The organism is Cyclobacterium roseum (assembly GCF_010119225.1).
GTDB lineage: Bacteria > Bacteroidota > Bacteroidia > Cytophagales > Cyclobacteriaceae > Cyclobacterium > Cyclobacterium roseum.
Window position 1 is genome coordinate 57,672 of sequence record NZ_WNKF01000014.1, and the last position, 57,671, is coordinate 115,342.

The 57,671-nt window shown below is 46.3% G+C and carries 40 protein-coding genes (1 of these 40 only partly in view); 27 read left to right on the forward strand and 13 right to left on the reverse strand.

What is annotated here, in order from left to right:
- The 16 genes from GJQ68_RS17525 to GJQ68_RS17600 form a co-directional block, all read left to right on the forward strand.
- A protein-coding gene (locus tag GJQ68_RS17525) for a sialidase family protein (protein WP_162418595.1) crosses the window boundary here: on the forward strand, nucleotides 1-90 show its final stretch. 1,428 nt of this gene lie to the left of the window's left edge; only the last 90 of its 1,518 coding nucleotides appear in the window; its start codon lies off the left edge, out of view; its stop codon occupies nucleotides 88-90.
- A 152-nt stretch (nucleotides 91-242) separates the two neighbouring features.
- Nucleotides 243-3,023, forward strand: a complete 2,781-nt coding sequence (locus GJQ68_RS17530; RefSeq protein ID WP_162418596.1) for an outer membrane beta-barrel protein — start codon at nucleotides 243-245, stop codon at nucleotides 3,021-3,023.
- A gap of 115 nt (nucleotides 3,024-3,138) precedes the next feature.
- On the forward strand, nucleotides 3,139-3,537 hold the full coding sequence (locus GJQ68_RS17535) for a GlcG/HbpS family heme-binding protein (RefSeq protein ID WP_162418597.1): 399 nt from the start codon (nucleotides 3,139-3,141) through the stop codon (nucleotides 3,535-3,537).
- Between the two features lie 188 nt (nucleotides 3,538-3,725).
- Nucleotides 3,726-4,259, forward strand: a complete 534-nt coding sequence (locus GJQ68_RS17540; protein ID WP_162418598.1) for an RNA polymerase sigma-70 factor — start codon at nucleotides 3,726-3,728, stop codon at nucleotides 4,257-4,259.
- A 188-nt stretch (nucleotides 4,260-4,447) separates the two neighbouring features.
- Complete coding sequence (locus GJQ68_RS17545) at nucleotides 4,448-5,422, forward strand: FecR family protein (RefSeq protein ID WP_162418599.1); 975 nt, start codon at nucleotides 4,448-4,450, stop codon at nucleotides 5,420-5,422.
- Nucleotides 5,423-5,537: 115 nt separating this feature from the next.
- Nucleotides 5,538-8,867 carry a SusC/RagA family TonB-linked outer membrane protein gene (locus GJQ68_RS17550; RefSeq protein WP_162418600.1) on the forward strand — a complete coding sequence of 1,110 codons (3,330 nt, stop codon included), beginning with the start codon at nucleotides 5,538-5,540 and terminating at the stop codon, nucleotides 8,865-8,867.
- A 12-nt stretch (nucleotides 8,868-8,879) separates the two neighbouring features.
- Complete coding sequence (locus GJQ68_RS17555; protein ID WP_162418601.1) at nucleotides 8,880-10,517, forward strand: RagB/SusD family nutrient uptake outer membrane protein; 1,638 nt, start codon at nucleotides 8,880-8,882, stop codon at nucleotides 10,515-10,517.
- 367 nt (nucleotides 10,518-10,884) lie between these two features.
- A complete protein-coding gene (locus tag GJQ68_RS17560) occupies nucleotides 10,885-12,459 on the forward strand; it encodes an arylsulfatase (protein ID WP_162418602.1) in 1,575 nt (524 codons plus the stop codon).
- A 529-nt stretch (nucleotides 12,460-12,988) separates the two neighbouring features.
- Nucleotides 12,989-14,461 carry an alkaline phosphatase D family protein gene (locus GJQ68_RS17565; protein ID WP_162418603.1) on the forward strand — a complete coding sequence of 491 codons (1,473 nt, stop codon included), beginning with the start codon at nucleotides 12,989-12,991 and terminating at the stop codon, nucleotides 14,459-14,461.
- A gap of 101 nt (nucleotides 14,462-14,562) precedes the next feature.
- The gene (locus tag GJQ68_RS17570; protein WP_162418604.1) at nucleotides 14,563-14,958 is read left to right on the forward strand and encodes a RagB/SusD family nutrient uptake outer membrane protein; all 396 of its coding nucleotides are present in this window, start codon (nucleotides 14,563-14,565) and stop codon (nucleotides 14,956-14,958) included.
- A 76-nt stretch (nucleotides 14,959-15,034) separates the two neighbouring features.
- Nucleotides 15,035-16,480 carry a sulfatase gene (locus tag GJQ68_RS17575; protein ID WP_162418605.1) on the forward strand — a complete coding sequence of 482 codons (1,446 nt, stop codon included), beginning with the start codon at nucleotides 15,035-15,037 and terminating at the stop codon, nucleotides 16,478-16,480.
- 145 nt (nucleotides 16,481-16,625) lie between these two features.
- Nucleotides 16,626-18,074, forward strand: coding sequence for a sulfatase-like hydrolase/transferase (locus GJQ68_RS17580; RefSeq protein WP_162418606.1), 1,449 nt, complete (start codon nucleotides 16,626-16,628; stop codon nucleotides 18,072-18,074).
- A 16-nt stretch (nucleotides 18,075-18,090) separates the two neighbouring features.
- Complete coding sequence (locus GJQ68_RS17585; protein ID WP_162418607.1) at nucleotides 18,091-19,620, forward strand: sulfatase family protein; 1,530 nt, start codon at nucleotides 18,091-18,093, stop codon at nucleotides 19,618-19,620.
- Between the two features lie 107 nt (nucleotides 19,621-19,727).
- Nucleotides 19,728-20,306 carry a transposase gene (locus tag GJQ68_RS17590; protein ID WP_162418608.1) on the forward strand — a complete coding sequence of 193 codons (579 nt, stop codon included), beginning with the start codon at nucleotides 19,728-19,730 and terminating at the stop codon, nucleotides 20,304-20,306.
- Nucleotides 20,307-20,422: 116 nt separating this feature from the next.
- On the forward strand, nucleotides 20,423-21,286 hold the full coding sequence (locus GJQ68_RS17595; protein WP_162418609.1) for a phosphoenolpyruvate hydrolase family protein: 864 nt from the start codon (nucleotides 20,423-20,425) through the stop codon (nucleotides 21,284-21,286).
- 517 nt (nucleotides 21,287-21,803) lie between these two features.
- Complete coding sequence (locus tag GJQ68_RS17600; RefSeq protein WP_162418610.1) at nucleotides 21,804-22,556, forward strand: AAC(3) family N-acetyltransferase; 753 nt, start codon at nucleotides 21,804-21,806, stop codon at nucleotides 22,554-22,556.
- Here GJQ68_RS17600 and GJQ68_RS17605 read toward each other — a convergent pair.
- Entirely contained in the window at nucleotides 22,553-25,837 is a 3,285-nt protein-coding gene (locus tag GJQ68_RS17605) for an amidohydrolase family protein (RefSeq protein ID WP_162418611.1), read from the reverse strand. The two genes, GJQ68_RS17600 and GJQ68_RS17605, sit on opposite strands and share 4 nt — an antisense overlap.
- On the opposite strand from GJQ68_RS17605, the gene GJQ68_RS17610 reads away from it, so the two are divergent.
- From GJQ68_RS17610 to GJQ68_RS17625, 3 genes are read left to right on the forward strand one after another with little or no spacing between them, the layout of a single operon-like run.
- A complete protein-coding gene (locus GJQ68_RS17610; protein ID WP_162418612.1) occupies nucleotides 25,836-25,973 on the forward strand; it encodes a hypothetical protein in 138 nt (45 codons plus the stop codon). The two genes, GJQ68_RS17605 and GJQ68_RS17610, sit on opposite strands and share 2 nt — an antisense overlap.
- Nucleotides 25,974-26,007: 34 nt before the next feature.
- Nucleotides 26,008-26,454, forward strand: coding sequence for a hypothetical protein (locus tag GJQ68_RS23415; RefSeq protein ID WP_235941712.1), 447 nt, complete (start codon nucleotides 26,008-26,010; stop codon nucleotides 26,452-26,454).
- Nucleotides 26,451-26,756, forward strand: coding sequence for a type II toxin-antitoxin system RelE/ParE family toxin (locus GJQ68_RS17625; RefSeq protein WP_162418613.1), 306 nt, complete (start codon nucleotides 26,451-26,453; stop codon nucleotides 26,754-26,756). Before GJQ68_RS23415 ends, GJQ68_RS17625 begins: the two co-directional genes overlap by 4 nt.
- Nucleotides 26,757-27,307: 551 nt before the next feature.
- On the opposite strand, the gene GJQ68_RS17630 is transcribed toward GJQ68_RS17625, so the two are convergent.
- The 3 genes from GJQ68_RS17630 to GJQ68_RS17640 form a co-directional block, all read right to left on the reverse strand.
- On the reverse strand, nucleotides 27,308-28,081 hold the full coding sequence (locus GJQ68_RS17630) for a LytR/AlgR family response regulator transcription factor (RefSeq protein ID WP_162418614.1): 774 nt from the start codon (nucleotides 28,079-28,081) through the stop codon (nucleotides 27,308-27,310).
- Nucleotides 28,078-29,886 (reverse strand): sensor histidine kinase, encoded by a 1,809-nt coding sequence (locus GJQ68_RS17635; RefSeq protein ID WP_162418615.1) that lies wholly within the window; start codon nucleotides 29,884-29,886, stop codon nucleotides 28,078-28,080. The genes GJQ68_RS17630 and GJQ68_RS17635 overlap by 4 nt, the downstream gene beginning before the upstream one ends.
- Nucleotides 29,887-29,998: 112 nt before the next feature.
- Nucleotides 29,999-31,447 carry a hypothetical protein gene (locus tag GJQ68_RS17640; RefSeq protein ID WP_162418616.1) on the reverse strand — a complete coding sequence of 483 codons (1,449 nt, stop codon included), beginning with the start codon at nucleotides 31,445-31,447 and terminating at the stop codon, nucleotides 29,999-30,001.
- Nucleotides 31,448-31,609: 162 nt separating this feature from the next.
- Between GJQ68_RS17640 and GJQ68_RS17645 the strand changes: the two genes are divergently transcribed.
- Entirely contained in the window at nucleotides 31,610-33,019 is a 1,410-nt protein-coding gene (locus GJQ68_RS17645; RefSeq protein ID WP_162418617.1) for an NAD(P)H-binding protein, read from the forward strand.
- A 240-nt stretch (nucleotides 33,020-33,259) separates the two neighbouring features.
- On the opposite strand, the gene GJQ68_RS17650 is transcribed toward GJQ68_RS17645, so the two are convergent.
- Genes GJQ68_RS17650 through GJQ68_RS17665 form a run of 4 tightly spaced genes read right to left on the reverse strand, consistent with a single transcriptional unit; the run spans nucleotide 33,260 to nucleotide 38,344 of the window.
- Complete coding sequence (locus tag GJQ68_RS17650; RefSeq protein WP_162418618.1) at nucleotides 33,260-34,618, reverse strand: Gfo/Idh/MocA family protein; 1,359 nt, start codon at nucleotides 34,616-34,618, stop codon at nucleotides 33,260-33,262.
- A 48-nt stretch (nucleotides 34,619-34,666) separates the two neighbouring features.
- On the reverse strand, nucleotides 34,667-35,833 hold the full coding sequence (uxuA, locus tag GJQ68_RS17655) for a mannonate dehydratase (protein ID WP_162418639.1): 1,167 nt from the start codon (nucleotides 35,831-35,833) through the stop codon (nucleotides 34,667-34,669).
- Nucleotides 35,834-35,856: 23 nt separating this feature from the next.
- Nucleotides 35,857-36,672 (reverse strand): SDR family oxidoreductase, encoded by an 816-nt coding sequence (locus GJQ68_RS17660; RefSeq protein ID WP_162418619.1) that lies wholly within the window; start codon nucleotides 36,670-36,672, stop codon nucleotides 35,857-35,859.
- Nucleotides 36,673-36,697: 25 nt separating this feature from the next.
- A complete protein-coding gene (locus GJQ68_RS17665) occupies nucleotides 36,698-38,344 on the reverse strand; it encodes a UxaA family hydrolase (protein ID WP_162418620.1) in 1,647 nt (548 codons plus the stop codon).
- A 133-nt stretch (nucleotides 38,345-38,477) separates the two neighbouring features.
- On the opposite strand from GJQ68_RS17665, the gene GJQ68_RS17670 reads away from it, so the two are divergent.
- The 4 genes from GJQ68_RS17670 (at nucleotide 38,478) to GJQ68_RS17685 (ending at nucleotide 42,327) form a co-directional block, all read left to right on the forward strand.
- On the forward strand, nucleotides 38,478-39,473 hold the full coding sequence (locus GJQ68_RS17670; RefSeq protein ID WP_162418621.1) for a sugar kinase: 996 nt from the start codon (nucleotides 38,478-38,480) through the stop codon (nucleotides 39,471-39,473).
- A 64-nt stretch (nucleotides 39,474-39,537) separates the two neighbouring features.
- On the forward strand, nucleotides 39,538-40,533 hold the full coding sequence (locus GJQ68_RS17675) for a TRAP transporter substrate-binding protein (protein WP_162418622.1): 996 nt from the start codon (nucleotides 39,538-39,540) through the stop codon (nucleotides 40,531-40,533).
- Nucleotides 40,534-40,536: 3 nt separating this feature from the next.
- Nucleotides 40,537-41,022, forward strand: a complete 486-nt coding sequence (locus tag GJQ68_RS17680; RefSeq protein WP_162343665.1) for a TRAP transporter small permease — start codon at nucleotides 40,537-40,539, stop codon at nucleotides 41,020-41,022.
- A gap of 6 nt (nucleotides 41,023-41,028) precedes the next feature.
- Nucleotides 41,029-42,327, forward strand: a complete 1,299-nt coding sequence (locus GJQ68_RS17685; protein ID WP_162418623.1) for a TRAP transporter large permease — start codon at nucleotides 41,029-41,031, stop codon at nucleotides 42,325-42,327.
- Nucleotides 42,328-42,518: 191 nt separating this feature from the next.
- Here GJQ68_RS17685 and GJQ68_RS17690 read toward each other — a convergent pair whose 3' ends face one another.
- The 5 genes from GJQ68_RS17690 to GJQ68_RS17710 form a co-directional block, all read right to left on the reverse strand.
- On the reverse strand, nucleotides 42,519-44,699 hold the full coding sequence (locus GJQ68_RS17690) for a xanthine dehydrogenase family protein molybdopterin-binding subunit (RefSeq protein ID WP_162418624.1): 2,181 nt from the start codon (nucleotides 44,697-44,699) through the stop codon (nucleotides 42,519-42,521).
- 23 nt (nucleotides 44,700-44,722) lie between these two features.
- A complete protein-coding gene (locus GJQ68_RS17695; protein WP_162418625.1) occupies nucleotides 44,723-45,715 on the reverse strand; it encodes an FAD binding domain-containing protein in 993 nt (330 codons plus the stop codon).
- Nucleotides 45,716-45,763: 48 nt separating this feature from the next.
- On the reverse strand, nucleotides 45,764-46,567 hold the full coding sequence (locus GJQ68_RS17700) for a 2Fe-2S iron-sulfur cluster-binding protein (RefSeq protein ID WP_162418626.1): 804 nt from the start codon (nucleotides 46,565-46,567) through the stop codon (nucleotides 45,764-45,766).
- Nucleotides 46,568-47,116: 549 nt separating this feature from the next.
- Nucleotides 47,117-48,973, reverse strand: a complete 1,857-nt coding sequence (locus GJQ68_RS17705; protein WP_162418627.1) for a RagB/SusD family nutrient uptake outer membrane protein — start codon at nucleotides 48,971-48,973, stop codon at nucleotides 47,117-47,119.
- A gap of 26 nt (nucleotides 48,974-48,999) precedes the next feature.
- Complete coding sequence (locus GJQ68_RS17710) at nucleotides 49,000-52,167, reverse strand: SusC/RagA family TonB-linked outer membrane protein (protein WP_235941720.1); 3,168 nt, start codon at nucleotides 52,165-52,167, stop codon at nucleotides 49,000-49,002.
- Between the two features lie 570 nt (nucleotides 52,168-52,737).
- Between GJQ68_RS17710 and GJQ68_RS17715 the strand changes: the two genes are divergently transcribed.
- From GJQ68_RS17715 to GJQ68_RS17725, 3 genes are read left to right on the forward strand one after another with little or no spacing between them, the layout of a single operon-like run.
- Nucleotides 52,738-55,776 carry a PSD1 and planctomycete cytochrome C domain-containing protein gene (locus GJQ68_RS17715; RefSeq protein ID WP_235941722.1) on the forward strand — a complete coding sequence of 1,013 codons (3,039 nt, stop codon included), beginning with the start codon at nucleotides 52,738-52,740 and terminating at the stop codon, nucleotides 55,774-55,776.
- A 52-nt stretch (nucleotides 55,777-55,828) separates the two neighbouring features.
- Nucleotides 55,829-57,211, forward strand: a complete 1,383-nt coding sequence (locus tag GJQ68_RS17720; protein WP_162418628.1) for a DUF1501 domain-containing protein — start codon at nucleotides 55,829-55,831, stop codon at nucleotides 57,209-57,211.
- 2 nt (nucleotides 57,212-57,213) lie between these two features.
- The gene (locus GJQ68_RS17725) at nucleotides 57,214-57,666 is read left to right on the forward strand and encodes a DUF1569 domain-containing protein (RefSeq protein ID WP_162418629.1); all 453 of its coding nucleotides are present in this window, start codon (nucleotides 57,214-57,216) and stop codon (nucleotides 57,664-57,666) included.
- Nucleotides 57,667-57,671: the final 5 nt, after the last annotated feature.

The window sequence follows — 57,671 nt, forward strand, 5'->3', positions numbered from 1 at the left end:
GACAGCGATCACATCGGTATCATTTATGAAAGCAGCCAGGTCCATTTGGCTTTTCAGATCATCCCATTAGAGGATTTGATCAAGGAATAGGTATGAATTTGAATAAGAAACCATCTACCGTCCACTCGTTCGGAATTTACCCCATTAATAGAATAAAAATTTAATTGTCTACAATTTTTCGTATTTTAGGAGTAATATTTATCGAAAAAACCGATTTTCCATAAAATATTACCTAAGCCAACATGTTAAAAATTGTATATTTATCATTTATTTTTCTACTAATCGGTGGTTCTGTATATTCTCAGGCTACTCTTAGTGGAAAGGTACGGGATAAGGCTTCTAAAGAGACCCTTCCCGGCGCCTATGTTTTTGTAACTACCACCGAGGGTGATACCTTAAGCACCACGTTCACGAACGAAAATGGTCGCTTTACATTCGATAGACCGGTTCAAAGCAGCCTGGAAATCAAGATCAGTTTTGTGGGGTATGAGAACCTGAGTAAACTAGTCGAGAATACCAACAAGAGAAATTTGGGAACGTTTGAATTAGTGGAGGAAGGAAGTTTACTGGAAACCTACGAGCTGGAAGCCCAGACCATGGCAGGCCAAATGAAAGGAGACACGGTATCCATGAATGCGGCTGCTTACCAGACAAGAGGCCAGGCCAGTGCTGGCGAATTGATTCGGAAAATGCCGGGAGTGGTCATGCAGGGAGGTACCATTGAGGTACAGGGGGAAACCGTGGGGCGTGTTTTGGTGGATGGAGAGCCGTTTTTCGGGGATGACCCAGCCATGGCCATGCAGAATTTACCCGTTGAAGTAATCGACCGGATAGAATTTTTAGATCAACTCAGCGATCAGGCCCAGCTAACAGGATTTGACGATGGGGAAACCATTAAGACGATCAATATTATCACCAAAAAAGAAAAACGAGGCGGCACATTTGGTCGTGTGTTTGCCGGGTATGGTACAGACGACAATTACCTGGTAGGTGGGAGCGTGAATTTCTTTAATGAAGCGCAACGTATTACCGCCCTGGGATTGAGCAATAATATCAACCAGCAAAACTTTTCGGCTGATGACTTGTCGGGAGCCTTTGGAGGTGATGATAACCGGCGGGGTGGAAGAGGTCGTAGAGGTAATCCCCTTACCACCCGGGAAAGGCCGGGCATTACCCATACCAATGCCATTGGATTAAACTTTACTGATAAATTTGATGACGGAAGGGCCAAAATTACCGGGAGTTATTTTTTCAATGAAAGTAAGAATTTTCTGAACCGAAATTCCTCCCGGGAGTATATTCTTCCCAGTGATAGCTTGCAGCTTTACGATGAAATCAGAAATAGCGAAAATAATAACCAGAATCACCGCCTGGACCTTCGACTGGATTACGACATGTCTGAAAAGCATGCCATCATTTGGCGGCCTCGTGTAAGGTATGAAAAAGGAAGTTCGTATAGCCTGCTATCGGCTCAAAATTTGTTTAATCCCAGCACTCCCATAAACGAGACTGAAAACACCACCTCGGGAAACAATGAATCGTTTCGGTTTTTAAGTGATTTTACCTATCGGTATAAGTTTAATAAAGAAGGACGAACGCTTTCAGCAAAGTTTGATACGCGTATGGATAATGACAATCGGGATTCCCGGCTGGTATCTGTCAACCGTGATTTTCAGACCCAAAATTTGGATAGTTTGATTCAAAATTCCCTTAGCGAATCCAGTTCCTTTAATTATGAATTCGAAATCGAATACAGTGAGCCTATCGGAGAGCATTCACAGGCAAGGCTGGAATACGAGGTGGGAAATGACCTGGGCAACACCTTGCAGGAAGTGTCCCAGCGAGAAATGGAATCCACTCTTTTCGAGTTGGACTCGACCCTTTCCAACGAGTTCGAAAACACCTATCTGCAACACGAGATTGGTTTGGGGTACCGGTACAATAAGGATAAGATCAGGATTTTTTCTTCATTCGACTACCAAATTTCAATTCTGGATAGTGACAGAGTTTTTCCCGGGTTTGAAAATACGAACCGCACCTTCCGGAACTTTGTACCCCGAATGGTATTTATTTACGACCCGAATGAAAACACCAACATCCGGATTTATTACCGCGGAGATACAGATGCCCCATCCGTTAGACAGCTACAGGATGTCATTGACAACAGCAACCCCATTCAAATATCTACCGGTAACCCCAATCTGGACCAGGAATACGAGCACCGCCTGTACACTCGTATCCGGAAAATGAACCCGGAGACCAACAGGTCCTTCTTTATGTACCTGGGAGCTAGGACGACAAGTAATTACCTTGGCAATGCTACTTATATTGCCAGCAGAGACACCCTGATACAAGGTGATGTTTTGCTGAGGCAGGGAGGACAGCTCAACAGACCGGAAAACCTGGACAATTACTGGGATCTGAGAAGTTACTTTTCCCTTGGCTTTCCACTCAATTTTATGCAAAGCAATCTGAATCTGAGTGCCAGAGCTGGCATTACCAATCGGCCCGGGCTGATTAATGAACAAACCAACTACAACCGAAATATGTATGTCGGACCTGGAATCGGGATTAGTAGTAATTTAGGAGAACATCTGGATTTTAACCTGTCCACCCGCGGGAATTACAATGTAGTCCGCAGCAGTTTGCAGGAAAATCTCAACAACAACTATTACACGCAAAGTACCCGGCTGGATTTATATTGGAATTTCACCGGAGGCTTTTTCTTCAGCACCAATGTGAACAATCAACTATACAAAGGCCTGGGAGAGGAGTTTGACCAATCTGTTTGGCTGATGAACGCTGATCTGGGTTACCGCTTCCCACCGACGGAACAATTTGAACTGAAAATGACCATATTTGATTTGCTCAATCAAAATACCAGTATTGATAGAAATGTAACCGATGTGTATGTAGAGGATACCCGGACGCAGGTAGTGCAGCAGTTTTTTATGATGACGCTTACCTATAATATCCGGAGTTTTGGTGGCTCAGCGTCGGCATCCCGGATGATGGGTAACTAATGGAGAATAGGAACATCTGTCCTAATGGCATCGTTTGATGGCGAATATTTGTTATCTTTATCCTCTAAGGCCGCACCAATAAGAATAAATACTAATTTATAAAACCCTCAAAATCATGAACATTACCCTGAAACAAGCTGAAAAAGTAATGGAAGCAGCAAAAAAGAAAGCGGCGGCTATCGATACAAAGATGGATATATACGTCGTCGATACGGGTGCAAACCTTACGGCATTTGCACGCATGGACGGTGCCTGGCTGGGCTCGGTAGACATCAGTATCAAAAAGGCAAAAACCGCCATGTACTTCACCATGGACACCGAGCAGTTAAGCCCTTTGGTACAGCCCGGAGCCCCTCTGTATAATATAGAACACTCCAATCAAGGCTTGATTACTTTTCCCGGTGGCGTTGTTTTGAAAAATAAAGAGGGGACGATTCTGGGAGCGATCGGTGTTTCCGGAAGCACGGTGGAAGATGATCACGAGGTGGCAAAGGCAGGAGCGGAAGCATTATAGCCTGTACCAACCGGATCATAACTGATCAAATTTCCCTTGCCTTCAGTGAGATGAACTCCAATGTCTTGCTGAAGGTTTTTTTGTTTTCGGGTGCTGGTTTTTTAACGATTTAGTAGGAGGTTGTTCCTTTGGTTAAAGGAAAAAAATCATTATCTTTTCCAATACAAGTCAATTAAACCCGATAACAAATGACCGATCAGGAGCTTTGTCAGAAGCTTTATGAGGGCGACAAAAAGGCTTTTGATGGCATTTATCAGAAGTACTGGAAACGGCTCTTTTTATATGTTTATAAACTTACCGATGATAGGTACCAAAGTGAGGATATCGTGCAGGAGGTTTTTGTAAAACTTTGGCGAAGAAGGCAGGCCAAAAAGATCAATCAATTGGAAAATTATCTATTTAAATCTGCCAAATATGGTGTTTCCAATCTGATCAGGGACCGGAAGATCAGAATTCCATTGGAGGAGCATGTTTCTAATCTTGTGGATGAAGTGAATGCTAACCTGTTGATGGAAGAAAAAGAAACCGAACGCATCATTCGGGATAGTATCAGCAGCTTGCCTTCCCGGTGCCAGGAGGTCTTCATTATGAGCAGGGATAATTTTCAGAGCAACCAGGAAATCGCTCACCAGTTAAATCTTTCTGTCCGAACGGTAGAAACCCAAATCCACAAGGCTTTGAAATTTATTAAAAAAAACCTCGGGCAAATTTATTTTTGGTAATCCCGTTTAGGAGAAAGGATACTTCGAAAAAACTAATTTTTAGGTTTAATATTTAATTTTTATTTCGTATTCATCTTTTTCATCCAAAATTTATTTTATTTTTCACCAAAGAAACCGGTAAAAATATTCCATAGGCGTACGTAGTAGTGCTTCCTTTTGTGTCTACCTTTTTAAATAGACCCTTAGGCATGAGTAAACACGTATTTTTAGAACTATTGGAAAAGCAGATCCGTGGTCTTACAAACGAACGTGAAGACCGGCTAATTGATGCCATTTTTGAACGGATGGAACGTAGGGGATTGCATCGGAAGCTGGATGCCACTGAGGAGGAAATCAGGGAAAGCATCAAAGCGAAGATAGAGCTGGAACTGAAGCCCCAAAAGAACTATGAATCGGTATCCAGGATGTTGGCCATAGTGGCTGTGGGCTTCGTTGGAATAATGATGATTGCCTTTGTTTTGCTTCCTACTGAAGATGCCGCTTCTTCTGCTCAAATGAAAGAGCGAATTACCAATGAAAATCAAAAGGCGACGATTACCCTTAAAGATGGCAGTAAAGTGCACCTAAACGTAAGTAGTAAACTGAGTTTTCCGGATCCGTTTGAGTCAGAGGAAAGAAAAGTTTCCCTGGAAGGAGAGGCTTTTTTCGAAATAGCCCATGATGCGTCCCGTCCTTTTGTAGTTGAAGTAAATGAGGTAGAGACCAAAGTGTTGGGTACCTCATTCAACGTGAATGCCTATCGCGACGATAAAGTGGAGATTGCTGTGGCCAGTGGCAGTGTGGGGGTAAGGGAAAACCATGATATCAGAGAGGCAACGGAGCAATACCTGATATTGAGTCCGAAACAAATGGCGGTAGTGGATAAAATTAACCATAACGTTTCGGTCGAATCCATAGATGTAGACCAGTACCTGGCTTGGCGTTCCGAGTCCATCAGTTTTGATTTGTTGCCTTTTGACAGGGTAGTGGAGCGACTGGAAGCGGTGTATAGCATGGAGATCGAATTGGAGGGCTATAAGGAAGGGGACTGTCTGGTGAGGGCCAACTATGTCAATAGAAGTCTTTACCATGTATTGTATAGCCTTAAAAACGTAGTGGACTTTGAATACGAACCCGGTGAAGGGAGAAGCATGAAAATATATTATAAGAGATGTAAATTTTAACCGCAAAAGATGCCTATGGAAAAATAACCAGCAATGAATCCGGAGCTGCGGTAACAGCCCCGGATTCTGGCAACGGGTAGTACCCATCAACGATTAACAATAAACATTTAAAATTATGAAAATTAATTTACTAAGGCTAATTGTGTTTTACTCCAAACGAACCTTGAAGTATTTCCTGCTACAGATGCTGCTCATTCAATCCATCATGGCAGAACCCTCCTCCAGTCAGGGCCTGGAGGATTACCAGGTCACGTTAAGTGCCCATAACCAAAAACTGGTCCGGGTGCTTTCTCAATTGGAAAAGCAAACCGATTTTGTGTTTGCCTACAACCAAGAGGTAGCCAGGGATGATTCCAGGGTTACGTTGAACATGACCGCAGATTTAAGAACCATCCTTCAAAAACTAACCGAACAGGTGAATTTTGATTTTAAAAGGGTCAATGAGAATATTTTTGTGACCCGACATAAGGGGATGGTACTCAATAATCTGACTGATTATCTTTCAAACAATGGAGGGCTTGAGGAAGACTGGATCGAAATTTCGGGGACCGTGGCGGACGAAACCGGCCAGCCCATTCCGGGAGCAACCGTAATTGTGGAAGGGACCAACCAGGGGACGGTGACCGATATCGATGGTAATTTCACTATTAATGCCGATGAAGGCGAGGTAATACTGATTTCTTTTATCGGCTACCAATCTCAAAGGATAACGGTGGCCAATCAAACCAACTTGGATATTGTCCTAGAGGAGGATCAGTCGGACCTGGAGGAAGTGGTGGTAGTCGGTTACGGAACCCAGCGAAAAAGCGATCTCACAGGAGCAATTTCCTCCGTGTCCAGCGAGGATCTGAAGGAAACACCGGCAGGGAATTTTCTGGAACAATCCCAGGGAAGGCTGGCAGGGGTGGACATCGTCCGGGCCAACGGGTCTCCCGGCTCTCCGGTACAAATCCGTATCCGGGGCAACCGGTCGATCAATGCCTCAAATAATCCGCTGTATGTGATTGATGGTATCCCTACCAGTGCCAATATCAGTGATTTTAACCCCAACGATATTGAATCCATGGAAGTATTAAAAGATGCCAGTGCGGTAGCTATCTATGGTTCCAGGGGTGCGAATGGTGTGGTTTTGATTACCACCAAAAGGGGCAAGACAGGAAAAGCCGTCATCAGCTACGATGGGTATTATGGGGTCAAGCAACCCATTCAAGACCTGAACCTGATGAATGGGCAGGAGTTTGCGGCCTATTCCAGAATTGCCAGGGGACATGCAGGGGATGATTCCAGTTTTGACGGCAATTTTCTCGCACCGTTAGAAATCGAAAACCTACAGGCAGGCAGATTTACCGACTGGTTGGATTTAGCTATTCAGTCGGGAAGCCAGCAGGACCATCAGGTGTCTGTAAGTGGCGGAACGGATAAGATCAATTATTACGTGTCCGGTTCCTTTTTTAATGAAGACGGCTACATTCCGGGTACCAATTTTGAACGAACTTCGGTAAGAGTGAACCTGGAATCGCAATTGACAGATAAACTTCGATTGGGCCTGAGCGGAACGGTCAGCCTTAGCGAACGGAACCAGATGTCCAATGCGCCTTATAACAACTCCCTGGGCTATTCCCCCCTGGTAGGACCTACGGACGAAGAGGGTAATTTCCTGGCTTTTCCCAATCCCCGGGAAGGGCTTCTTGCCAATCCTTTGTTGAATTATCAACCCTATCAATATGTAGATGAGACCCGCAGGAACCGGATATTCGCTAATATTTTCGCCGAATACCAGTTCAATGACCACTTGAAACTGCGTGTAAATTACGGACCTGACTTTAACATAGCCAGAAGGGGAAGGTATACGGGTAGGCTTGAAGGGAATATTAACCAGGGATCTATAGAAAACGACTTGGACTTTGCCTATACGCAGGAAAACATTCTATCCTACGACCGAACCTTTGGCAAACATGCGTTGAATCTGGTGGGTTTGTTTTCCATTCAGGCCAGTCGATTTGAAGAATCGTCTTTATCCGGGCAAGATATACCCATCGAGAAATCCCTTTTTTATGATTTGGGCAGCTCCTCTACGATCACTGGCATAGGCAGTTCCCTGGGCGATTGGGGACTGATGTCCTATATGGGGCGTGTTAATTATCGTTATGATGATAAGTTTCTGTTTACCCTGACCGGTCGGGCAGACGGTTCTTCCCGCTTGGCAGAAGGAAATAAATGGGCCTTTTTTCCGGCGTTTTCTGCAGGCTATATCCTGACAGAAGAGCCGTTTTTACAAGGCAGCCAGGTATCATTTCTCAAACTTCGCGCTGGCTACGGTGAGGTAGGCAATACTGCCATTGACCCCTTTCAGACCTTGGGTGGCTTGGAACGCACTACCTATATTTTTGGAAGCAATGCTGGATTTGGGTACGGGAATAACCTTATTCCAAATCCTGACTTGAAGTGGGAGATTTCGAAGACGGTAAATGTCGGATTGGATTTTGGGTTTTTGGAGGACCGGATAAGCGGATCCCTGGAATATTACATCACCAATACCAGTGATTTGCTGCTTGACCGCTTGCTTCCCATTACCTCTGGTTACAATTCGGTATTGCAAAATATTGGAAGTACCCGTAACTCGGGTTGGGAGCTTTCGGCTAATGCCAATGTGCTCAACCGCCCTTCGGGGTTCCGTTGGGATGTAAGTATGAATGTTTTTTCCAACCGCGAACAAATTACGGAACTGTTTGAAGGTCAAAGTGACGATGTGGGCAATGAGTGGTTTATCGGCGAGCCGGTCAATGTTTTTTATAGTTTTGATCAGGCGGGTATCTGGCAGTCTGACGAGGCAGACCTGGCAGCTGACTTTGGACAGCAGCCAGGAGATATTCGCATCAATGATGTGAATGGAAGGGATGAGGACGGAGAACTGACCAAGCAACCGGATGGAAATATCAATGCGGACGACAGAAAAGTCCTGGGCTCTACGGTACCCAACTGGTCCGGAGGTTTGACCAATAGGGTGTCCTTTAAGGGGTTTGATTTATCGGTACTAGTTCACGCGCGGATGGGCCAAATGCTAAGAAGTGACTACCATAATTTGGGCGGAAACAACTGGCAGGGAAGGTACAATGCCATCAATATGGATTATTGGACAACTGACAATCCAAGCAATGCTATCCCGCGACCCAATGCAGGAGAGGCACCGCTTTACTCGGATGCGGTGCGGTATTTTGATGGATCCTACATTAAGATCCGGAACATTGCGCTCGGATACAATTTCAATGCGAATTGGATCAGTAAATTGGGCATGAGCTCTGCCAGGATTTATTCCACCGTAAACAATGCATTTATTTTTTCACCTTATTCAACGGTAGATCCTGAAACGTCCAATGGCATTGTGGGAGGGGGAAGCCCCCTGACCACGGCTACGTACATTTTTGGTTTGAATCTGAAATTTTAAATTGTTCCTGAAATGAAAAATATAGCATTAATACTCGGACTAACGTTTTTACTTGGTTTAAGCGCTTGTGAGGAGGTCCTGATCGAGGATCCGGTAAGTCTGGCCACAGCAGATGGATATTATGTCACCGCAGCAGGTATTGAGGATGGCCTCAAAGCTTCCTATACCAGATTGAGGAGCTTTTATGGACAGCAAAATGGCTTTTTCCTGACCGTTACCGGAACCGATATCTTCACCAATGGTTTTGGCGGCATTGCCAATAACCCACACATTAATAATTATTCACCCAATTTTCTGGGAACTAGTGGAACAGTGACAAATATTTGGAATAACCTTTACATAGGCGTAAACCAATGCAATACAGTGGTTAACAGGGTTCAGGATGCCACCGGATTATCAGAACAAAGAAAGGCAGAAATCGAAGGCGAGGCGCGTTTCCTGAGAGGCTTGTATTATTTCCACCTGGTACAGCAATGGGGAGATGTGCATTTTTCCCTGGATGAAACGGCAGGGGTGGAAACAGAAGCCAACAAGACTCCGGTAAATACCATTTATGAAAATGGCATTCTTCCGGACCTGGAATTCGCCGTTGCCAATTTACCCGAAAGTGCATCCGAACCCGGAAGAGCTTTCAAGGCGGCTGCCGAGGGATTGCTAGCCAGGGTTCAGTTAACCCGGGGAAATTGGGAAGAAGCAGAAAGGTTGGCCGCCAATGTCATAAGCAATTACAGTTTTGATTTGGTGACCCCTTATGGTGACTTGTGGGATATCAATAATGAGGATAATAGTGAATTTATCTGGACGGTACAGTTTACCGACGACCCCTTGCTGAATGGACCGGGTAATTCTGGTCACCTGTATTTTATATTTGATTATACCTTTAATCCCACCATGGTCCGGGATACGGAAAATGGCAGGCCATTTCAGCGGTTTTTGCCTACCAATTATCTTTTTAGCCTGTATGACCGGGAAAAAGATGCCCGCTGGAACGGTTCATTTAAGACCGTTTGGTATGCCAATATTCCCGGGGAAATCAACGGCCATCAGGTTAACCCGGGCGACACGGCCATTCATATCGTCATGGAGCCGGTTCCGGACGAAGTAAAACAGGCGGCCCCGTACTGGATCATTGATTACAAAGGCAACTGGATAGGAGATGTCAGCGCTTATCAGGAAATCGGTACCAATCAACGTAGAAATTACCCTTCCTTATTGAAGTTTCTGGATCCCCTGCGACCCAGCATCAACGAAACAGCGGGACGGCGAGACTTTCCGGTGATAAGGTTGGCAGAAATGTACCTGATTGCTTGCGAAGCGGCCTGGAGACAGAATGACAATGCTGGTGCAGCAGACTATATAAATGTACTGAGAACCCGGGCCGCCCTGCCTGGAATGGAGGAAGAAATGCAGGTGGCTCCCGGAGACATTGATCTGGATTTTATACTGGAAGAAAGAGCCCGGGAATTGATCGGCGAAAAGCACCGCTGGTATGACCTGAAGCGTACGGGGACCCTGTTGGAAAGGGTACGGCAGTACAATTTGGATGCTGCTCCCAATATCCAAGACATGCACCTGGTTAGGCCAATCCCCCAGACCCAAATTGACCGGGTTGGGAACCCGGGTGAATTTCCCCAAAATCCTGGTTATTGAGGATCCCTAAAATCCGCAAACCTGTCAGGTTTTTGTCAATATTTAACCAATAACTGAAGTTAAGAAATTGAAACCTGACAGGTTTTTACTCTCAGAATCCTGGTTATTGAGGATCCCTAACATCCGTAAACCTGTCCCGTTTTTGTTGCTATTCAGCCAACAGCAAATGTTGAGTAATTGAAACCAGATACGTTTGTACCCTTTCTATTGAATTTAGGGTCATGCGGCGGAATTAAGGTAAGTAGTTAACAATGGAGGACCCCGGTACCATATCCGGGGCCTCTTTATATTAAACGCCATGAGATATCCATTTCGAGGCAAAGGATAACCATACCTATTTTCACAACCATCCTATCAACCGTTTCCAATGAAAAGCCAACCGACATTTCTGTTTTTGGGTTTGATGTACTTAACTCTGAGCTGTCAAACGCCTGGTGAAACCCTGGGAGATGAAAGACCTAATATTGTCATCATTATGGCAGATGATCTGGGGTATTCCGACCTGGGATGCTACGGGTCCGAAATCGCTACGCCAAACCTGGATGGCCTCGCAAAAGATGGTCTAATGTTCCAGCGATTTTACAATGCCGCCAGGTGCTGCCCGACCAGAGCCTCCTTGCTGACGGGTTTATATCCCCATGAAGCCGGTATGGGAGGGATGGTCAGTTCGGTGTCCAGCGACCCGGAACCCGGACCCTACCAAGGCTTTCTGAATAAGGAATCCGTTACGATTGCGGAAGTACTTGGGGAAGCCGGTTACGCTACCTATATGTCCGGAAAATGGCATGTTGGCGAGAAGAAGGAGCATTGGCCCAGAACACGGGGCTTTGACCGGTATTTTGGATTGATCAGTGGCGGCAGTAGCTATTTTGAGCTGGACAAAGGCTCTGAACGCCTACGCCAAATGGCCTTGGACGACGACCCCTGGGAACCTCCCAAAGATGACTTTTACATGACGGATGCCTTTTCGGACCATGCGGTGCAATTTGTCCGGGAGCACGGCGAAAGCAAAGCTGAGAATCCCTTTCTACTTTATCTCGCCTATACGGCACCTCACTGGCCCCTGCACGCCTTACCGGAAGATATTCGAAAGTACGAAGGCCGGTATGCCATCGGCTGGGATTCTTTACGGCAGGAGCGGTACGGAAGGCAGCTTCGCCTGGGGGTATTAGATCCTGATTTCCGTCTCACGCCAAGAGAAGAGGGGGTGTCTTCCTGGGAAGCAGCGGCTGATAAAGCCGACTGGGAAAAACGAATGACGGTTCATGCCGCCATGGTCGACCGGATGGATCAGGGTATCGGTAAGTTGGTCCGGGAGTTGAAAGCGAATGGAATGTATGACAACACGCTAATCGTTTTCCTATCCGATAATGGGGCCTCTCCTGAAAGTATTGCCGGAAGGAACATGCATGACCCCAATTCCGAAATAGGCTACCCCGGTTCTTACGTTGCCTTTAAGAAACCCTGGGCCATCGCTTCCAATACGCCGTTCAGAAGATACAAACGATGGCTGGAAGAAGGAGGGATGACCACTCCGATGATTACTCATTGGCCCAATGGAATCACACAAAAAGGAATTACCAGAGAAACGGGTCATGTGGTGGATATCATGGCCACCTGTTTGGAATTAGGTAACACGGCGTATCCGGAACGCTATCAGGGAAACCAACTAAAACCGCTGCGTGGGAAAAGTCTCGTACCTGTTTTTAAAGGGGAGCAAATGGAGCAAAACCGGGAGTTGTTTTGGGAGCATTTTGGGCATCAGGCCATGCGAAAAGGGAAATGGAAAATCATTTCCAAAGCTCCCGAATTTGACTGGGGATTATTTGACCTGGAAAAGGACCCCACCGAACTCAACGAAATCGGCAGGCAAAATCCACAAATTCTTGAGGAAATGGTTAAAGATTACGCTAGTTGGGCTGAAGAGGTTGGTGTCAGATAGAAAATCAATGCAGGTATAAGGCTATCATTTAACCTGAGTTAAAATATGCTTTAGTATGATTTGTTGCTTTCACCTATTCTTGAGCTAATAAGTTCTTGCTTGAGAGAAGAGCCACTTGAACAGTTATCCAAATCCTATTTTCAACGGCTCTCCGTTAAGAGATAGGGAGACTGGCGATGTAATTACGTGGCCAGACATTCGTGAAAAAACAAAATCACTCCTTCAAAGGGAGAAAGGAGGATTTAGGGACGAAAATGTATCCAATAAAATAAATATTCTGACCACGTTTGATACCAGGCTGTTAAAGCAGTAGGTTCTAATAGCCAATTAAGGTATAAAGCGCATACAGATCACAGGATTTTTATTTAAATTCAAGCATCGGCATCAGCAAGTCAGGCAAACAGCCTGATCAGAGTAGATTTGGCCTGAATTTAAGGTTCAGTTGAGTAAACACCTTAAATGGTTTATATCACCTTATGATCCAGTTTGCACAGGATGTCCTATGTACCCAATTAAAACCAAACAATCTATGAAAAAAGCAAACAGAAGAGGATTTTTCAAGAAAACAGGGATAGGCCTACTTTCCCTGATGGCCATTCCAAAACTCCTTGCCCATCCCCTCCATAAATTTCTTAATCTGGTTTCAAGATCAGCTACCGGTGTTTTTTTTACCAATGGATTTAAAATGGCTGAGGTAGGACAAGAATCCGCCATGCTCTGGACCCGGCTCTGTGGGCAGGAATTTCCCCAGCCGGTACGTCATCAGCGGGAGGAAAAGGTATTCCGTCACCCCATAGATTTTGATGAGGAGCAGCCGGTAGCTGAAATGGATGGAGCGGTAATGGGTTCCCCGGGGCGGGTCAGGGCAAAGGTAAGCACCAAAAGTGGTCGATCGGTTTATATTTCTTCCTGGCAGACGGCGGAGTCGGCAGCTGATTTTACCGTAAAAATTCCCGTAAAGGGTCTTGAGCCAAATACCGCCTATCAGGTGGAATGGGAGGCGAAACCATTGGAGACCGAAACCATCAGGAAAGAAAGCGGCAGTTTTCGTACCCCGGCTTCCGAAACAGATCCGGTGCCGGTATTTTTCACCACCTCTACTTGCCAGTATTTCTGGAGTTTCGATGATGAGCGCAGGGGATTTCAAACGTATGATAGCATGCGAAGGTTAGCACCTGATTTTTTTATCCATACCGGAGATTACATCTATTACGATAAGCCCGGACCGCTGGCCAAAAACCTGGAAAAGGCCCGGCATAAATGGCATGCCATGGACGGATGGCTCTCCTTACGGGATTTCTACAAGGAAGTGCCGGTATATATGGTCAAGGACGACCACGACCTGCTCAAGGACGACATGTACCGGGGCAAGGGACCTTATGGAGAGTTGACCTTTGACGATGGACTGAAACTATGGTACGAAAACGTGCCCATAGAAGGTAAGCCTTACCGAACCCTTCGCTGGGGCAAAGACCTGCAGGTATGGCTGGTCGAGGGAAGGGAATACCGCTCGGAAAACACCATGGAAGACGGCCCGGGGAAGACCATTTGGGGAGAAGAGCAGAAGGAATGGTTTCAGGAAAGTGTAAAAGCCTCGGATGCCACCTTTAAGATCCTGTTTACCGCTACCCCGGTAGTGGGCCCTGACCGGGAAAAGAAAAGTGACAATCATGCCAATACTAGTTTTCAGCACGAGGGAGAATGGTTAAGGAGCTTTCTTTCGAGTCAACCCAATATGTATGTAGTCAATGGGGACCGTCACTGGCAATATGTTTCAAAGGATACCGAAACTGGCCTGATGGAATTTGGATCGGGTCCCGTAAGCGACTACCATTCCCAGGGCTGGAAAGAAGGAGACGTGCGTCCGGAGCATCGGTTTTTGCGGCTCAAAGGAGGATTTTTAAGCATTCGGGTAGCTCGCGATTCCGGAAAACCTGAAATTCTGTTTGAACACCGGGATGTACTGGGAGCCGTGGTGCATTCGGAGATGTTTGAGGGATAATTACGGGAAATTCTAAAATCCCGGATGAAGTTTTACCTAAAGCTGGAAAATATGGTAAATTTTTGCTTAATTTAATCTCGTTAGCTATGATAATGGATTAAGTGAGAAAGCATTCCCTACGTAAAGAATCCGAAATAGACCAGACGGTTTATGAAGCGATCAACGAAGTCAGGCAGCGCGAAAGTGTAGATTTGCCAGCCATCACACCTGAAATGGCTTCTACGGCTGATGCGTTAAGAGAACTTATCCGGATGGAAAGGTCGGTAGAACTAGCATACGAAGGATTCCGATTGTTTGACATCCGTAGGTGGCAGCTGGCAGAACAGGTCATGCCGGGTGTGCCCATGGGCCGGTATTATGAAGAAGATGGGGAATGGAAACAAATACGGTTAGATGGATTTGACCGTTCCTTTGATCCAGCCAGGGATTACCTTTGGCCCATTCCTCAGCGAGAGCGGGAACTGAATACCAATCTGACACAAAATGCAGGCTATTGATTTAAAAATCCCTCCGGCTTTTTTCGGAGGGATTTTTTGTCTTTTTTGCAATTCACAATCCCTAAATAATAAATCCATGATCAAAAAAAAATTACTAGTTGGGCTGCTCCTGATGGGTTGTTTTTCCACCTTTGCACAGTCCAGCGAAAAACCCAACATCCTCTTTATCATCTCCGATGATCTGACCACTACGGCTGTTTCTTCCTATGAAAACAGTGCGGGATATACGCCCAATATTGACCGGCTAGCCAGCGAAGGGACCCGCTATACCCAGGCATATTGTCAATATCCGGTTTGCGGGCCCTCGCGCGCTTCCATGATGTCGGGATACTATCCGCATGCGACCGGCACTTTCGGTTACGTCAGTGGCCGGGAAAATATTGGCCCGGACAAGAAGATGTGGCCTCAACTTTTCAAGGAAAACGGCTGGCACACCGCCCGGGTAAGCAAAATTTTTCACATGGGAGTGCCGGGCGATATCGAAAAGGGCTCCAACGGTACGGATGACGAAGCTTCGTGGAACGAAAGGTATAATAGTCAGGGGCCGGAATGGACTGCCGAGGGGGAGGCTGAACTGGTTCAAAACAACCCCTATGGCTTATTGCCTAGAAAAGGTGGAAACGTGATGACCATTGTCAAGGCCGATGGAGATGACCTGGTCCATTCCGATGGGAAAACCGCGCAAAAAGCGTCCGAACTGATACGGAAATTCAAAGACGAGCCCTTTTTTCTGGCCGTAGGCCTGGTGCGGCCCCATGTACCCTTTGTGGCACCCAGAAATTATTTTGAGCGGTATCCTTATGAGCAGGTAGTGCTTCCACCAAAGGTGCTGGGTGATTGGGATGATATTCCCGAGAAGGGGATAAATTACGTTACCACCCTGAATGCGAAAATGACGGAAGAGCAACAGAAAAAAGCCATTGGAGCTTACTATGCTTCCGTCACCTATATGGACGCACAGGTAGGTAAAATACTACAAACCCTGGAAGAAGAAGGCCTGGAGAAGAACACGATCGTGATCTTTACTTCCGACCATGGGTTTCACCTGGGGGAACATGATTTTTGGATGAAAGTCAGTTTAAAAGAAGAGTCTTCCCGGGTTCCCTTGATTGTCAAAGTTCCCGGGAAAGAAGCGCAGGTCTGTCATTCCTTCGTCGAACTGATTGATCTGTATCCGACCATAGCCGAACTTGCGGATATAGAAACGGAGGACGAAATTCAGGGTATTAGTTTCGCCCCAACCTTGGATGATCCAAGCTATCATACAAGGGATTTTGCTTTCTCCGTCAATGTTTGGAGGGGCACCCATACCTTTCTGATCCGAAATGAAAAATGGGCCTTTATCCAATACGGAGAAGAAGGGGAGGATGGAATGGAGCTGTTTGATATGGAACAGGACCCCAAGCAGTACACCAATCTGGCTCAGCTTCCCGCCTACCAGAAAACGGTGGAGCGCATGCAGGACATCCTCCGCCAAAAACTGCAGGAGATCCGGGAAAACGACCTGCCGGAAAGAGGCTAAAAAAAACATAAAATGGATTTTGTTAAATGATAGATTACCTGTAGTTTATACTGAGTTGACTCAATGGTATTTTATCACATACTGGTCCCTTACATCTGCCTGGACAAGCTGAAAAAAACCACTATCTTGACCTGAAACAAATGATATGTTAGGAATTTACAAACCAAAAAAAAGAATATCCAGCATGCTATACGGGCTGATGTTAGCCTTGGTAATGCTGTCTGGCCGGATAGCAGGTGCCTTGCCGGAAAGTGTTGGTGTCGCTACTGACCCGCCTCCAAATATACTGATCATCACGGTTGACAACGTTGGGTACGGAGATCTCAAACCCTTTAACGATGCTTCTACCATAATCACCCCAAATCTGAATTTGTTGGCGAGCCAGGGGGCACTGTTGACGAACTTTTACACGGCTTCTCCTACCTGTACGGCTTCACGGGCGGCATTGCTTACCGGAAGGATTCCCCAACGAAACAAGCTGTCCGAACAGTTGGTAGGCCTTGAAGGCAATTATGGTATTGGCCTTTCACACTCGGAAATCATTTTACCTCAACTGGTGAAAAAAAGTCCGCACGGCTATGCAACTGCTGCTTTTGGAAAATGGAACATTGGTTTTGCCCCCGGGTCCAGGCCTACCGAACGAGGGTTTGATGAATTTCTGGGCATTGCCTCCGGAAACGCCGATCATTTTACTCATGTATATGCCGGTCGCAAAGACCTGTACCACAATACCACCGCCATCAACCGGCATGGGGAATACAGCACGGATTTGTTCGCCAATGCCGCCATGGAGTTTATCACAGAAAAATCTTCCCAGGAAACCCCCTGGATGGTTTACCTTCCGTTCGATGCGCCCCACCATCCGGGAGACAGGAACGTTGATCCCGGCGAGCCTAATAGTTGGAAAGCACCGGAAGATGCTTTTGAGCCCTATGATTTTGGTCCTGAGGTAAAGGATCCCAAAAAAAGATTTCAGGCTGTGGTCACTGCCATTGATAGGGCGATCGGCAGGCTAATGGAGCGTTTGGATGAATTGGGTATTTCGGACAACACGTTCGTGTTTTTCTACTCAGACAATGGAGCCTTTTACCCTTACCTGGATATTCAATCCAATGCGCCATTTAATGGTGCAGGGGTCACGCTTTGGGAAGGAGGGATCCACGTCCCTGCCCTGGCAAAGTGGCCGGGAAAAATCAAGGCGAACTCCATCATAAGCACCCGTCTCTGGTCACCGGACCTTTTTGTTGGGGTGGCAGACCTTGCAGCAGCAGAACTGCCTCAGGATCGGTTTATTGATGGCAAAAACCCCATTCCGGTACTTACAGGCCAGACCATTCATTCGCCCCATGCTTCCTTATTCTTTAAATACCGATCCCATGAAGCACTGATATGGGGGGATTATAAGATTTTAAGGGAGAAGCCCGAAGATCCGTGGATGTTGTTTAACCTCAGAGAAGATCAGGCCGAGACGAAGAATTTAGCTGAATCACATCCCGATTTGGTTCGAAAAATGGAGGAACCCTATCGGCTGACAGAAGCGGAAATTAACAGCTATTTGGAAAGAGAGCAAAAGAAACGTAATTTTCAACGCTAAAAAAGATACGCATTTGATGAAGAAAATCACCCAAAACCTAAGCTATTTATTCCTGATATTTGTCCTCCCCATTTTGATTTCCTGCCAACCAGAAAGCCAGGAGCAAACCAATTCTGATATGCCCAATGTGGTTTTACTTTTGGGGGACGACCATGGCTGGGATGAAACCGGATATAACGGACACCCTTATCTCCACACGCCCGTGCTGGACGAAATGGCGGCCACAGGACTGCGAATGGATCGTTTTTATTCCGCCTCTCCGGTTTGCTCGCCTACCCGGGGAAGCATCATTACCGGAAGGCATCCCAATCGATACGGTACCTTCACTCCGGGATATTCCATCCGACCGGAAGAAATCAGCATTGCCAGCCTGATGAAAAATAGGGGCTATGCCACGGCTCATTACGGGAAATGGCATTTGGGTCCAGTAAAATCCGAATCTCCTACCAATCCCGCAGCCTTTGGCTTTGAAGAATACCTGTCCCACGACAATTTCTTTGAAATGGACCCGCCGCTTTCGGTCAATGGGGCAGAGCCCGTCATCTTTGAGGGGGAGAGTTCTGAAATCCTGATCCGTGAAGCCCGGAAGTTTATGGATAAAGCCATGGAAGAAGACAAGCCGTTCTTTGTGGTTATTTGGTACGGCTCTCCCCACGAGCCGTATAGTGGTTTGCCCGAGGACCTGGCCCTGTACGAGGACCTTCCGGAGGATTTTGGAGACCGCATGGTTTCGTTGACATCCAACGAAACGGGATCCCGGGTAGAACGCCTGCAACGGGAAGTGCTCCAGGAGCGTTTTGCCGAAATTACGGCTATGGACCGTTCCATTGGGCAATTGAGGGATTACCTGGAAGAAAAGGGCCAACGAGAAAATACCCTGCTTTGGTATTTTGGGGACAATGGTACCCCACAGGAGGGAAATGCCACCGTGCCCTTCCGGGGGCAGAAGGGAAATATCTATGAGGGGGGGATCCGGGTACCTGCGGTACTGGAATGGCCCGCTAAAATCAATCAGCCCATGATCAATGATACCCATGCGGTTTCTTCTGATGTAATGCCGACTTTATTGGATATTGTTGGAGGGGACTTGCCTGAGCGACCCATAGATGGTATCAGTTTATTGCCCATGTTGGAAAACAGGATGCATCAACGACCCGAACCCATCGGATTCTGGAACGGCCGACCCAGAAATGGGGGAGAGGGCTTGGAGGACTATATCGATCCGGAGCTTCAGAAAGGGACCACCCCCCTGGTCAAGCTGATGAATGGCATTGCCACCAGAAATTTCAGAAATTACCATCAAAGGGATATTCAGGAGGAAGACTTTTCAGGCCCCAGAGCTTTGCTGGACAACCAATACAAGCTGGTGATTCACGGGGGAACAGGAGAGGATGCCGAAAGGGAACTGTTTGATATCCATTCCGATCCAGCCGAAGAAAAGAATTTGATTGACAGCCAGACGGAAGTTGCGGAGAATATGGAAGAACAACTCAGGGCCTGGCAACAATCGGTATTGGAAAGTCTGACCGAAGCCGATTACCAATGATTCATCGAGAGCTTTCCCAAAGTAATAGCTTTCCCAAAGTTCCAAAACTTTGGGAAAGCTGAAACGTTTAGAAAGCTTAAATCCTATTAATTTAGAACACAATAGAATTGGAACCCGGCCAGTCCTACCATATTTTTAACCAGGCCAACGGGGCGGAGAACCTTTTCAAAGAGCAGGACAATTATCGGTTTTTTCTACAACAATATTCAAAATACCTTGGTCAGGTGGTAGATACCTATGCCTATTGCCTGATGCCTAATCATTTTCATTTGTTAGTGGGGGTACGTTCAGAAGAAAGGTTGCGTTTAACTTTTCCAAAGTTCCAAACTTTGGAAAAGTTAGTCACCAGGCAATTTGCCAGTTTCTTTAGTTCTTATACCCAATCCTTTAATAAAGTTTACCAAAGAAGGGGTAGTCTGTTCATCAAAAATTTCAAAAAAACTCCCATCCTCACCGAACAACAATGGCAGGAAGCTTTTCTTTACATTCATTTAAATCCCGTTAAACATGGCTTCGTTAAAAATCATCCTTACTGGAAATGGTCGAGTTGGCATGCCTACGAAAATCCTGCACAGCCATGCAGGCTGAACAATGATTATTACTTAAACTTCTTTGATGGCTGGGAGCATGTAGAAAATAGGATGGAAATGAAAAAAGAATGGTTGATGAATAGGGATTTGGAATGAAACTCTTGCGTTTAACTTTCCCAAAGTTCTAAAACGTTGGGAAAGTTAGTCATCTAGATTTGAATGACTGCCCTTTTTGAAATATCTTGCTGCTAAATCACCAAACCAAGTAAAACATGCCCAACCCGTGGACAGGTAAAGGAAATCCCTACAGCCGGCAGGAAGTCCGGGATCGCCTTAAAAAAACCATTGATAATAAAAATGCCATCATAGCCGCCGGTGCTGGAACAGGTATCAGCGCCAAATTTATAGAAAAAGGCGGAGCGGACTTGATCATTATCTACAATTCCGGCCGTTTTCGCATGTCCGGTCACGGGTCTACGGCTGGCCTGATGGCCTATGGAGATGCCAATGCAGTAGCCATGGAAATCGGTGAATTTGAGGTCTTGCCCGTGGTGGAAGAGGTGCCGGTAATCTGCGGCGTTCACGGATCGGATCCCCGGCGAAGGATCTGGCACCACTTGCTCAAAGTGAAGGACATGGGCTTTTCGGGAATCAATAATTTCCCCACCCACTGCATCGTAGATGGAAATTTCCGTCAGATTTTGGAGGAGACCGGAATGAGTTTTGACAAAGAGGTCGAAATGGTGCGTATAGCAGACAAAATGGACCTGTTTTCCATTGTTTACGTGGCCAAACCGGAAGAGGCGATAAAAATGGCTGAAGCCGGAGCGGATGCCATCATTGCACACGTTGGCACCACCGTCGGGGGTTCTGTTGGGGTTACCGGTGCTTCCTGCACCATGGAGGAGGCGATTGACAAAACCCGTGAAATAATGGATGCCTGCCAATCAATTAATCCGGACCTTTTTTTCCTAACCCATGGCGGCCCGATCAATACGCCGGAGGACGTGCGGCAGGTGCTGGAAGCCACCGATGTACACGGTTTTGTGGGTGCCTCTTCCCTGGAACGTATGGGTGTGGAACAATCCCTGCTGGATCTTACGCGTTCTTTTAAGCAATTAAGGTTAAAAAAATAGACCTACTGAATTTTCAGTGGCATAAAATTGGGTCTGTCTGAGTAGGACAGGGATAACTCAAGCAACATATGGTGTTTTAAAATAAATGAAAAGACATCTGATTTCACGCAGCGATCGCAGCGAATCCGCAGCGCTCGCCGCGTGAAATAGGTGCCTTTCACATGTCAATGGTAGACTTAATATTTAAAAAACGCAGAAATCGGGATGACGGAATTTATTTTTAACTATTTAAAAATCAACATATTAGAAAAATTAAAGAATGGCATCAAATCACCTCCCCCCAGCCCCCTCCTGTTTTCAGGAGGGGGAAACAGGGGGTGGTAAAAATACGTTATCGGTAGACTTAACATTTTAAAAAGCGCGGAAATCAGGATGACGGTGTGCTTTCTTAACTCATTGAAATACAATTATTTAACAAAAACGTCATCGGTAGGTGTTTCCTGTTGAGGATCGGAACTGGCTATCCCGACCTTCGGAGCGGCTCAAGTTATGACTATTAAGAAAAAATCATAAACACATGAATAGGAAACAGCGGATTCAGAAAGACCTGAGCCAGCTTGGGATAGGCGAGGGGGATCAGGTGCTGGTTCATGCCTCGTTGAATTCCTTAGGAAAGTTTCCCGAAAGGGCCAAAATCGTCGTTAATGCCCTTCTGGATCTGCTGGGACCCAGTGGAACCTTGTTGATGCCTGCACTATCCTATCAAACGGTCACTCCTGGAAATCCCATTTTTGATCTGGCGAAAACACCCGCTTGTGTCGGTGGATTAGCGGAGTTTTTCCGCACCTTTCCAGGCGTGCAAAGAAGCATGCACCCTACGCACTCGGTTTGCGCGATCGGAAAATTAAGCGATTATTTTCTCTCCGGGCATTTGCTGGATGACACGCCCTGCGGTCCCCATTCACCCTTTGCCAAACTTCCTGAAGTGCATGGTAAAATCCTGTTCCTGGGCTGCGGATCCCGCCCCAATACCTCCATGCATGGCGTGGAAGAAGGGATCAAGCCACCTTATCTATTGGGCGCGAGGGTAAATTATACCTTAAAAGATCAGATAGGGAGGAAGATGTCGAAATCGTATTTTACGCATGATTTTGCTGGATTTGAACAGCGCTACGAGCGGGTGGAAGGGCTTTTGGGATCGGATTCCTGCCAAAAAGGAAAGGTATTGCAGGCAGCATCGCTACTGATGGATGCCCAGAGCCTTTGGGAAAAAGGGACCCTCCAATTAAAGAAAGATCCCTATTTTTTTGTAGACCGAAAGGAGCCTTAGTGCCTGCCAACGCCGCAGCCGCAGCCGCTGTGCATGTACGTTTGGATGCTCTCGTGCCAGGGAAAGGCTTCCTGAAACAGGCGATTTTCCCAGTAAAAGGGCGGCCGCTCCCGGTTACGGTGGCCGATCTCGTCCATGTTTTCCGTTTCATACAAGCGTCCGTTGATCATGGTATGGCTGATGCTTTCCGAGTGGCGGATGTCCGTTAGCGGATTTTTTTCCAGAACGATCAAATCGGCCAGTTTACCGGGCTTGAGTGATCCCAGGTCCGCATCCATACCGATATACCGGGCGCCGTTGATGGTGGCCGCTTTCAACGCTTCGTGGTTGGACATGCCTCCCTGGGCCAGGCTCCACAATTCCCAGTGGGCACCCAGGCCTTGAAGTTGTCCGTGACCACCCAGATTTACGGTGACGCCTTTATTGGCCAGATCGGTGACCTGCCGGGAAGTGAGGATGTGGCTGTTTTCATAGGTTTCCTCCGGGACCATGGTTCGGTGGCGGGACCGTGCATCGATCATTCCCCGGGGACTGAAACGAAGTAATTTATCGTTTTCCCAAACGTTTGTTTTCTGGTACCAGTAATACTCTGCGTTGATGCCCCCGTAGTTTACAATCAGGGTGGGGGTGTAGCCTACCTCCGTTTGACCCCAGAGCTCCAACACGTCTTTGTACACCGGTGCGATGGGGATGTTGTGTTCAATACCGGTGTGCCCGTCCTGAATCATGGAAAGGTTGTGGAAAAAGGTGGAACCGCCCTCGGGTACCACATTTAGCCCCAATTCCCGGGCAGCCTGCAATACCTGCTGTCGCTGATCCCTTCGGGGCTGGTTATAGGATTTTACGGCCGTGGCACCGAAAGCCTTTGTGCGGCGTACCGAAAATCGGGCATCTTCCAGCTTGTTAATGACCGCTTTGAAATCGCCATCCGCTCCATAGAGAATAAAGCCCGTGCTGAAAATCCGAGGACCTACCAGCGCACCGCTTTGCACCATTTCGGTAAGGGTAAAGACCGTTTCGGTATTGGCCGAAGGGTCGTGGGCGGTGGTCACGCCATAGGCCAGGTTGGCGTACAATTGCCAGTTTTGCTGCACGGTGAGCCCATCCCGAAAAGCGCCGATATGGGCGTGGGCATCCACGATGCCCGGCATAATGGTTTTTCCGGCCATATCGTACACAACTGCTCCATCGGGGATGGAAACGGCAGCGGAGGCACCTGCTGCTTTGATAGTGGAACCCTCTACGATGACCGTGCCGTTTTCGATTACTTCATCTCCTTCCATGGTAATCAAGGTGGCACCAGTAAAGGCAATGATACCTTCCGGCCGATCTACCGCAGCCTCCAATCCGATTTTTATCGGTTCGTTTTCGGTTTTTTCCTCTTTCCTATCTGATTGGCCCATAAAATCAAAGTTTTCGTCCAGTCGCTTGCTGTGATAGGCATCCCCCAGCGTCCAAAAAATGGTCTCACTGTCCGGGGACCAGTGCAGGTTTAAGCCGGCATCTTCGGATAGTTGGGCCACCGGCAGGGATTTGGTTTTATCATCCAGGTTGACCGTTTGGCCATTGAGCACAAGCGGTGCCAGGTAAGCTTTGTGCAAATGGATAAAGGCTACCCATTGGTTGTCCGGGCTGGGGACGAGGCGGTTGGCGTATTTGGATTCAATGTGTGTGCGCTCGTCCTGTCCGTTAAGGTCTACGGATTTCAGGCTTTTGGTCAGGTTTCCGAAGAACTTTCCGCCGGTCTGAAAAAACACCCGTTTGCCTTCTTTGGTAAATACCGGGAAATCGCCATTTTCTACCAGCTTTTTGGGCACCCGGGATTCGCGATCCATCAGGTAGATGCCGGGATTTTTGGTAAAGGTACGGCCCTGGTCCAGGTTACCCGGTTCCTTCCGGTAAAGAATTTGAAACCCATCCGGAGAATAGGAGGGATTTCTGTAGATTCCTTTTTCCTGGCTGAGGGTGGTTATCCGATTATTGTTCAAATTCACTTCTTTAATGGCTCCTTTGTTCAGGTCATTCCAGGTTACAAAAAGGAGTCTGTCCCCTCTCGGAGAAAAGGCAGGTTCTGCTTCAAAGTCCGTACCCTCCGTAATTCTTCTCGGTTTTCCATTTGGCAAGTCTTTGATCCAGAGATAGCCCAATGCCCGGAATACGAGTTGCCGACCATTCGGCGAAGTGACTGCATCCCGGATCATGCGGGGGGTGAAGGTCTCTCTTGCGATGGGATGGCTGAAATGAACCCGTTCGGCTACCGGAATAGCCACTTCTACTGTAAAAGGAATGCTGCTTTGGTCCAGGTTTTCGGTATCGATTTTCTGGATTTTCCCCTTGGCCCAAATCAGAATCTGCTGGTTGTCGGGCATCCAGGCGAATCCGGGGTATACCCCAAAAATAGCCCAGGCGGTTTGTTGATCTTTGTTTAGTTCATCATAGACCGGCCATTCTTCGCCCGTTTCCAGGTCGTGGATGTAGAGCACCGATTTGGTTCTGACTCGTTTTACAAAGGCCAGTTTTTTTCCATCCGGAGAAACCTGGGGCCGTGCCGCACCTCCGGGTCCTCCGGTGAGGATTTCCGTTTCGCCCGTTTCAAAATCGTAGCGTTTGATCACATAAATCTGCCCATTGGGATCCCGGTTGTATTCAAAGCTGCCCCCGGGGGCCATGTCTTCACTGAAATACAGGTACCTGCCATCGGGGGATACGCTGGGTTCGTTGACATCCTGCTGATCGTTTTTCCGTTGGGTAAGCTGCAATCCTTCTCCGCCGGAGATATGGTACTGCCACATTTCTCCGGCACCCAGCGATCGGCCGGAGGTAAAGTGTTTTCGGGCCACCAGGTAGTTGCCATCCGGCATCCACACCGCATTATTGAGCAGGCGGAAGGACTCTTTGGTGACCTGACGGGCATCGCTGCCATCGGGCTTCATCACCCAGACGTTGTCCCCTCCTCCGGCATCAGAGGTAAAGGAAATCCATTTCCCGTCCGGGCTAAAACGCGGTTGTACCTCAAAAGGCAGTCCCGATCTCAGGACAGTTGCGGTTCCTCCGGAGATCGGCATGGAGTAGATGTCTCCCAACAGGTCGAAAACGATGGTATTCCCGTCAGGGCTAACATCTAAGTTCATCCAGGTGCCTTCGTCGGTAGTAAAGGTCACGTTTTTAAATTCCCAGTCTCCTTCGGGAGCGGCTACCTGCCAGTCGGTTTCTTCCTGGGCCAGGATAGGGGAGGCAATGAATAGGAGTATAAAAGTTGTTTTGATAAGTATACGACGCATGAAATTCCGGATTATTGATTTGAAGGGTAAAGATAAGGAGAAAATGCTGGTCTGCGATTTTTTTGGTGAACTTGGAGGAACGGAAAAGGGCGGTGCGGCAACACTGCCCGCCGGGGTGAATCAAATCCATAAATAAATCGTTAACTTTACTGTGTAAAATGATGATAGGTATGGACGTTAAATCTATTAAAATCGATCTTATCCACTGGCTTACCGAGCTTCAGGACATCTCCGTTCTTAAAGAACTTCAAGGTCTAAAGGAGGCGCAGGGAAGTTCTTTTGAATCAAGTGCAAAACAAAATAAGGAGCTGGATAGCAGGCTTGGAAAGTATGAAATCGGGGATATGAAGTTTACTTCGTGGGATAAGGTAAAGGAAGGAGTAATTATTATGGGAGCAATAGACATAAAACAGGAATTAAGAACGCTGATCGAAAAGGAAAATGACCTTCATGTGTTGGAGGCGATTAAAACCTTACTTATTAAGTCCAGTTTAGATCCGGTCCTTAAAGAGAAACTGACCTCCAGGGCATTAAAAGCCGAAGAAGATATCCGGACAGGTGGCGTATATACAAGGGAAGAGTTAGAGAAGAAGCTGGACGACAGGTTGGGTCTATGAGGGTAGTTTATACAGACCAATCCCTGGAAAGCCTGGAGGAATCCCTAAAGTTTTTGCTGAAGGTCCAAAAGGTTCCTTTAGAAAAAGCATTAGAGATTAGAAAACAATTACTGAACAGGGCAGATGGTCTGATCATCAATCCCCACATGGGCCAATATGAGGAATATCTGATGCATTTGGGAAAAGGGCACAGAAGGTTGGTGGAAGGCTATTTTAAGATCATTTACCTTATAGAAGACGGCCTGATATTTATTACGGATTTTTTTGATACCCGACAGTCCCCGGAAAAAATGAAAGGATAACCAATCTCCCGTCAGAATGAACATTGAACCAACGACAGACTTTTCAGATTAGGCGGTATTTGTCATCAGTCGTCAGCAAAAAAAGTCAGTATCCGGAAATGCTGGCGGCCACAAAAAAGCAAAAGCATGTCCACCGAGGACCGATCAATAGGCTCACTATCTTAACCTACCGTATCAGGCCACGGAAGGGCCAAATAGAACTACATTTTTTCAAGAGAGATTTTCTCAATTTCTGCTTTTGGTTTTATCACCTCATCAACAGGCAATTGGTTGATAATTGCAATCAGCTGTTCATATCCTATATTCAATTTGATTTCCATTGATTTAGCGTTTAATTACCCTTCATTCTGAATAAACGTTTTTTAACTGAAAGGGTACCTAAATTGCACTTCACCTATGGGTAAATATAGGTCAAAACGTTGATTGTAACAAGGGGAGGGAACCGTTACTATTTTTAGGAATATAACAATAAGAATGTATAGTTTCCTGGCAAGTCCCGCCAAAAATCCACAAATCTGGTAATTTTGTTTTTTTGCGGTTTTTTCAAATAGTTAATATTCGAGGAAAGATTTTACGGCATGGTAGTAACTTCGACCACTGGTAATGTTGCTTTGAGTGTAGTCATCCATAATAAGTATAAAACGGCTATTGAAATGTTTCCTTATTTCTTTTAACAGGTTTTTATTTATTAGATAGGACTTATGAATCCGGATAAAATATTCGGGCAATTTGTCCTCTAGTTTCTTTAAGCTCGAATCTAAAATATACGACTTAGCATTTTTGGTGACAATAGACACGTACTTTTCATCGGCCTGGAAATAAGAGACCTCATCAAGGCGTACAAAAATAACACGGTCACCAACCTTTACTGGTATGGAGGAGGCTTCGCTTTTTCTATTTTCCTGGCTGAACTGTTCAATGAGTTTTTTTAGGTTCGTTTCTGAATTGTCTACACTAATTGGTTGGCTAAGTTTTTCGATAGTTTTGGAAAACCGCTTTTTTGTGAGTGGTTTAACCAGATAGTCGATGCAATTGGAATCAAATGCTTTCAAAGCAAATTCGTCGAAAGCAGTACAAAATATTACTTTAGGGAAATAGCTCAATTTTTTCAGCACATCAAATCCACTGATTACCGGCATCTTTATATCCAAAAACAGTAGCTCCGGCTTCATTTGATTGATTTTTTCAATGGCCTCCTCACCATTTGCAGCTTCGGAAATTAATTCAAAAAAACCTGGATATTCTTTCATTAACGATTGAAGACGTAATCGTGCTAACGCTTCGTCATCAACAATAATGGTTTTGTAGGGGCGGTTAATTTTCATGATTTGAATTGATTTTTCAGGGCGACTTTCAAATGTTTGTCTGCTCCGTTTTCCCAATTAATTTTGGCATTATTTCCGTAAATAATTTCTAGTTTATCATAAAGGTTCTGCAGACCGTATCCACTTATGGGTTCTTCCGGGAAATCGGGGCCGTTGTCATAGATCGATATCCACAGATCGTTCTCATGTTTTTTCACTACCACTGCAATTTTACCCCTGCCTTTTATTTGTGAAACCCCATGTTTTACCGCATTTTCAACAAGTGGCTGAATCAAAAATTTCGGAATTTGTTTTTCCTGCGTGGCTTCTTCAGCATTTATTTCGTATTCGAGATGATCACCAAACCGTGTTTTTTCGATTTCCAGGTAATTTTTCACCATTTCCAGTTCTTCAGCAACCGATACATAGGTTTTGTTTTCTTTGTTAATTGAATACCTGAAAAGCTCTGAAAGGCCCGTAGCCATATTCTCGGTTTTGTCGGCATCGATATGTGATAGGCTGGCTATTGAATTTAAGGAGTTATAAAGAAAATGCGGGTTAATCCGCGAATGAATCGCATTTAGTTCTGCCTGGTTTTTGAGTTCTTTCATTTTGGCAATTTCTACGTCTTTTTGGTTCACCATGCTTTGGATGCGATAGGTAACAAAGTTATAGAATACGCGAAGTGCCGCAACTAATGCAATCAGAAAAATGTAGGAGGAATTTTGGCGCAAGAAAGAAGAATGGGTAAAACTTGCCATTAGGTTGGGATCTGAAAATAGAAAGAAAGGAATAACTAAAACTGCCGGGACAATAAGAGGCGAAATAAAAGTGCTCAGAAATATAAAAGCCTGTTTTCCGAGGAAATTATCTATCTTTTTAATAAATACAGGTTCTGTATAATAGAGAAATACGAGGAGCAAAAGTGCATAAAAAACCGTTCCTAAAAAGTTAACGATAACATCACCTGGAGTAATAATTAATATAGGTGAAGATGATACTGCGGATGTTTTGATAAACGAATGGAAAAAGGGAATGATCAACAGAATAATCGCTCGTTGTTTTACATACAAGAGTAAGCCAGGGTTTTTTTTCCTTTTAGCTTCTTTTGAGAGGAAAAACAGAAATCCAAATAGTATTAAAATTATCTTAAATGAATAAGAAAGGTTTCTTAATAGCTTTTGGTACCTCAAATGTAAATAGTAATGGTAGCCAAATTTTTCTACGGTACTTTCTTTTAGGTTGTTATAAAAATCGGTAGAGTATAACTTTCTTAGTAAGTCTTTATCTATTTCCTTGAATTCAGCGTTGGAGGCTTCGGAGGAATCAAAAATACCACCGTAACCAGTGCTACCATGCTGGGGAATAAAAAGTCGTGTTAAGTTCCGAATGGTATGGTAGTAAATTTGGCTAATGGATTCTGTGTCCGCAATAGCTCCTGGAATCCCGAGTTCTAAATTAACCGATACTATTTGGGAACCGACAGTTCGATTCCGAGAATTTGATGAAGTACCCCCTGACTGCTTCGTTATTATTAGGCTGAAGTTGGGGTCTTTATTTACCATTTTTATTTTTGAGGTTTCAAGCAGACCGTTTAATTCGTTAATCATTTGTATGATAACTATCGAATCCTGATGTGTTTTTGCGCCAATTAACTGCAAACGAACATCTTCTTCAAAGCGATAGGCATTCGCGTTTTCTCCGTTAAAAAGTCTTTCCCTGATTACATTCCAGGTGGTTTCTTCGTAGGGTTTTGTGGTTGGGTTCGCCAGCAATGAATTGAATGCAGCCAGAATGACAATTAAACTAATTAACACCTGTTTCATAACGGTTCGATTTTAAGAGTTCGTTCAAATAAACAGGGTTGGCATCTGATAATTTAGCTTTTTCCGATGAAGTGCGGAATTTAGCGAATAAGCCGACTTCAGTACCGGTTATTTACTCTACTTTTTTCAACAGGACAATCAAATGAGGTGAATCGGCAGGTATCTGGACTACCAGCCGTTTGGTTGAATGTTGGATGGTTTCTTCCTTTAGTTGCAAACCGGTTGACGGATTGATCCATGAAATTTTCCAACGACCTTCAGGCAGCTCCAGGTCCATGGTGGCATTCGCTTTTCCATCCAGCAATTGAATCGCCAGAACATCCACCCCATTACTGAGTACGTTGGCAGCCATCCCATCGGGTAAGGAGGAAAGGAGCTCGGGATGGGGGGATAATTCCCAGAATGGTAGTCCGGAAACAAATTTACCCAGGCGCAACATGGCTGCATGCTGGTAGTCCACTACGGAAGCCGGGGTTTCGGATGCGGGCCGGTGAAAGCGCGTACTGGCGGTACCGTTGATAAATCGACTCCAAATGACAATGTCACCGCCATTTTCATCCCGGGTGTAGTCCTTGGAGACCAGCAAAGGCTTGACCTGGCCGTTTGCCTTCATGGCTTCCCGGTACTCCCTGATTCGCTTTCCTCCTTCGATGGCCTGGGCTTGAGGACTGTTGAATTCATGCCCCGAAACCCCCTGGGAAATATCCACAAATCCATACAAGTTATCCAATGCCAGGGTCATGGGGTTGAAGTCATCCTGACATTCCCCTCCGCCATCTTTCCTATTGGTAGAGGGCATGTCACCAACCATCGGAAATTTCTCTTTCACATAACCTGCCCAAAAACTACTCCACTCCAGATCTGCCCGGCTTTCATTATTCACATTTAGCAGGATATGGGGATAGGGTTCGATGATGCCTAAAAGCCGGTCAATGTATAATTTTTGATAGTGAAATACCTCCTGATTGTTGGATTTTGATGGCAGGGTCTGATAGAAGGGTGCGGCACAGGCCAGGGTACTGGCAGGTAAGCTTTGCTCATCGTAGTTGATGTTGTTGTTGGGGTTAAATGGGTGTCCGTTCCATCCAAAATTGTCCCCGGGATCATAGGCCCCTTCCGGCCCACGGGTGACGGACCAATCATCCCACAGTTCGAGAACGACGATGATTCTTTTTTCCAGGGCACTTTCCAACAATTTTTTCAGTCGGGTTTCCCATTCCGGAGAAAATTGACTTAAATCGTACCTGCCGTCAGCTTCCTTTTTCCATGGTTGCAGCACGCGCTTTACCGTACCGTCATGCAGGTGGTTCATGGGGTCATAGGGCAGCCAACGGACCAATCCCATGATATGCGGACTGTTGATTTCATCGATCAAATTGCCCATTCTTTCCAATTGTTGTTCCATCTGGACGGTTCCGGGACGACTGACGGGTGCCCAGCTGTGGAAACCAGCCGCCCCGATTAAAAATACCGGCGTGCTTCCCCAAGAGAAATAATGGGGATTTTTGGCTTGGGTCTGAATTTGGTTTTGGGCTGGGAGATAGGTGAATATCAAGCTCATTAGGCCAACCAATAAGAAACGGGTCATTTTAGAAGGGAATCAGTTATAAGAAAGATGAAATCGAATTTTTAAGATAAATAAATCCCGGTAGCAATAAAATACATTTATCGCATTACCTTATTTCTTCATCAACAATTTGGATGAACGCCAGTTAGGTAGGCAATGGAAAAAGGAAAAAAAAAGGTGCTGGCCATCGCCGGTGCGACGGGGTATATCGGTCGTTGGTTTATGGAGCGATTTAAGGACAAGTACCATATTATTGGCTTGAGCAGGAGGGAAGCGCAGGAAAATCCCCATCCGGAAATCGAATGGCGGCAGGTGGAATTGTATTCGATCAGTTCTACGCAAAAGGCCCTGGAGGGAGTTGATTATGCGCTGTATCTGGTACATTCCATGAATGCGTCCACCCGTTTGAATCAGGGGAGCTTTGAGGATACGGACCTTTTGCTTGCCGACAATTTTGCCCGGGCAGCGTCGGCCAATGGGGTCGAGCAAGTGGTTTATTTGGGAGGCATTCTGCCAAAAAACGAATCGGAGAACACCTGGTCCCGGCACCTTAGGAGCCGCTTGGAAGTGGAAAAAACGCTGGCTTCCGGCACTGCTGCCCTCACGGCACTCCGGGCAAGCATCATCGTAGGTCCCGGCGGATCTTCCTTCCAAATGATCAAAAACCTCGTCGAAAAATTACCGGTAATGATCTGCCCGAAATGGACGGAATCCAAAACCCAACCCATCTCCCTACAGGATACACTGACCATCATTGACGGCTGCCTGGGAAATCCGAATGTATTTGGAAAGGCCATCGAAATTGGCTCCCCGGAAATCATGTCTTACCAGGAGATGATGCTGAAAACCGCCGCAGTGATGGGCAAAAAGCGCTATATTTTTTCTGTGCCGTTTTTTTCCCCGGGCCTCTCCAAGCTCTGGGTAGGCTATTTTGGCGAGAGTCCGGCGCAGTTGGTGTCCCCACTGGTGGAAAGCCTCAAACATACCATGACCGTTTCGGATGAATTGGCCTTTCGGGAATTTCCCATTGCGTACCAGTCGTATGAGGAATCGGTGAACATTGCGTTGTGTTCCGGATGGGAACCCCGTTTGCCAACGTTTATGCCCCTGGGTCGTCGGAAAAATACCGTAAGAAGCATACAGCGGCTTTCCAATACCTTTGGTAAAAGTGCCTATTGGGCTGCTAATCGGTACAAAGTTTGGTTGTCAACGTTTTTCAAATCGATTATCAATGCCCGGGAAAATCGGGAAGGTGTGGTCAGTTTTTACCTTTTTTTTATCACCGTTCCCATGTTGCAACTAAGCTGGATCAAAGACCGAAGCGAGAAAAAGCGGCAATTGTTTTACATTAGTGGGGGCTGGCTGGTCGGTCGTCCGGATTACGGATGGCTGGAATTCCGGGAAGTGCTGGGAGGTAAGTACATCATCACCGCTATTCACGAATTTGTGCCCAAAATACCCTGGTACCTGTACGTCTCAACACAGGCCCGCCTGCACCTCTGGGTGATGAACCGATACGGTCGGTACCTGCAGAAACTGGGAAATCGCCCTGCTCCTTTGCGCTGAAATGGTCGCGATTTATTTGCATTGACTGCACTTGTTCCTTGCTGATAACTTTTGCTGGTGTGTGTTTTGCTGATAGGGTTGGCTGATCCTTGTGCGGGGTCCCACAATAGGAGAGAGTCGTCAAATTGGTCCCGGCAATTCGCAGGCGCTGTCATCCACGGTACCAGAGAGCGTAGGTAAAAAAAAATCCCCGGCTGTACCGGGGATGGTTGGTGGTTTTTATTTGGTAAAATAAGCAGGTTATGCTTTTAACTTCGGTTCCCAGCCTTTTTCGTATTCTCGTTTCCAGAGTTTACTGGCTTTTTTGCTATTTTTGATATGCCCATTAGAGGAATCGCATTCCAGGATTTCCCCGGTTCGGGAAGCGATATTCGCCAGGTGGCAAAGCAGCACACTTTTGGCTCCTTCGTCAATGGGGCTGTTTTGCTCCTGTTTGCCTCGAATGGCTTCAAAGAAGTTAACCACGTGCAGGGTGGACATGTCGCCGCCACCGCCAAGTGCCGTGCCGGCCTCGCTACCACCGGATTCATTGGTTTTGACCACTTTTCCGCTTCTGTCAAATTGCTTGTATCCGCCGCGGTCTACGTATACCGAACCATCGGTTCCGTAGATAATGGTGCCCCTTCCGGGACCGTAGGTATTGTGTCCATTTCGGCTTTTGCCATCCCATTGGATCGTTCGGTTATCGGAAAATTTGAACACAGCGTCCATGGTATCGTACATTTCCCAACCGTCGTTCGGCCAGTGGTATTTACCTGAATCGACCATTACCTTTTCCGGGAAGTCAACTTGCAGGGCCCATCGGGCTACATCCAGTTCGTGGGTGGCGTTGTTGCCGGTTTCGGCAGTACCATAATCCCAGCCATACCAGTGCCAGTTGTAATTCCAGGTGTCGTCGGTGTACTCTCTCCTGGGGGCAGGCCCTTGAAACAGTTCCCAATCCAAACCTTGCGGCGGGGCTGCTTTTGTCTGGTTGGGTACTTCACCTCTGGCGGAGTTATAAAAGGCCGTGGCTTTATACACATCACCTATGGCACCCTCATGTATGGCCTTGATGATTTCGATGCTTTCAGGAGCAGAGCGTTGTTGATTACCCATCTGCACCACTTTTCCATATTGTTTCTGGTAGGCGACCAGTAGTTCTCCTTCGTAAGGATTATGGCTACAAGGTTTCTCTACATAAACGTGTTTGCCAGCCTCCAGGGCCAGCCAGGTTCCCGGCGCATGCCAGTGATCCGGGGTGGCATTGATCAGGGCATCTACTTCCTGGTCTTCTATCACCTTCAGGATGCTGTTTTCCAGCTTTGGCTTGTAATCAATGTGTTTTTCAAAATTTTTAGCCGCTTTTTCTCTTTGAGACTGCATCACATCACAGAGATACATCAGGTTGACATTACTGGATTTTAATCCAATCGGATTGTAAAAGGCACCTAATCTTCGTCCCAATCCGGCTATGGCGATGTTTAATCGATCGTTTGCACCCAAAATTTTCCCGTAACTTTTGGCGGAAAATCCTACCGCTCCCAATGCCGATATACCCATGGTGGTCATGGCAGATTTTTTCAGAAATTCCCTCCTGCCAGCTTGCTCTTTACTCATAATTATTATCGGGTTAGTTTATGTTAAGACTTAATTTTTTTTCTGTTTTTATTTATCAAAAATACTCCTTGCGATTCCTAATTCCAAACCACGGATTTCGGCCAGTCCTTTTAGCCTTCCAATAGCGGAATACCCTGGATTGGTTACCTTACTCAAATCATCCAACATCTGGTGACCGTGATCCGGCCGCATGGGGAGGGATTTGCCCCGCCTTTGCTGGAGTTCGATAAGTGCTTCTACGACCTCTGCCATGGGAACATCTCCTTCCAGGTGGTTGGCCTCGTGAAAATTTCCCTCCTCATCCCGCTGCGTGCTCCGCAGATGAATGAAATGAATGTGATTGCCGTACGTACGAACCATGGCGGGCAGGTCATTGTCTCCCCTTACGCCAAGGGAACCGGTACAAAAGGTGAATCCATTGTATTCACTGTTGTTTCCTTTAAGGATTCGGTCGTAATCGCTGGCCGTACTGACGACCCGCGGCAGGCCAAAGATCGGAAAGGGGGGATCATCCGGATGGATGCACAGGTATACCTTGCTTTCTTCGGCTACCGGAATGATTGCTTCCAAAAACAGGTTTAGATTTTTGCCCAATTTTTCGGCACCGATCCCCTTATAGGTGTCCAGCGCTTGTTGAAAATCAGCTACGGTGTAGCCTCCCTCTGCTCCCGGTAAACCCGCAATAATGGTGTCGACCAGTTTGTCTTTTCCTTCGTCCGAAAGTGCCTCCACATGTGCTTTGGCCTTGGTCAGTATCTCCTGAGAATAATCTTTTTCAGCACCGGGCCGTTTCAGCAGGTACACATCAAAGGCGGCAATGGCTTTCATTTCAAAACGCAGGGCTTTGGCACCATTGGGAAGGGTATAGGCCAGATTGGTACGAGTCCAGTCCAGGATGGGCATGAAATTGTAACATACGGTATGTATGCCTTCTGCCCCCAGGTTGCGGATGCTTTCCTGATAGTTTTTGATGTATTGCTGGTAATTTCCCGAGCGGGTTTTAATGTTTTCGTGTACGGGAACACTTTCTACCACCGACCAGGTTAGTCCGGCTTCTTCTATTGTGTTTTTCCGTTCCCGAATGGCTTCCCGGGTCCAAACTTCGCCGTTGGCTACCTGATGCAGGGCGGTTACAATGCCGGTAGCACCGGATTGCCTGATATCGGCCAGACTTACCGGATCGTTGGGTCCATACCAGCGCATGGTTTGTTCCATCATTATTGGGTTATTGACTTTGCTCATACTCCTGAAAATGCGCTGAAGCCTCCATCTACTTCGATTATGGTTCCTGTCACAAATTTTGATGCTTCGCTGCTGAGCCATTGTACGGCTCCAAAAAGTTCTTCCGGTTTCCCAAATCTGGCCATCGGGGTGTGGTCTTTGATTAGGTTCCCTCTTTCGGTCAGGCTGCCATCTTCATTGGTCAGCAAGCGCTCATTTTGTGCTGTCAAAAAGAATCCCGGAGCCACTGCATTGACCCGAATGCCTTCTCCGTATTTTTTGGCAAATTCGACCGACATCCATTTGGTCATGTTGTCAATAGCCGCTTTGGCGGAAGCGTAGCCCATTACCCGGGTCATGGGGCGGCTGGCCGCCATGGAAGAAATATTGATGATGGAAGCTTTTTTGGTTTTAATCAGTAGGGGTAGAAATACCTTGGTGGGCAAGAAGGTTCCCATGTAATTTAAGTCCATGATGTTTTTAACCGCTTCCGAGGAAAGGTCGGTGAAAAATTGATCGGGCATTACGGTGGCACCGGGCATATTGCCTCCGGCAGCATTGATCAGGCCGTCAATCTGGTCAAAGGATGCTTCCAACTCTTTTTTGACCGCCATGATTTCATCTTCCTTGGTTACATCGGCAACGGCAGGGAAAGCAAAACCTCCCTCGTCTTTAATTTCCTGTACCAGGTCTTCTACCTTTTTGGTGTTTCTCCCCAAAATGATCATCTGTGCGCCTTCCTTTGCCAAATGTTTGGCCATGGCTTTGCCCAACACGCCGGTTCCGCCGCTAATAATAATGACTTTGTTTTTTACTGAAAATAATTGAGACATAAATAAATACGTTTTAATCGTTTAATTAAAGAGAAACGCCCCTTTTCCAGGGAATGAAATCATCCTGGTTGAGTATATCCGCTTTGGCTTTGATGTTGCCGCTGGCCACCTGGATGATGTGCTCCAAAAGTTCATCTCCCATTTCTTCGATGGTTTTTTCACCGGAAATAATGCCTCCGGTATCCACATCGATGATATCCGGCATTTTCTTCGCCAGCTTGTGGTTGGAGGATACTTTGATTACCGGCGTAACGGGATTGCCGGTAGGCGTGCCCAGGCCGGTGGTGAACAGGATGATATTGGCACCTGAGCCTGCCATGGCAGTGGTACTTTCCACGTCATTCCCCGGGGAGCACAATAAACTCAAGCCCGGCTTCGTGGCAAGTTCGGTATAATCCAGGATATCTACAATGGGGGAGGTACCGCCTTTTTTGGCAGCGCCAGCCGATTTAATGGCATCGGTAATCAGCCCATCTTTGATATTTCCCGGGCTGGGGTTCATGTCGAAACCCGAACCTACGGCTTCTGCTGAAGCGGCATAGGCCCTCATAAGACGAACAAATTTGTCGGCATTGGCATCCGTAGTACAGCGGTTGATCAGCTCTTGCTCCACCCCGCAAAGTTCCGGAAATTCGGAAAGAATGGTTTTCCCCCCCAGGGCGGCCAGCATATCGGAGACCTGCCCAAGGCTGGGATTGGCGGAAATACCGGAGAAGCCATCCGAACCGCCGCATTCCAGACCAATGGTCAATTGGCTTAGTGGTGCTGCTTTCCGCTGCAGTTGATCCGCTTCTGTTAAGGCCAAAAAGGTGGATTGAATGGCCTTGTTCAGCATGTGGTTTTCAGTTCCCTCTTCTTGCTGTTCCAGGATGATCACTGGCTTTTTATAGTCGGGGTCGATTTGAGCCAGTTTTTCTCGTAATATGGCCGGTTGAGCATTTTGGCAACCCAGGCTCAAAATGGTCGCTCCGGCTACATTGGGATTATTAATATAACCCGCTATCAGGGCACATAACGCTTCCGAGTCTTGCCGGGTGCCTCCGCAACCTCCGTTATGGGTCAAAAATTTAATCCCGTCGATGTTTCTAAATAGCTTTTCCTCCCCGGGCTGCTCCAGCGTTTCCACGCCTACCTGCTGTAAACTGTCCTTGTCTCCCTGCAGGTAACGCTCTTTCAGCTCCCTGACCAGGGATTTATAGGGGTTGGGCTTGGCAAAACCCAGTTCCTCCACGAAGGCCTGCTTCATGATGTCCACGTTGCGATTTTCGCAAAAAACCAGGGGTACCACCAGCCAGTAATTGGCAGTGCCCACCTGCCCATCCGGGCGATGAAACCCATCAAAGGTCCGGTTTTTCCAGCGATCGACTTCCGGCGGATTCCAGGAAAAGGATTTTCGCTTGCCCGTAAAAGGCGCGGTTTGATGAACGATATTTTCCGTGGTAATAACCGCTCCCTTTTCTAGGGGCCTCATGGTTTTTCCGACGATGATACCATACATATAAATAATGGCACCTTCTTCCATGGATTCCATGGTGAATTTATGTTTGGCAGGCACGCTATTAACCAAATTGATTTCCAGACCTTCAAAAAGTATTTTTTCACCCGCTTTGAGATCGGTTAACGCAACCAAAACATTATCATCGGGATGAATTCGTAAAACTCTATGTATCATTTCAAATATTTGATTATCTTGAGCAATCGATTGCACAATTTAGAAATAAATTAAAAGAAAAGAGCCGAAGGGCTTCTTTTTTTTTAAATCACCGTTAAATTTGACAGTTTAACATCCGGTATCAAAAAAACGAATGCGTAAACGAATACTCACATTAGGGGAGGTAATGATGCGGCTTTCCACGCCAGGGCACGAACGATTTATACAGGCGGGCAACTACGATGCTGAGGTGGGTGGTTCGGAAGCTAATGTGGGCGTTTCGCTGGCCTATTGGGAACAGGACGTGGCGCTTATCAGTGCCTTGCCCTCCAACGATCTGGGTAGCGCCGCCCTTCGTTACCTGAAAACCGGAGGAATAGATACCTCCTTTATCCACATCGGAGAGGGAAGGATGGGCTTGTATTTTTTGGAGAATGGTGCCATGCAGCGATCTTCAAAAATCATTTACGATCGGTTTGATTCTGTTTTTTCCCATTACGAGGGGCAGGACCTGGACTGGGAGCAGGTGTTTAAAGGCGTGGATTGGTTTCACTGGTCTGGAATTACCCCGGCCCTGTCTGCTTCTGCCGCCTCCCTCTGCCTTCGGATGCTGAAAGAGGCAAAAAGATACGGAGTGAGGGTAAGTGGAGATATTAATTACCGAAGAAATTTATGGCGATACGGCAAGCAACCGCTGGATATCCTGCCGGAGTTGATTTCCTACAGCCAGGTTGTTATTGCGGGATTGTCGGATTTTGCAAATTGCATGGACATTCACGAAAGTGATTTTGTGACGGCTTGTGAAAAAGCAAAAGCACAAAGTCCTTCCATCCAACTGGTATCCACGACGGAGCGGGATTCGGTTTCCGCTTCGCATAACCGGTTGGGCGGGATATTATGGAATGGAGAAAAGCTGATTAGATCCAGGGTATACGACATGCCGGCCATTGTGGACCGCATCGGAGGAGGGGACGCTTTTATGGCCGGATTAATTTATGGATTGTTACATAAAACCGAGCAGGAAGCCCTGGAGTTTGCGGTGGCAGCATCTGTTTTAAAACATTCTGTGCCCGGAGATGCGAATTTTGTTACCGTGGAGGAGGTAAATCAGTTGGTTTCCGGAGAAAATATTGGCAGATTGCTTCGATGATCTGCGAAAGAGCGTACTATTTGATGAGTCAATTACTATTAACCAAAATAATACCATCGTACACATGTTTATAACCACACGGATTAAATCCCTAAATTACCTGGGCCTGCTGTTTATAGCGGCTATTTTGATCGGTTGTTCAAAACCCGGAGGTGTCCGCATATTAAAGCTGGGACATGGGCTGGATACCAGCCATCCGGTTCACGAAGCCATGCTATACCTGGCAGAGAAGGCCGAGGAAAAATCGGGTGGAAAAATGATCGTACAGGTGTACCCTAACCAGCAATTGGGTACGGAAAGGGAATTGGTCGAGCTGTTGCAAATCGGCAGTTTGTCCATGACCAAAGTCTCTACTGCTGCCATGGAGGGTTTTGCCCCTGAAATAAAGATCCTGGGACAGCCCTATTTGTTCAGAGACGATGAACATCAGGCCAGGGTTCTGGAAGGCCCCATTGGGGAGCAGTTGCTGGCGGCCGGGGAAAAATACTGGCTGAAGGGGCTTTGTTTTTACGATGCCGGCAAAAGAAGTTTTTACACCATCAACACGCCGGTAGAAAAGCCGGAAGATATCCAGGGGCTCAAAATCCGTGTAATGGAAAGTCCTACTGCCGTCAATATGGTACAGAGTTTTGGCGGATCCCCTACGCCCGTTTCCTTCGGTGAATTGTATACGGCCTTGCAACAGGGAATCGTGGATGGCGCAGAAAATAATCCTCCCAGTCTGGTTACTTCAAGACACTATGAGGTATGCAACTATTATTCACTGAACGAACATACGGCCATTCCGGATATGATGATTGTGAGTACGAAGGTTTGGGACATTTTATCTGAGGAGGAAAAGATTTGGTTGCAGGAGGCTGCCGATGAGTCTGCCGTTTACCAATTCAAACTCTGGGAAGAATCGGTGGCAGAATCCATGCGCATCCTGGAAGAAGCCGGGGTTGAGATCACCTATCCGGATAAGGAACCTTTTAGAAAAGAGGCTGAAAAAGTGTACGAATTGATGAAAACCGAGAATCCTGAAATGTATTCATTGGTCGAGGAAATCAGAAATTATTAAGTTATGCGTGCTATAAAATTACAATTGGATAAAGTAATCGGAATCATGCTGATGATCATTATGGCGTTCATGGTTCTTAATGTAAGTTGGCAGGTTTTTTCCCGATACGTACTTCAGGCTCCCAGTTCTTTTACGGATGAGCTTTCCAGATACCTGCTGGTCTGGTTGGGCATGCTGGGAGCAGCCTATGTAGCCGGTCAGGACAATCACCTGGCCATTGATATATTGCCCACCAAACTTAAAGGTGAGGCAAAAAGGAAATTGCTGGCCGTGATCAGTATTGTCATTGTGCTGTTTGTTATTCCAGTGATGATAATAGGAGGAATTAACCTGGTTTACATTACTTATACCCTGGAACAAAAGTCAGCTACCTTACAATTGCCGCTGGCTTATGTCTATATGATGATACCATTTAGTGGTTTGCTGGTGCTTTTTTATCAGTTTGTAAACCTGAAATCATTGTTGTTCAAACAAGACTCCCAAAATTAAATCGAAATGGAAGAATATTTAAGCATACTCATTCTGGTAAGCAGTTTTATCATTCTGATGGGCATCGGAGTGCCGGTGGCCTGGGCACTGGGATTTTCCAGTTTTCTCACGCTGACCGTAACCATTGCCACGGTTCCCTCAGCAACGACCATCGCCCAACGGATGGGAGTGGGACTGGATAGTTTCGCCTTATTAGCCATCCCGTTTTTTATTCTGGCAGGAGAAATCATGAACAAAGGCGGAATTGCCAACCGCTTAATTAACCTGGCAAAAGCCATGACCGGGAGGTTACCGGGAGGCTTGCTCTATGTAAATGTAATTGCAGCCATGCTATTCGGTGCCATTGCAGGTTCCGCAGCCGCTGCGGCCTCAGCCATCGGTGGAATTCTTGGACCTCGCATGGAAAAGGAAGGGTATCCCAGAGAACTCGGGGCTTCTGTCAATATCACATCCTCTACGACGGGATTAATCATTCCTCCTTCCAATGTACTCATCGTATATTCGTTGGCGAGTGGGGGGGTTTCGATAGCTGCACTCTTCGTAGCCGGATACATTCCCGGCTTGTTGGTAGGAATGTTTCTGATGATCACGGCAGCTATTTTTATTAAAAAACACAATCTCAAGGCAGGAGAGGTGACTACCTTAAAAGAGCTTGGCACCAAGTTTTTGGCTGCGTTTCCAAGTTTGATGTTATTGGTGGTGGTTATTGGAGGAATAGTAATAGGGGTGTTTACGGCTACCGAAGCTTCGGCAATAGCGGTAATCTATACCTTGGTGCTTTCCTTTATATATGGGGAGATCAAAGTTAAAGACCTACCGGGAGTTTTGTTAAAATCTTCAGAAACTACGGCCATCGTGATGTTACTTATCGCAACCTCCATGAGCATGTCCTGGGCCATGTCTAGCGAAAACATACCGCAATCTATAAGCTCATCCTTGCTGGCACTTAGCGATAACAAATTCGTTATTTTGATCATGATTAACCTGATCCTCTTATTTGTAGGAACATTCATGGACATGACGCCGGCAGTATTGATTTTTACGCCTATTTTCCTTCCGGCAGTGGTGACCATAGGTATTGATCCGGTCCATTTTGGAATCATTATGGTACTGAATTTATGTATTGGAATCTGTACCCCGCCGGTAGGATCGGTATTGTTTATCGGTGTGGGAGTGGCCAAAACCACCATTGCCAAGGTGTTTTTGCCCTTACTTCCGTTTTTCCTGGCCATGATCCTCGGATTGATCGTGATTACCTTAATTCCGGAGTTGACACTCTGGCTTCCTGGTTTGTTCGGATTATAATAGACCTCTCTTAATAAAAAACCGCTGTGACCCCCCATTGCAGCGGTTTTTTTATTACCAGAATTGTGTAGCACGAAAAAAGTCCCTAAATGCATTTTTTTAGGTTGCTATTATTCTGTTAGCATGTGTAAGAAGGAAAAGGCCTACTTGCAATACTGAATAGTCGCGTTCACTTTAAACAAACGATAATATTATGCAAGCACGCCAGGTTCTACCGGTGCTTCAATTAATTTTTCAGGTGTTATTGGTAATTCCCGCATACGCTTGCCGGTAGCATTAAAAATAGCGTTGGCGACGGATGCCGCCACACTGGTAATTCCCAATTCCCCAATACCTTTCATGCCCATCTCGTTGGCAATTTTATCTTCTTCCGGCAGGAAAATAACTTCTACGTTTGCCATATCCAGGCTTACCGGTACGTGATAATCGGCAAACGAACGCGTAATAAAATTACCGAAGTTTGGTTCTACTCTTGTCTGTTCGGACAAAACCATCCCAACGCCCATGGTCAATCCACCAATAATCTGGCCATAAGCGGTTTTTGGGTTAAGGATGGTGCCGGCGGCCCCTACATTTACCATCCGTTTGATCCGGTACATCCACGTATATTTATCTACCCACACTTCTGAAAAATTAGCGCCAAAGGAAAAAACGGAGTGTTCCTTAAATGCTTCAGATGGTACTGCGGTACCCTCAGCTTCAAATTTCTCCAATTTATTCTGTTTTAGCAGTTTGGCTACGGTTATCTCTTGATCTTCACCAATATTTTTGTTCTTTTTTAATGTAGCAATAGCACTTTGGCAGGCGGCTCGTGCCCCATTGCAATAGGAAGTTGCGCCCCAGGAACCTCCGGAACCAGGTGTGATGGGGAACTTGGAATCTCCCAATTCCACGGTTACTTGTTCCACCGGAATTCCGAGGTATTCTGCTGCAGTTTGGGCAATAATGGTATAGCTTCCCGTCCCAATATCCGTAGCATCCATCTGAACAGTAGCATACACTTTTTCATTTTCTAGCTTCAGCAATACTTTTGCAGATGATTTCAGGTAAGGGGATTTTCTTGAAGCGGCACTTACACCATAACCTACATGCCAGTTTCCTTCTTGTTTGCTGCGGGGTTGCATGGGACGATTTTCCCAGCCGAATTTATCGGCTCCTATGCGTAGGCATTCTATCAATAACCGTGAAGAAAAGGGTTTGTCTGCCCCAAGGTCGATTTGTGTATCGTTTTTTATTCGAAAAGCTACCGGATCCATTTTCAATTTCCAAGCCATTTCATCCATGGCAGATTCCAGGGCAAAGCTTCCCGTTGCTTCTCCCGGTGCCCGCATGGCAAATGGGGTTTGAAAATTCATGGGTATTAAACGATACGTTATTTGGTTGTTGGGGACCTTATAGAGCATCTTGGAGATCATTCCGCAAGGTTCCTGATACTCCTGGTAAGTAGACGTATGGGATAAGGTGTCGTGGGAGAGAGCAGTAAGCGAACCATCCCTTTTGGCACCAAGCTGCATGCGCTGTGCGTTATGTTGCCGCATTCCCGTATTGGTAAACATTTGGTGCCTGGTGACGGTCATTTGAACAGGACGCGCCAGCATTTTGGAAGCCATAATCGCTAAAGTGACATGACGCTCGGTATTTAATTTAGAGCCAAAACCGCCACCTACAAAAGGAGTAATTACCCGTACGTCCTTTTTGGGAATTTGAAAGGTATCTGCTATGGCTATGGTAGATTCATTTACCATCTGTTGGCTCGAATAGGCGGTTACCTTTCCGTTATCCCAGGAGGCAATGATAGCGTGTAATTCCATCGGATGATGGTGTTCGATAGGGGTGATATAGGTGGCATCCAGGGTTTCATCCGCTTCAGCCAATCCTGCCTCCATATCTCCGCGTAAATAATCGGAATTCCCTTTGGGTTTAATGGCTTTAGATTTCGATTCGTCAAATTGAATCGTTGGGTCTGAATCTTCTTTATACTCAATTTTCACCAATCTGGCAGCATATTGTGCCTGCTCAAAGGTTTCAGCAACTACGACACCTACATATTCTCCATAATAATTCACTTTTGGACTTTGAAGTACCGGGGCAATAGTCGTGGTGGCCAATAGGGGCATCTCTTCCTCAAAATGATTTAACTTTTCAGCATTTTTATGGGTAATTACAGCCAGTACACCCGCTAAGGCTTCTGCCTCGGAAGTATCTATTGCGATAATTTCACCCTTGGCAATGGTACTATTGATCCCTTGGGCATATACTTTATTTTCAACAGAAAACTCTGTTGCATACTTCGCCATTCCCATTACTTTTAATTTTCCCTCTACCCGGTTAATGGCTGCTCCTACTGCAGGGGCTTTTAATGTGTTCGTCATTTGATTTAATTTTTGAGATTGGCTTATGCTTTTCTTTCGTATGCCTGGGTAAGTGCACTGACAATGGATTTTTTGCCCATTTCTACCTTATATTTGTTGCCTTCCAGAGGTCTTGCCTCGTTCATTGCGAGCTCAGAAGCAGCTTCAAAATTTGCCTGATTGGGCATTTTCCCAGCAAGGTAGTTTTCAGCCTGAACCAACTTCCAGGGTTTATGAGCGACACCACCCATGGCAAGTCCAGCTTTTGTGATCATACCACCCTGAATTTGCAAACCAGCAGCTACAGATACCAGCGCAAAAGCATAACTGGAACGTTCCCGGACTTTTAAATAATAATAGTGCGCTGAAAATATAGGTTTGGGTAAATGAATGCCCGTGATCAATTCTCCCGGCAACAGGTTGCTATCTTTTTCAGGCCGATCTCCGGGCAAGCGGTGAAAATCAGTAAATTCAACCATTCTGGAGGAGCCATTGGGATGACGCACTTCTACTTTTGCCCCAATGGCTGCCAATGCCACACACATGTCGGAAGGGTGAACCGCCACACAATCTTCGCTCCAGCCAAAAATAGCATGTAATGCATTCATCCCCTTGATGGCTCCACAGCCTGTTCCAGGCACCCGTTTATTACAAGGCATGGAGGTTTCATAGAAATACGGACAACGGGTACGCTGTAGCAGGTTTCCGCCATTGGTAGCCATATTTCGAAGCTGTCCCGTGGCCGCTGAAAGCATCGCCATGGAAAGCAAGGGATAATGCGTCCGGATGTCACGATGATTGGCTGTTTCTGAATTGTTGAGCATTCCTCCGAGGGTCAACCCTCCATTTTCATTTGAAGTAATCTTCTTATAGTCAAGACTGGCTACTTCTATCAACTCATCGGGCCGCTCCACATCCTCCTTCATCAAATCTATTAAATTGGTACCTCCTCCCAGGTAGTGGGCATTTGCATTGGAACTTGCGGCTTGCAGGGCTTCTGCTGTATTCTTTGCCCCTGTGTATGTGAATGGTCTCATAATAAATAATTAATAAATCCTGACTTTTATGGTGGTATAGGATTAGGTTTAAGAATTCTTCGCCTTTTTCATCTGCTCTTTGGTAGCAAATTCCCAGCTGGGCATTTCATCATTACCGGAATGCACTTCTTTAAATGCCTGAACAATATTATTATAGACTCCGCAGCGGCAGATATTCCCCGACATTCGCTCCCTAATTTCCTCTTCGGAAAGTCTTAAATTGGTTTCTATTTTTCTGAAATCTTCCGTTACGTAACTCGCCTCGCCATTTTTGGCTTCCTCAAGAAGGGCTACAGAGGAGCAAATTTGGCCTGAAGTACAATATCCACACTGAAAGCCGTCATGTTTCAAAAAAGCTTGCTGCATGGCATTGGGTTCATTACCATCTGCTAAACCTTCTATGGTAGTGATTTCTCTGTCTTCGCAAGTGGCAGCCAGGGTGAGGCAGGAAAGTTTACGTTTTCCGTCCACCAATACCGTACAGGCACCACATTGCCCGTGATCACAGCCTTTTTTAGTTCCGGTAAGCGCCAAGTGTTCACGTAAAGTATCCAGTAGGGAAGTTCGCGAGTCCAGCGTTAATGGCTTGAGCCTATCATTTACCCGTAGGTTAACCTTCACCTCATTTAGCATAACCCTTTGGTGGTGGGGAAGGTCTTTTGCCGTATTTGCAAATAAAGGAGATGTAGCATAAGAAGAAGCATATACACTTAAACTGGCAGAAGAAACCAGCTTCAAAAATTTTCTTCGGGAAGCACCGTTCTTCAAACCCAACTGATCAAAAATTTTCTTTTCATCTTCGGTTAGATTATCAGACCCGGTATTTTTTTTTCGTTTTTCAAGCTCACCCATACGTTTTGTTGTTGTGGTTTAAGATCAAATCGTCTAATTCCTACTATTTCAGACAACAATTAAGCCAGTGCCAATACAGCATTATAATGGTTCTCAGAGGAAAGGGATTCTAAAAAATGCCTGAAATTCATTTGAGGACTGAAATGAAGTAAAAAATGATGCCTGAATTTAGTATGATTCAGGCTTATCTCGGCCGATTTTTCTCCTTCTATTCAGATGTTGGCAGGCAAACTAGTGGGATAAATGTTACAAAACCAGCAGAAAAAACCACAGTTTTTCGAGGGGTTGATTCCTGACCGCAGTCAGAAAGCTCGGATTCAGATTTGAATACCCTTATGGAGGAAATAGAGGTATTGAATGAAGAGCCGACCTTGGATCAAAAAATAGCCTGCCTTTTCCCTTCGAGTCCTGGGATATGCAAGGCAATTTTCCAATTATGAATATTTATCGGGTGGAATTATACATCGATTTACCGCGATCGGATGATTCAGGAATAAAAAAAAGCCCGGAAATTTCTTCCGGGCTTTTATAAAGATAAAAGGGGTGATTTTATTCCATAGGGCTGGTATGGTTGCCATCCACGGTAGTTAGGGGCGGCACATTGTTTTCGAAACCTGAGTATCCCTTATTTTGATTGATGATTCCTTTTGTATTGGTATTGATGGCATCGGCAGGAATGGGCCAAAGCACATGGTACGGGCTATAGGTATAGGTATCACCATGACGAGTAAAAACGCCTTTGTTGTAATAATCCGTAAATTCCATGATCCTGTCATAAAGGAAATTTTCTTCGGAGAAATTATCTATGGAATAAGTTTTTCCATTGTAGGCTTGAATACCGGTATTGGCAAAAATATAAGCCATTCGGGTCAGTTCCGTTTTTCTGGGTTCTTCATAGTAAAGTTCTCTCGCTCTTTCATCCAGAATAGTCCCTATGTTCATCTCTTCAGGACCATACGGGGCGGCTTCGGCACGTGTTCTAACCGCATTTACATCTGCTGCAGCATTGGCCAAATCCCCCTTCCATACATAAGCTTCAGCCCGGAGTAGATACGTTTCAGCCAGTCGGAATATGTACCAGTCACTGTGCCCACCACTTGGCCTGATATTTTGTGGATCAGGTATATATAATTTATAGTGTGGCCAGGAGAACCAGCTACGGATGGTGTCGACTACCAATACCGTTCCTTCATCATTTCGGAATTGAAGGGGTTGACCATAATATTCATCATTTAGCCCAATTAAACCGGGATTATTGTAGACCAGGTCGGTCATATCCATCCAGTTTCCGGGGGCATGACGCAAGTCATTTTCATCGTCCCAAATCATGCTTTGGTGGTACCAGGTGCCTCTAAGACGACCAATTCCCCTTCCATATCTGGTAACATGGTCGATGTCGATGCCTGGTTGATCGATGGTTCCTCTGTTTCCATTCGGCGTGTTAATGTTGGTGATCCAGAAGGGAACAGCCTGACGCATGGATGACATCCCTCCGGAATTTCCATCCGTATCCAACCGGTCCATTACCATCAGTATGGCCTCTGTATTGGCATTTGATGATTTGTTTTCAGGACGGTGCAGGTCCCAGATCAGGTTTCTGTCGGGATCGTTACCGGTTGAGCCAAATCTTTCTGTCATCAGGGCATGAGTCCCTCCGTCAATCAGGCGGCTGGCAGAAGCAATGGCATCATCAAATTCTCCCAGGGCAAGGTTTACTTTGGTCAGCAGATGCTGAATGGCACCCTTTGGAACCTGTCCCCGGTCCATTACTTCCGGCACCCAGGGTTCTGCCCATTCCAGGTCTTCCTTCATCTTCCGGAGAATGACTTCCCGGTCCGTGGAATAAAAATCAAGTCTGGGTTCGAGGATCTCTTCCAGAATTAAAGGCACATCCCCGAATTGATTGGTTAGCCGGTAGTAGCGCAAAGCCCGGTGAAAGTAGGCCGTCCCCAGAATGTGATTACGTTCTGCTTCTGATTCGTAGTCTGTGGGATCATCGATTCGGGAGATCACCGTATTGGCATATTTGATACCTTTAAAACCTTCATACCAATACCAGCCAATTTTATTGGTGTTGGTACTGTTCAGGTTGGCATCAGGGGTAATCAGCAGGTTCATGTCCTGCGCCGGTCCGGATTTATCCGTGGTACCTTCTATAGCCACTTCGGTGAAGATATGTTCGGTTAATATAGGAGGTCCATCACCGGTATACTCATGGCGCATGTTCCGCTCACAAGCTACCAGCGCACCCCAGAGCCCACTGGCAGCGTTAAAGGTATTTTCGGGTGCGTAGAAAGAAAGCGGTTTGGGTTCCAGCCAGGATTCATCGCACCCTGTCGTCGTTAACATCATTCCTGAAGCCAGGAGGCCCAGGTAAAATGAAGATCTTTTTATGTTAATTTTCATGATTAATTCTTTTAAATAGTCAACCATTAAAGCGTCAAATCGAGTCCCAGGGTAAAAATTCTGGGCGTTGGTCCTCCAGATTCAGGGTCCCAAAAGTTCATTTCCGGAGCGTAGAAGCCTACGTTTCGAACATTCATATACAGCCTTAAATTTTCAATTTTTGCTCTTTCCAGAATGGTTTGTGGAACCGTATAGGCCATGGATATATTTTCCAATCGTACGAAGGACCTGCTTTGGTAGACATTGAATCCACCGGCTCCTCCTTCACTAGAGTACAACCTGGCCCACTCATTGCTTGGATTTTCCGCTGTCCAATAAGGGAGGATATAGGAATTGGAACGATCCAAAAAGCCCTGTCGGTTCTTTCGCTGGTTGAAGGTCCCGATATGTCCCAAATAGGCATACATCATAAAGGACACATCGAAATTTTTCCAAATTTTAAATTCATTTCTTAAGCTCCACCGAGACCTGGGTTCAGAAAAGCCTAGAAACTGCCGGTCCGCATTGGTGTACAAGCCGTCGTCATTGACATCTTCGATTTTAAAATCGCCCGGTTTTACACCGTAATCAGCGGCCTCATCGGCCTCCGGTGTTTGCCAAATCCCATCTGTTTTATAATTCCATACGGCATCAATGGCCCGGTCTATAAACCAGCGGTTGCCGATATCGTCCAGTTCATTGCCCTCTTCATCCAAATCGCCATAAAGGCTTACAATTCGGTTGCGGTTCATTTGGAAATTCAGGCTGGTTCTCCAGGTAAGGTTGGAACGATTGAGTAAAAGGCTATTTAAGCTGACTTCCACTCCCCGGTTTCTTACTTCACCCAGGTTGTCATACACAAAATTGAATCCCAGAATATCCGGAAGACTTCTTTCCACCAAAAGATCGGTAGTAGACATATCGTACACTTCTATGGTACCATCCAGGATGCTGTTAAACAAGGAGAAGTCCAGACCCAGGTTGGTGGAAGTGGTTTTTTCCCAGCGCAGATTTTCGTTTTGCATGGTGTTTACATACAACTGACTGACAAAGTACAACTCTCCACTGGGTCTTTGGTAAAAATATTTTCCGGTTTGTAAATCTGACAGAGCCGCATAGCGACCGATGTCTCTGTTACCATTTACTCCCCATGAAGCCCTTAACTTACCATAGTCCAGCCAGGGGATGTTGACGAAGTCTTCATCCGTAAATACCCAGCCAAAAGCCGCTGAAGTAAAGGTAGCTCTTGGATTACTTTGGCCAAAAGCAGAATAGCCATCCCTCCGTACCGATACCGTTGTGATATATTTGTCAGAAAGGGTATAGATCAACCTTCCCATCAAGGCATCTGCAGTATGTTGCTGGTCATTGCTCGAAATGATCGGATTGATACCAGCACCGATGTTATGGTAACCCAATCGGTCATGTGGTTCGAAACCAACATTTTGCATGGAATTGTCCCAACTCTGGAATTTTTCCGCATTTGCCAATAACGTCACATCAAAATTATGGATGTTGTTGAAGTTTTTATTCCAGCTCAGGATATTATCCACTTGCCAGAAATACACTTTTCTTTGCCGACGGCTTGCTCTTCCTCCCATGTTTTCAAAATCCTGATGGGCAGCCATTTCGTGATTGTACCGCTCGTAAAACTCATACCGGGGGGTAAAATTGGTTCTGAAATTAATACCAAAAGGGAGTTCAATGGACGCATACAAAGTAGAGTTGATAGTGGTCTCTTTTTGAAGGCGATCGGTAAATTGGGGCGTATAATAAGGATGGCGACCGCCACTCACTTCTTCATTGGGTCGGAATCTCAGGCTGACCCCATCTTCCAGGAACGGCTCTCCCCAGGGAGATAAATTGACCATGTTTCCCCAGGCTACAGGGATCTGACTTTCATCCCTGTCTGCAAATTGGGTGTTCATCCCTACCGTCAACCATTCGTTGACATTGCCTTCGATGTTGAACCGGCTTCGGATGGTGGTAAATTTATCCCCAACGACCAGGCCTTCGTTATCCAGGTATCCCATGGACCAGTAGTATCTAAAATCCTCGTTTCTGCCGGAAAGGCTTACAGTATGGTCTTGTCGCAGGCCATTCTGAAACATCATATTGTACCAATTGACGCTCTCTCCAGCCTTGTAATTGGCGATTTCCAGCGGTTGCATGTTTAAGCGCTGTAACCAAACCGTTTCCGGGTCTCCGTCTGATCCGTCATAATCCAGCCAGGTTTCCAGGGAAATATCTGAAGGAAGGGTGTTGGGATTGGAAAAACGATAGGGTTCAAAACCGCCCGCATTGATACTCTCCATTACATCTTCTCTCCAGGATAGAAAGCCCTGTGGTCCGTACACGGGTTCGTCCTTAGCCATGCTCGCCACACCCCAGTTGGTGTTTATTTTTATCTGAGGCTTGCCCAAGGCTCCTTTTTTCGTGTTGACCAACACGACACCGTTGGCAGCTTTTGCCCCGAATACGGCAGCCGAACTGGCGTCTTTCAATACGTCGATGCTTTCAATATCGTTGGGATTAATATCCGACAATTGCCCATAATAAATGGCACCATCCAATACGATCAGCGGACTGGATCCGGCATTCAGTGAGGTTCTACCCCTTACTTCCAGGCTACCACCACCTTTGGCGGAAGTGTTCAGTCCTACATTCAAACCGGCAATGTTTCCACGGAGTACATCCTGTACGGAATTGGGGTTTTCATTTTCCAGGCGCGTAGCGGTAACGGATGAAACCGCACCTGTTAAATCCCGCTTCCTTGCCGTACCATAACCAATGACAACTACTTCTTCCAGAGAAGCCGTATCCATAAGTAAGGTGATGTTGATCTCGGATTGGTTTCCTACGGCTACGGTCTGTGAAATAAATCCCACATAAGAGTAGGTTAGTTCCGCTCCCTCAGGAACGGATAAGGAATAACTGCCATCGATGTCTGTTACCGTACCTGTTCCGGTACCGGCAATGAAAACGGTAACACCCGGAATTCCTTCTCCGGATTCATCGGTAACGACACCCGAAACCGTAACGTCTTCGGCATTTACAGTTTCCTCCAAAGAGGACAGGCCTGTGGGATGTACCCCACTGGGATGATCCACCGCTGCATTTGCAAAACCGGTCGAAATCATCCACAGGCTGATCCAAAGAAAGTAGCCCATCCGGCTAGCTCCTTTTAAATCATACGCTAGTAAGATTTTTTTCATTTTATTTGGGTTTTAATTATTATAGGATGGAAAGCACTTTACTTCCATATACCGGTGACGAATCAGGTCTTCTTTTCACCAATACGGCTCTAACATAGGTATATTTAATATAACATGCAATCGGTTTCATACGTATAACTATGCAATATTTGGAAAAATTACATATTAAAAATTTAGTACATTAGTTATTTACCAAATAAAATTATTTAAAATTTATAATAAAAATTTAGGTTTTAATCCGAATGAACCTTTTTTCTTAAAATTCAAAATTTGGTATTGATTTATATGATTCGCTGCTTTTCAAATAAGTAATATCATATTGGATTAAACCTGTTTTAAGATTAAAAATAGATTTATTCATAGTTTAAAAATTTTAAAAAAAATATATAAATAAAAATAAATGAATTAAAATAGAAATAATAGTATAATAGTAGCTCAATATTTTTTAGTGGTTCTCTGGCCTACGATACCCTTTTCGGCGCGTTTTTACCTCAATTATTTGTATTAATTAATAGTCAACCATTGAATTTCCTGGATTAATAAGTAAATTGACTGAAAACAGGTGTGTTGGTGAAAAATATAATAAGATCCTATGGAAAGACTATGGGGAAGGTTTGGATCCTAAAACTTTTCCTTATAGCGATCATTAGCGGACAAGTACTGGTTTCCTGTGAATCAAAGGAAAGAGCAAGTTTACCGGAGCGGGTTGATTTTAACTACCATATCAAGCCTATCCTGGTACAAAAATGCTACCTCTGTCATGGTCCTGATCCCAGCAGCCGGGAGGCCGGGTTGCGATTGGATTTGGCAGCAGGTGCCACCCGGCTGCTGGAAAGCGGTGTAACGGCCATCGTTCCAGGTTCCCTGTCCAAAAGTGCGGTATACCATCGGATTACCAATTCTGATCCCGAGCTGAAAATGCCTCCCCCCGCATCCAACCTTGAATTGACTGATCTAGAAGTAAGCCTGATTAAAAAATGGATAAACCAGGGTGCTGAATACCAACCTCACTGGGCATTTTTACCTCCAAAAATTTCCAACGTAAACCTTCAACCAAGCACTCCCAAACAAATTGATGCCTTTCTGGATGAAAAAATGACGGAGCAGGGGCTTTCGCAGGCTGAACCAGCAGAAAAGTACCAGTTGATCCGTCGCTTATCCTATGTATTAACGGGCTTGCCGCCCGGACAGAAAGAGATAGATGCTTATTTGGAAGCTGATCAGCCGGGAGCTTACGAATCGCTGGTGGACATGTACCTGAACGACCCGGCTTTTGGAGAAAAATGGGCCAGCCATTGGTTGGATGTGGTGCGGTATGCCGAAACCAAGGGTCATGAATTTGATTATGAGATTCAGGGGGCCTGGCGATTTAGAGATTACCTGATTCGGGCATTAAATGCAGACATTCCTTACGATCAGTTGGTCCGGGAACAACTCTCGGGAGACCTAATGACAGCCCCCAGGCTCCACCCGGAAACCGGGCAGAATGAATCCATTCTGGGCACCCTGTTTTTGACCATGACAGAGGGAACGCATAGTCCCGTGGATACTAAAAAGGATGAGGCTGACCGGATAGATAACATGGCCGATGTGATTGGCAAAAGTTTTCAAGGGCTTACGATTGGATGTGCCAAATGTCACGATCATAAATTTGACCCCATTCCCACCTCCGATTACTACGCTTTATATGGCGTATTGGGCAGTACCCGGTTTAGCCCTATCCCCGTGGGCAATTTCAAAAAAAAGAAGGCGGCATTACAGGAGGTTTTGCAACTCAAGCAGCAACTTAAGGAAATGGTGGGAGGGGCTTGGGAAGAACCTACGGCCGATTCGGTGCCGGTTTTGCTGGTTAACCAATCGCAACCCGTTAAAGCAAAAAAAGGGGTAAACGGCGGGATCGTTTTAGGGGATTTCAGGGGACCGGATTTTCAGGGATGGAAGACCGATGGAGGAGCATTTGGGCTGAGCACTACGCTGGGAGAACCTGAATTTGAGGTCCCTACGGGTGAGCTTAGCGGCCTGAAAACGGGTATGGCCTCTAGCAGGATTTTGGGAAAGGGAATTTACGGTGCCCTTCGGTCACCTGATTTTAAAATCGATCATGACTACCTGGGGGTCCGTGCCCGTGGAAAGGGGGGCAGTATCCGGGTAATCATGGACAATTTTCAATTGATCAGTTACCCTATTTATGGAGGTTTGGACCAGAAAGTAAACGAGTCCGATTGGCAAAACTATATTTTTGATGTAAGTGACTGGAGGGGACATGAGGTTTACCTGGAGTTCTTGCCGGGTTCCTATGTGCGGCATACTTACCGGCAGGATCCAGATGCCTATATTGAAGTGGCTTATGCGACTGCATTTGAAAGGGATTGGTTTGATCCGGAAGAAGGATCCCGGTATGCCCCGGTGAAATCCGTTTCGCAGGCAGTCTACCGCTGGAAAGAGGGGGATCATACGGCCGCCGATGTGGACTTCCTCAACCAACAGCTAATTTCGGGTAAGCTTGTGCGTCGGTTTCCGGAAAGTAGAAAGATGCGTTTGGGAATGGATCTGCTGTTGGCACCGATCAAGGATACGGTGTTTATTCAGGGAGTTTCAGAAGGGTTCGCCCGGGAAAGCCCGATTTTTATCCGCGGAAATCACATGGATCCGGAAGAGCAGGCAGTTCCCAGGGCTTTTCTTCCGGAAATTCTGGATTCACAGGATCCCTTCAAAAATGCTGGGAGCGGAAGGAGGGAAATGGTGGAAACGATCCTGCATCCGGACAACCCCCTTACCGCCCGGGTAATGGTGAACCGGCTGTGGCACCATGTCTATGGAAAAGGCCTGGTGGAAACGGTTGATAATTTTGGTTTGCAAGGAAAACTCCCCAGTCATCCGGAACTGCTGGATTACCTGGCCATTACATTCAGGGAGGAAGGCTGGTCCTTAAAATCAATGATTAAGGCGATGGTCATGACGGATGCGTTTCGTCGAAGCACGGCCTCGGTGAATGGAGACAAGGATCCCGAAAATAAGTATATATCCCATTATCCGATTCGGAGGATGGAAGCGGAAGCGATCCGGGATGCCATGTTGCTTGCATCAGGAGAATTGGACAACACATTGTTCGGAGCGCCCGTTCCTGTACACCTGACAGATTTCATGCAGGGTAGGGGAAGACCCGGGCAGTCAGGACCGTTGGATGGAGATGGCAGGCGTTCCATCTACCTGGAGGTTCGCAGAAATTTTCTGGACCGGATGATGACCACATTTGACCGGCCAACACCCTTTAATACATTCGGTAAACGGGATGTAACAAATGTGCCGGCGCAGTCCCTCTTCCTGATGAATGATCCCTTTGTTGCCGAGCAGGCCGGCCTCATGGCAGCGCGAATTCTTGCTGGTAAGGGGCAATCCACCGAAGAGAGGATTATGGAAGCTTATTTACGGGCGTTTTCCAGACCCCCTTCGGCATCTGAAATCAAGGAGGGGAAGAAGTTTCTGGCATCGGTGCCCATCCACAAGGAAACAACCGGTGATTCCGACACTGAGGCCATTGCCCTCCAGGCTTGGAAGGAATATTGCCATGCCCTATTTAATATGAAATCGTTTATTTATTTAATGTAGGCGTATGCATCATCACAAACCCCTATTGAATCAGCGGATTAGCCGTCGGGAAATGTTGAATATAACTCGGTGTGGATTTGGTTCCCTGGCCTTTATGGGCATGTTGGGTTCTTCTTGCAAATCCCGGGAAAAGCAATCCGTGGATTTTCTGTCGCAGTTGGCCACCACACCACACTACCTTCCCAAAGCCAAAAATGTCATCTTTTTGTATATGGACGGTGGGGTTTCCCAGGTCGATTCCTTTGATCCAAAGCCAAGGTTGGCTAAAGAAAACGGGATGGATCCCACGTTTAAAATCGATGCGACGCAATTTAACGACAATGGCAAAATTTTGCAGAGCCCCTGGGATTTCAAGCGATACGGGGAGTCGGGGATGGCCGTGAGTGAACTATTTCCTCACATTGCTAGCTGTGTGGACGATTTAGCACTGATTCGGTCCATGGTCTCTAATTTTCCGGAGCATACCAATGCCAATTATTTTTTACATACCGGAAGCGGCCTTCAGGGCAGACCCAGCATGGGGGCCTGGATCAATTATGGATTGGGTACTGAAAATAGCAATTTGCCTGGCTATGTGGTCCTGGATGGCGGATTGGTGCCTCCCGGAGGCGTGGATAATTTCAAAAATGGATTTTTACCTGCCGATTACCAGGCTTCGATAATGAAAACAGGTGAAAAACCTGTTGCCAATATTCAACCCGATAGCAGCATGGCAGCTTTCCAGCAGGATAAATTGGCGTTTATCCAAAAAATGGATGAAAACGGCCAGGCAAAATCGGATGAGGTTGAAGCGGCGATCAAGAATTACGAATTGGCCTATCGCATGCAATCCTCTGTTCCAGAGCTCAGTGAGTTTGCTTCCGAAACCAAAGCCACGCAACAGCTATACGGTTTGTATGACGAAGATCCCAATACCCGAAGTTATGGAGCGCAGTGTCTGATGGCCCGGAGGCTGGTAGAAAGAGGCGTACGGTTTGTGGAGCTAACTTGCCCGTACCAGAAAGGCATTGACCGCTGGGATCAGCATCAGGGGCTAAAGGATGGACATGAGCGAAATGCCCACGCGGTGGATCAGCCCATTGCCGGACTCTTAAAGGATTTGAAATCCAGGGGATTGTTAGAGGAGACCCTGGTCGTTTGGTCCGGAGAATTTGGCAGAACTCCCTTTGCTCAAGGTAAAGACGGACGAGATCACAACCCCTCTGCTTTTAGTATGTGGATGGCTGGTGCGGGCATCAAAGGCGGGACCATATATGGCAGGACCGATGAGTACGGATACCGGGTGGAAGAAAATCCGGTCAGCATTCACGACCTGCACGCGACCATTCTTCATTTATTAGGGGTAGACCACAAGCAATTGACCTATCACTTTGGAGGCAGGGATTTTAGGTTGACCGATGTGCATGGTCGGGTAATTAAGGATGTTTTGGTGTAGCCATGCAGCGAAGCGTCCTGGATAGTTCAGCAGTGGCCGGATTAATGGCGCGGGTAGCTCTCCTGACTGCCCAAACCAAACCTTCCTGGGGTAGGATGAATGCTACCGAAATGCTGCACCATTGTAATTTAGCCAACCAAAGAATTCTTTCCTGGAATAAACCGGTCCTACCCGGAAGTTTTAAGCAAAAAGCCTTAAAATTTTTAATCCTTCATATTTTACCCTCGTTTCCTAAAAATGTTAAAACGGCTGCCCCATTTGAAACCAAAGGAAAAATAAAACCAGAGGTATTTGAGGAGGAGAAATTACTTTTTGTCTCCTGTTTACAGCAATTTGCGGAACCAGGTCAGGGCTTTACGGCACCTCATCCTTTTTTTGGCCCCCTGAATACCAAAGAATGGGGGAAGGTGGTTTGGCTGCATGTGGACCACCACCTCAGGCAGTTTGGGTTGTAAATAGA

Coding starts and splice junctions, on each gene's coding strand:
- GJQ68_RS17625 (WP_162418613.1), top strand. CDS start 26,451: ATGAGGGTAGTTTATACAGACCAATCCCTGGAAAGCCTGGAGGAATCC.
- GJQ68_RS17645 (WP_162418617.1), top strand. CDS start 31,610: ATGGAAAAAGGAAAAAAAAAGGTGCTGGCCATCGCCGGTGCGACGGGG.
- GJQ68_RS17585 (WP_162418607.1), top strand. CDS start 18,091: ATGAAGAAAATCACCCAAAACCTAAGCTATTTATTCCTGATATTTGTC.
- GJQ68_RS17565 (WP_162418603.1), top strand. CDS start 12,989: ATGAAAAAAGCAAACAGAAGAGGATTTTTCAAGAAAACAGGGATAGGC.
- GJQ68_RS17675 (WP_162418622.1), top strand. CDS start 39,538: ATGTTTATAACCACACGGATTAAATCCCTAAATTACCTGGGCCTGCTG.
- GJQ68_RS17700 (WP_162418626.1), bottom strand. CDS start 46,567: ATGGGTGAGCTTGAAAAACGAAAAAAAAATACCGGGTCTGATAATCTA.
- GJQ68_RS17560 (WP_162418602.1), top strand. CDS start 10,885: ATGAAAAGCCAACCGACATTTCTGTTTTTGGGTTTGATGTACTTAACT.
- GJQ68_RS17695 (WP_162418625.1), bottom strand. CDS start 45,715: ATGAGACCATTCACATACACAGGGGCAAAGAATACAGCAGAAGCCCTG.
- GJQ68_RS17575 (WP_162418605.1), top strand. CDS start 15,035: ATGATCAAAAAAAAATTACTAGTTGGGCTGCTCCTGATGGGTTGTTTT.
- GJQ68_RS23415 (WP_235941712.1), top strand. CDS start 26,008: ATGGACGTTAAATCTATTAAAATCGATCTTATCCACTGGCTTACCGAG.
- GJQ68_RS17680 (WP_162343665.1), top strand. CDS start 40,537: ATGCGTGCTATAAAATTACAATTGGATAAAGTAATCGGAATCATGCTG.
- GJQ68_RS17635 (WP_162418615.1), bottom strand. CDS start 29,886: ATGAAACAGGTGTTAATTAGTTTAATTGTCATTCTGGCTGCATTCAAT.
- GJQ68_RS17535 (WP_162418597.1), top strand. CDS start 3,139: ATGAACATTACCCTGAAACAAGCTGAAAAAGTAATGGAAGCAGCAAAA.
- GJQ68_RS17540 (WP_162418598.1), top strand. CDS start 3,726: ATGACCGATCAGGAGCTTTGTCAGAAGCTTTATGAGGGCGACAAAAAG.
- GJQ68_RS17580 (WP_162418606.1), top strand. CDS start 16,626: ATGTTAGGAATTTACAAACCAAAAAAAAGAATATCCAGCATGCTATAC.
- GJQ68_RS17545 (WP_162418599.1), top strand. CDS start 4,448: ATGAGTAAACACGTATTTTTAGAACTATTGGAAAAGCAGATCCGTGGT.
- GJQ68_RS17630 (WP_162418614.1), bottom strand. CDS start 28,081: ATGAAAATTAACCGCCCCTACAAAACCATTATTGTTGATGACGAAGCG.
- GJQ68_RS17605 (WP_162418611.1), bottom strand. CDS start 25,837: ATGCGTCGTATACTTATCAAAACAACTTTTATACTCCTATTCATTGCC.
- GJQ68_RS17665 (WP_162418620.1), bottom strand. CDS start 38,344: ATGATACATAGAGTTTTACGAATTCATCCCGATGATAATGTTTTGGTT.
- GJQ68_RS17660 (WP_162418619.1), bottom strand. CDS start 36,672: ATGTCTCAATTATTTTCAGTAAAAAACAAAGTCATTATTATTAGCGGC.
- GJQ68_RS17670 (WP_162418621.1), top strand. CDS start 38,478: ATGCGTAAACGAATACTCACATTAGGGGAGGTAATGATGCGGCTTTCC.
- GJQ68_RS17550 (WP_162418600.1), top strand. CDS start 5,538: ATGAAAATTAATTTACTAAGGCTAATTGTGTTTTACTCCAAACGAACC.
- GJQ68_RS17690 (WP_162418624.1), bottom strand. CDS start 44,699: ATGACGAACACATTAAAAGCCCCTGCAGTAGGAGCAGCCATTAACCGG.
- GJQ68_RS17600 (WP_162418610.1), top strand. CDS start 21,804: ATGAATAGGAAACAGCGGATTCAGAAAGACCTGAGCCAGCTTGGGATA.
- GJQ68_RS17640 (WP_162418616.1), bottom strand. CDS start 31,447: ATGAGCTTGATATTCACCTATCTCCCAGCCCAAAACCAAATTCAGACC.
- GJQ68_RS17595 (WP_162418609.1), top strand. CDS start 20,423: ATGCCCAACCCGTGGACAGGTAAAGGAAATCCCTACAGCCGGCAGGAA.
- GJQ68_RS17530 (WP_162418596.1), top strand. CDS start 243: ATGTTAAAAATTGTATATTTATCATTTATTTTTCTACTAATCGGTGGT.
- GJQ68_RS17705 (WP_162418627.1), bottom strand. CDS start 48,973: ATGAAAATTAACATAAAAAGATCTTCATTTTACCTGGGCCTCCTGGCT.
- GJQ68_RS17650 (WP_162418618.1), bottom strand. CDS start 34,618: ATGAGTAAAGAGCAAGCTGGCAGGAGGGAATTTCTGAAAAAATCTGCC.
- GJQ68_RS17555 (WP_162418601.1), top strand. CDS start 8,880: ATGAAAAATATAGCATTAATACTCGGACTAACGTTTTTACTTGGTTTA.
- uxuA (WP_162418639.1), bottom strand. CDS start 35,833: ATGGAACAAACCATGCGCTGGTATGGACCCAACGATCCGGTAAGTCTG.
- GJQ68_RS17720 (WP_162418628.1), top strand. CDS start 55,829: ATGTTGAATATAACTCGGTGTGGATTTGGTTCCCTGGCCTTTATGGGC.
- GJQ68_RS17610 (WP_162418612.1), top strand. CDS start 25,836: ATGAAATTCCGGATTATTGATTTGAAGGGTAAAGATAAGGAGAAAATG.
- GJQ68_RS17725 (WP_162418629.1), top strand. CDS start 57,214: ATGCAGCGAAGCGTCCTGGATAGTTCAGCAGTGGCCGGATTAATGGCG.
- GJQ68_RS17710 (WP_235941720.1), bottom strand. CDS start 52,167: ATGAAAAAAATCTTACTAGCGTATGATTTAAAAGGAGCTAGCCGGATG.
- GJQ68_RS17685 (WP_162418623.1), top strand. CDS start 41,029: ATGGAAGAATATTTAAGCATACTCATTCTGGTAAGCAGTTTTATCATT.